Here is a 57671-nt window from a genome sequence, read left to right on the forward strand (position 1 = left end):
CCACTAGACGATCCAATCCAAAAGCTAAACCACCGTGAGGAGGTGCTCCAAATTGGAAAGCATCCATTAGGAAGCCAAATTGTGCTTTTGCTTCTTCTTCTGTAAAGCCTAAATATTTAAACATTAATTGTTGTGTCGCTTTGTCGTGAATACGAATTGAACCTCCACCAATTTCATTTCCGTTCAAAACCATATCGTAGGCATTGGCACGAACTTTTCCAGGATTGGTTTCCAATAAGTGCATGTCTTCTGGTTTTGGAGAAGTAAATGGATGGTGCATTGCATGGTAGCGTCCGCTTTCTTCATCAAATTCCAATAAAGGGAAATCTACAACCCAAAGAGGTGCAAATTCAGCAGGATTCCTTAATCCCAAACGAGTTGCCAATTCCATACGCAAAGCACTCAATTGTGCTCTTGTTTTATCGGCTGGTCCAGAAAGAACAAAAATCATATCACCAGGTTTTGCTCCGGTTGTTTTTGCCCAATTGGTCAAGTCTTCTTGATCGTAGAATTTATCTACCGATGATTTGAAAGTTCCATCATCGTTACATTTTGCATAAACCATTCCGCTGGCGCCTACTTGTGGACGTTTTACCCAGTCAATCAAGGCGTCAATTTCTTTACGGGTATAATTTCCAGCTCCAGGAACTGCGATTCCAACAACTAATTCGGCTGCGTTGAAAACTGGAAAATCTTTATGTTGCGCAAATTCGTTCAATTCACCAAATTCCATTCCGAAACGAATGTCCGGTTTGTCATTTCCGTATGTTTTCATGGCATAATCGTAAGTGATTCTTGGGAATTTGTCTACTTCGATACCTTTTATTTCTTTTAGCAAATGACGGGTTAAACCTTCAAATACATTCAAAATATCTTCTTGCTCCACAAAAGCCATTTCGCAGTCAATTTGTGTAAACTCCGGTTGTCTGTCTGCGCGTAAATCTTCGTCACGGAAACATTTTACGATTTGGAAATATTTGTCCATTCCACCCACCATCAATAATTGTTTGAAAGTTTGTGGAGATTGTGGTAAAGCATAGAATTGTCCTTCGTTCATACGGGATGGAACAACAAAATCTCTTGCTCCTTCTGGAGTTGATTTTATTAAATAAGGAGTTTCCACCTCACAGAAATCAAGATCAGAAAGGTATTTACGTACTTCCATTGCCACTTTGTGACGGAAAAGCAAACTATTTTTTACCGGATTTCTACGAATGTCCAAGTAGCGGTATTTCATTCGGATGTCTTCACCACCATCAGTTTCATCTTCGATAGTAAACGGAGGAGTTAAAGCGGCATTTAATATGTTTAGTTCAGTTACTAAAATTTCAATTTCACCTGTAGGAATGTTTTTGTTTTTGGCTTCACGCTCGATAACTGTTCCTTTCACTTGGATCACATATTCGCGACCCAATGTTTTGGCAGCTTCAAAAACTTCTTTTATAGAACGGCTTTCGTCAAAAATCAATTGTGTAATTCCATAACGGTCGCGTAAATCTACCCAATTCATAAATCCTTTGTCTCTAGATTTTTGAACCCAACCGGCAAGTGTAACTTCTGTATTGATATGTGAGGCATTCAATTCGCCACAATTATGACTTCTGTACATGTTATAAATTTTAGACTGCAAAAGTAAACACAAAAATTAAATAATCTTGAAAAGCATTCAACTTCAATGAAATTAAAATTTTGTTAATTTTTTTAACACCATGTCATTTAGGTTTAGATTTGAAATATAAAAATTTTAATTATTTGTTTATGAGAAAAATATTAAGTGTTTTAGTTGTCTTTATGATTTCTTTTTTGAGTAATGCTCAAGCTAAAAAATATGTTACTTTTCAGGCTGAAATTGCCAATAGAAATGGAGATTCTGTCTTCATTCGAGCTAATAAAAAAATAATTAAGAAAATCGCAGTCAATAAAAATGGGGTTTTTAAAGACACCATGAATGTATCCGAAGGGCCTTATCTGCTTTATGATGGAGTCGAATATACTAGTTTGTATTTAAAAAACGGGTATGATTTAAAATTGAAAATGGATGCTAAAAAGTTTGATGAATCTATAGTTTATAAAGGAAAAGGTTCTCTTGAAAATAATTATTTGGCACAAAGAACAATTTCGGATTCAAAGTACGATTATGATGCATTGTTGGCAGCAAGCCCAGCAGATTTTAAAAAGCTGTCAGATCAAAAAAATGCATCAGATTTAGCAAAATTAAATAATGGTAAATTTGATTCTAATTTTATTACTGTCCAAAAAAAGGATATTGAACAGTCCCTAGCAGGTTTGACTAAATATTATGAGCAGGGGCAAGAGAATAAAAAGATGAATAATTCTCAATCTCCTACTTTTGATTATTTGAATTATGCTGGAGGACAAACAAAATTAGAGGACTTAAAAGGTAAATATGTTTACATTGATGTTTGGGCTACTTGGTGCGGACCTTGTCGTCAAGAAATTCCGTTTTTGCAAGAAATAGAAAAAAAATATCACGGCAAGAATATCACTTTTGTGAGTATTTCTATTGACAAATTGAAAGATCAGGAAAAATGGAGAGCCATGGTTAAAGATAAATCATTGGGCGGTGTTCAGCTTTTTGCAGACAATGACTGGAATTCTAAATTTATTACGGATTATAAAATTACCGGTATTCCGAGATTTATTTTAATTGACCCAAAAGGCATAATCGTAAAGGCCGATGCAGTAAGACCTTCCTCGCCAGATTTAGTAAAAGAGCTTGATTCTTTACTCAATTAATAATAGTTGCGAAGCAGTTATTTTTTTTGTCACCATTAAAATGCTTTGATTTACTTTTTTATCTAAAAATGAACATAAAAGTGTCGGATTTTTCGCTTCCTTTTGATTTCCAATGTTAAGCTTTTGTCTATGTTATGAAATTGTTATCAAAATGTTTTTTTAATGTAAAATTTGTTTTTAATTTTGGGGTATAAGATGTAAACAATTAAAAACTAACGATATGAAAAAGCTTGTAATTTTAGTAGCTGTATTATTCTCAGGGGTTATTTTTGCACAAGAGGCAAAACCCGTTTTGGAACCATTTGGAAAAAAAATAAAAGCCACCTATTTTCATGATAATGGACAAGTGCAGCAGGAAGGCTATTTTGAAAACGGTAAACCGGAAGGAATCTGGGTATCCTATAATGAATCTGGGGATAAAATTGCTTCAGGGGAATATGTTGCAGGCGTAAAAACAGGCAAATGGTTTTTCTGGTCTCAAGTAGATGGAAAAAATAGTCTTAGCGAAGTGGATTTCTCCAATAACAAAATTGAGAAAGTTAAAAATTGGAGACAAGATGCTTTTGCAACTTCAAACGAGTAGCAATACATAGTTAATTTAAGAAAAGGAGAAAGTCTGTATAGATCTTCTCCTTTTTTTATTGTGCTTTTCGGTGTTATAACTTTGTTAAGTTCGAATTTGTTTAATTGTATTTATTGTACCTTTATTATAGAAATACAGCTTATATTTTAAGGTGAAATAGAGAATCAGTTAGTTTAAATATCTATTTGTCAGAGTCCTGAATTATAAGGTTTGTGTTTGCTAAGAAATCGGCTTTTATAGATTACTGTATTAGCCGATTTTGATTGTTTTAGTGCTTTTTAGAGTTTATTGAATTTAAAAAGCAATTGTGTGTACTGCCCCTTTCTGCATAAATCTCTTTATTCTCTCAATTGTTTTTTAAAGGGAAAAGCGATTTTCTATAATTATTTAATTCTAATTTTTAATCTAATTAGTATGCCAAAGTATGTTATTGAAAGGGAAATTCCAAACGCAGGAAATTTAACACCTGAACAATTAAAGGAAATTTCGAATGCATCTTGTGATGTTCTTAGAAAAATGGGGCCAGAAATACAATGGAAACACAGTTACGTGACAGATGACAAAATTTATTGTGTTTATATTGCCCCGAATGCAGAAATGATTAGGGAACATGCCGATAAAGGTGGGTTTCCAGCCAATAAAATAAGTCTTGTTTCGGAAATTATCGACCCGGTTACTGCGGAGTAGCAAGTTATGGCTTATTTTGGAAAAGGAGAAATTCGTTCGATTTTCTCCTTTTTTTGTATTTTTAACCAAGGTAATCAATGTGTAAAAAAATCAACCGCAGATTCGGAGATTATTTTCTTTAAAAGCTAAATTTTTCTAATTATAAAATAATTAATTTGCGCTAATTCAGTTGAAAGCGGTTAATATATTATAAAATAATTATTGGAATCTGCGAATCTGCGGTGAAAATAACTCATACGTTTATCCTGTGTTTTAAACTAGGTATTAATTCGTAACCAATTGATTATACTCAAAAACCCCATCCCAAATTTCGTCCATTCTAACAAGAGCCTTGTCCAAAGGAATAACTTCCCATTTTCCGTTCGTTTCAAATGCAAGACCGCTGTTTTTTAATTTCAGCAGTGCATCATATACATCAAAATCCAGATCGGTATTGTGTTTTGTTTTAAACCAGGATTCAATTTGATGATCGAGTTCATCTTCCGTCAAAGGAGTTTCACTTTTGTTCAAAAAGGAATAAGCCAAGATGGTTTCTTTCAGGACTTCCTCTTCAGATGAATTCAGCAAAGAATAAAATGCCCCGCTGTTATTTCCAAGATTCTTAAAATACAGACTGTCAGAAAGCATTTTAGAATACTTTATCTTCTTGTTTACAAAGTTGTTGTACTGGCGAAATAAGTACGCACCCAAAATTCCAAGCGCAATTAATCCTTGGTTCAAAGACGTTTTGCTGTTTAATAAATCTATAGTTTCTCCAGATTCGTATGCCGATTGCATTGTAATCAATGCCGGAATTACCTTGGTGCTCAATAATGAAATTCCACCGACAAGACCCGGAACCCATAATAACAATTTGTCGGTTAACGACATTTTGGGAATCGCATTCGGGAAAATCGTTTCAAGATCGTTTTTGGGAACGCGTTTAAAAATTTTCAAGACGACTGTACCAGGCTCGATCAGAGTTTTGTTTTTTTTAAGCTTGTTTTTTTTGTAATAATCGGCATCGTGATAGCTAAGGTAAATCATCACTCGGTCATAATATTCGACCTCAATTTTTTTCTTCCAAAAAATATATTTACTAACCTTTTCTTTGGCAGTATGCTGACCTCTCACATAAATTTCATAATCCTTATAAACATCTAAGTCAATAGCCAGTTTTAAGCCTATCAAATCCGAATCCTTGAAAGCCTGATCCAAAGTTTCTTGACCCACACGGCGATAATTACTCAAATCGAGAACCTTAAGCAGATTTTCCTTGAAAAGCCCAAAATCACTTTTGTCCTTAAAAATTTCTCTTTCTTTCGGATGCAAATCAGGGTCAAAAAAAGCGTAATGCTGCTTTATATTCCGAATCAGATTAAACGCTTCATAGTGAAAATAATGTTCAATGATGTCAAACAGCTTTTTGAAGTCTTCAACCTGCTTTTCATCACCGGCAAATTCAGCCAATTGCTCTTCGAGTAAGAATTCCTTATCAAACGGGATATAATGTTCTCTTTTCATATTGAATTCGGCGCTTTAAAGTAATTTTTTAAAAGTCCGGCAAAGGTAAAGCACAAAACTCAAATTTTAAAAATAATAAGGAGCGAAAGAATGGGCTTTATCGGGAAATATGGGTTCCTGTTGTCCGCTATATCTTTTCCTTTTTAAAGAAAAAGGAAAAGGATGCCGCTTCCATCAGGGCTAAAAAGTAGGCAAAGGGATTTTTTGGAAAATTTTATACAAAACAAAAACCCACCCAAAAATCAAATTTCAGGTGGGTTTTCATAAAGTTTAAAAAATCTATATTTTGGCAGCCTGAGTTTTTCTTCTGTCTCTCAACCAATATTTAGTTCTCTTCACCAAATAGAACATCACTGGTACCATTACCAAGGTCAATACCGTCGCGTAGGTCAATCCGAAGATGATGGTCCAGGCCAAAGGTCCCCAGAAGATAACATTATCTCCTCCCATAAAAATGTGTGGATTCAAGTCAGTTATTAAGGAGAAAAAGTCAAAATTCAGTCCAATCGCCAGCGGAATTAACCCCAAAACAGCTGTCAAAGCAGTCAGCAATACAGGACGCAATCTTGATTTACCAGACTCGATGATTACTTCTTTAATTTCTTCTATTGTTAAATCATCGTGGCTTTCCAAATGGTTGTCGGCAACTTTTTTGTCTAATAATAAAACAAAGAAATCCATTAATACGATACCATTTTTCACCACAATACCCGCCAGCGAAATGATTCCCATCATCGTCATCAGAATCACAAAATCCATGTTGGCAATTACGTAACCATAAAATACTCCACTAAAACTCAGGATTACAGTAAACAGAATTACCATCGTTTTGGAAACCGAATTAAACTGCAATACAATAATAATCGTAATTCCCGCTAATGCTAAAAATAAGGCATACAGCAGAAAGCTTTGGTTTTTGCCTTGCTCTTCCTGAACTCCGGAGAAGGAATAGGTAACTGTTTTCGGAAGTTGATAGCCTTTTAAGTCGGCTTCAATCTGTTTGGTGATTTCGTCACCGTTGTAACCTGTCAAAACATTGGAATAAACCGTCATAATACGTTTTTGGTTTTTTCTTTTGATTTGGTTGTAGGTGGTTGTTTTCTCTGTTTCCGAAACCGCCGAAATCGGCACCTGCATCATTTGTCCGTTAGCAGGATTTCTGAAAGTCAGCGCCTGATTGAATAATATGTTTTCGTTCTTACGCTGATCATCTTGCATACGCATCGTGATGTTGTAGTCGTCATCGCCTTCTTTGTATGTCGAAATTTCCTGTCCATACACGGAACGGCGCAGATTGAATCCCAGCTGCCCTGTCGAAACGCCCAAACTTCCCGCACTTACGCGGTCTACTTTTACCTCAAGTTCCGGGCTTTCTTTATTAACATCAATGCTCAAACGCTCAATTCCGGGAATGTTTTTGGAATTGATAAAAGCAATCATCTTGTCCGCTTCTTTCAGCATTTCTTCATAATCGATTCCTGTCAGCTGAATACTGATTGGGTAACCAGCCGGTGGTCCGTTGGCATCTTTCTCAACGGTTACCGTAGCTCCAGCAATTGCTTTTACTTTTCCTCTGATTTCTTCGAGAATATCGGCAGTGTTGATGCCTCTTCTGAATTTGAATTCGGAGAAATTCACCGTCACTTTTCCTTTAAAAGGTGTTTCCGAAGCCGATCCTGCATCGACGTTTGGATTACCAGCTCCAACACCCACTTGGGATACGATGGATTCAGCCAGATAGTTTTTGTCAGTTTTTGGATCGATATATTTACTTAAAATAGAAATCACCTGTTTTTCTACAAATAGCGTAGCCTTATTGGTTTTTTCAATGTCTGTTCCTTGTGGGTATTCGATATAAGTGATTACCTGATTTGGAATGTTATCTGGGAAGAAAAGCACTTTTCTAGGGAATATTCCCAGAAGAATGAAGGAGAAAAATAACAGACCGATGATTCCGAACAAAGCATACCAAGCTCTTCTTGGAGTAAGTATTTTGGCCAAAAAGCTTTTGTATCTTTCTTCCATTCTAGGAAAAAAGCTATGCTGAAAATCTTGTGTCCATTGGTACAATTTTAATTTGTACAGCCACATCAATCCAAGGGAAATAATAGCTAAGTGTCCAATGGCTTTTGCAAATTTAGAATCATAAATATTTCCAAGAAGTACAAAAATAACGGCAATAACGGTAAAAAATATCGAGTAGGTTTTAGCCGATTTTTTAGTCACATTTCGGTCTTCAATATCCATCGAACCTCCAGTCATAGCCGCATTGACAACCATTGCAACAAATAACGATGCAGAAAGTGTTACGGTTAACGTAATTGGGAAATATTTCATGAATTTACCCATAGTTCCCGGCCATAACGCAAAAGGCAGGAACGCCATCAAGGTTGTAGCGGTAGAGGAAATTACGGGCCATGCGATTTCGCCAATACCGACTTTTGAAGCTTCGACGCGATTCATGCCTTTTTTCATGTTGGCAAATACGTTATCGACCACCACAATTCCGTCATCCACGAGCATTCCCAGTCCCATTACCAATCCGAAGAGTACCATCGTGTTCAGTGTAAGTCCAAATGCCGATAGTATACTAAACGCCATCAGCATTGATAAAGGAATCGCTGCGCCCACAAATAATGAATTTCGAAGTCCCATTGTAAACATCAGTACAATCATTACGAGTACAATACCGAAAATGATATGGTTCGAAAGTTCATCAACCTGATGTTCTACTCGGGAAGATTGGTCATTAGTCAATTCAATTTTTAGATTCGAGGGTAAATAAGAAGCTTTGGCGTCTTCAATTTTTTCTTTAACCTGTTCAATAGCCGAAATCATATTCTCATTGGAACGTTTTTTTACGCTCAGCATCACCACTTCAGTTCCTTTCTCACGGGCATAAGTGGTTTTTTCTTTTTCTTTGAAACTGACTACTGCAATATCTTTTAGGTAAACGGTTCCTCCATTGTGTTTTACAATGATGTTTTCCAGTTCTTTCGGATCTTTGATTTCGCCCACAATTCGGATGTTGTTTCTTGAACCTTGTGAAATTAAATTTCCTCCCGAAAGTGTCATGTTTTCATATTTGACTGAATTTTGAATATCGTCAAAAGAAACTTGGGCTGCTGTCATTTTGAAAATATCAACGGCAATTTCCACCTCTTTATCATCAACACCCAGAATGTCCACTTTTTTTACTTCGGGAATTTCTTCAATATCGTCCTGAAGCAGTTCTCCGTATTTTTTAAGCTGCTGTGTTGTGTAATTTCCCTGCAAATTGATGTTCAGAATCGGCACTTCTTCCGAAATGTTCAATTCAAATACGCTTGGTTCTACTTTGCTTCCGTTGTCAAGATTTGGCCAGTCGGTATCTGCTTTTACGATATCGACTTTGTCCTTAATTTTAGTTTTGGCATCCAAAATGGTTACTTTATCTTCAAACTCAACGATAATCATTCCATAATCTTGAAAGGAACTGGACGTGATTTTATCGACTCCGCTGATGTTCTTGATTTCTTTTTCCAGCGGTTTGATGATTAGTTTCTCTACATCCTCGGCTGAATTCCCAGGGAAAACAGACGAAATGTAAACCTTATTTTCTATAATTTCCGGAAAATCCTCGCGGGGCATCGTAACATAGGCAATGGTTCCTGTGATTACAATCAGTAAAGTCAGGATATAGACTGTAACGCGGTTTTCGACAGCCCAACTTGATATTCCGAATTCTTTATTTTGATGTGACATAAGTTTTTGGTTTAAGGTGGTTTAATGTTGTTTAAAAGTTTAAATAGGGTTGTATTTTAAACAACCTTAAACAGTTAAACAATTTTAAACTTTTTAAAAATTCAATTTCATCCCGTCCGAAATAGTGTTCATGCCTTCGGTAACTATTATGGCATCCGAATCCAAACCGCTTAAAATCTCGGTTACATTGTCTGATGACAGACCTGTTTTGACAATTACTTTTTTGGCAATGCCTGATTTCCCTGTAGAGTTTGTTACTGTGTACACAAAACTATTTTTCTTAGAATCCTGCTGAATCACATTAGTCGGAACAACTACAGCATTTTTACTCACGTAATCAATCACTTTCATTTTTGCGACTTGGTTAGGACGCAATAAATTTTCCGGATTGGGAACGCTAACTTCAATTCCGAAACTTCTGTTGTTTGGATTGATAAAATTACCAATTTGGCGTACTTTTCCTTTGTAGGTTTTGTTCAATGAAGTTAAGTAAACATCTACCTCAGTACCAATTTTCAGTTTCCCGATATAGGTTTCAGGAATCGAGGTAGAAACATACATATTTCCAAGATTCACGATTCTCATTAACCCTTGCGGGCTTGCAGAAACCACTTCCCCTTTTTCAACATACACTTCGTCTATGGTTCCTGAAAATGGTGCTCTGATTACTGTTTTTGCAATTTGGGCGTTGATTTGCGCTACTGCTTTTTGCGCTGAAATCATTTGAGCCTGTGCTTGAAGGTATTGTATTTCGGAACCTATTTTTTGATTCCATAGATTTTTTTGACGTTCAAAAGTAGTTTTGGCAAGAGCATATTGGTTTTCGGCACTGGCCAATTGCTGGCTCATACCGCCATCATCTGTGCGACCCAAAACTTGTCCTTTGCTTACTTTTTGTCCCGCTTTTACATTCAATTGCACTAAGTTTCCAGGGAATTCAGGCTGAATTAATACATTCTCGTTGGTGTTAACGCTTCCCTGCACCTCAAGATAATGGTTGAATGTAGTGTCTTTCAATTTTGCGGCGCTAACCAATGCCTCGACTTCTTTGTTTACTTCCAAACCAGCCAATGCTTCATCGATTTGAGAAAGTTGGAGCTGTAGTTCGGCTTTTTTGGCAGTTATCGCTTTTACGTCTTTGGATGCAATTATACTGTCGATTGATTGGTTTTTCTCTGATGAATTACAAGCAATCAATACAATTGAAATAACGGTTAGGATTAGTATCTTTTTCATATTTTTAGTTTTAACGGTAGTCATTATTTAGTGGTTATTTTTTCTAAACTGGCTTTTTTGTTGATGATGTTAACCATCGTTTGCAAGTATTTTTGTTGAGCGCTGTACAATTGACGTTGTGCATCATTAAAGTCAAAGCTGGTAGAGAGCCCTTCAGTAAATTTAATCTGCTGTTTTTTCTCAATTCTTTCTGCCAGATTCAGATTGCTTTTTGCAGTTTCGTAATCGGCGATACTGTATTCGTATTCACTTTTTGCGGTAGCATATTGCAATTTCAATTTTTGTTCGGTTTCGCTTAACACTGTCTTTGCTTGATCCAAAGCAATTTTTGCTTGTTGTGTTCTTGAGCTTCTTGCCAAACTACTAAATATGGGAACATTTAGGCTAAGCCCAAGATTGGAATAGTTAAACCAATTTTGATGTTGTGTAAAAAATTGAAACTCATCTTTAAAAGCAGTGTATCCAAAATTAAGATTGGCAGCTAATGAGGGTAGGGCTTTACTTTTTTCCAGTTTGTATTCCAGTGTTCTTTGCTCTTCAAAATTGGAGGCTATCCTAAAATTGATATTATTGTTCACGTCAAATTCTGTATTTGAAAAGGACATATCCATATTTTGAATAGTAAGGACATCCAATTTGTCGGTCAATGTGATTTGGTCATTAATGGCTATGCCTAAATTAATTTTTAGCATTTTGTAGGTGATATCCAATAAACGCTTGTTGTAGTTTAAGGTGCTTTCCAATGAGGATAATGTGATTTGCAATTGCTCTACGCTTTCTTCTTCGATTAAACCGTTTTTATAAATGGCTTTGGTGTCGTTCAACGTTTTTTGTAGGGAAGCAATATTTTTTTCTAAGATTGCTATGTTTTCTTGGGCCAATAAAACGTTGCCATAAGAGTTAATAACCATTTCTTTGATTTCTATATCGGATCTTTTTTTGGCGTTTTCATAATAGGCCAAATAGGTTTTGGACGCCTGAAGAGCCACGATATACGAACCGTCAAAGATAAGCTGGCTCAAGGTGGAGCGAGCAATCATTGTATGTTTGGTTCCAAAAGCCACTTCTATGTAATCTCCTGGGTTTCCTCCGGCAAATTCAGCTGGGATTACCGATTTTTGCAATACGAAATTGTTTGTATAATCCACACCAGCATTAATCTGTGGCAAGCCCATTGCGGTTGTTTCCCATTTTTTTTCTTTGGCCGCTTCAATATCGCGTCCTGAATTGATAGCTGAATAGTTGTATTCGAGTGCGTGGTCTATTGCCTGCTGTAATGAAAAGGAGTAACTCTTTGCCGAGTCTTGGGCATTGATGCTCAAACTCAAGAGCGTAAGCATTAGAATGAATATGTTTTTCATTATATTTTGGTTTTAAGTAATTGTTTTTCAAGTTCGGCTATTCCTTTTGGCGTTGCCATTGCTCTGGTATGGTACTCCAGGGCCTGTAATTCTAGTTTTGTAGCTTCTCTTTCGGAGCTGGTGTTTTCTTTGATGCTAAAAATTAAGGAGTAATAAAATTTAACGTAGATGTCAACATCGAGATCTTCCCGGTATAATTCCTGCTCAATGCCTTTTACAATATTTTGTTTAAAGCACATATTGCATTCATCCAGTTCCCTGCTCATTACCTTTTGATAGATTTCGGGATAATGTTTTTTTAATTGATAAAGCGGAGAAGTGTCTGCCGCCTGAAACATTTCTTTGAACATTTTCCGAATCTCAAAATTCTCTTCAATGGCATTGTAGTCTTTGGCAACAATGGTATTTATGATTTCGTGAACGGTTTTGTGAACCATTTCCGTGCTTTCCTCAATCAGTATTTCTTTGTTGCAGAAATATTTGTAAATCGTTTTTTTGGAAATGCACATTTCGCAGGCGATATCGTCCATAGTGACACTTTTAAAACCAAGTTTTAAAAATAAATCGCTTGCTTTGGATATGATTTTTTCTTTCATTTTTTGGTGGTAACTTGTTGGTTAGTGGTTTTTTTTGATTTTACTTGGCTGATTATAATAGTTTTAATGATGAATAAATTCTAAAGAGGCAATGAGTTTAATGTCTGTGTCAACTGCTTTTTATTCTTTGTCCTTTTTTGTAATAAATTTGTAATGCAAATATAACAATGGAAACTTTATAAACAAATTAAGTTTCCATTGTTTTGTTTTAATTATGCTAATTACTAGATAATTAACTTTTAAATGCTACTATATGGCTACCTATTTGTAACTATTATTTATTAAATTTGAAAGGCAATACAACTACCCTTTTTTTGACCAAGCTACCTAAATAGTGTGGATATGTGAGATTTTATGAGACCTACAAGCGAGTTAGGCGTCATTGTATTGCGACACCCTGCACTCAGAAAATTGGAATAAGAAATAATAAAAGCAACTTAAAATAATAAAAATCATGGCACTTATCAATCCTCACGTTAACTTCAACGGAAATGCAGAAGAAGCATTCAATTTTTACAAATCGGTATTTGGTGGAGAGTTCGAAAGAATTGTTCGTTTCAAAGAGATGTCGAACGATGAATACCCGATACCCGAAAAGGAAGCCAATAAAATAATGCACATTGCCTTATCTATTGGCCCAAATTTTTTGATGGGCAATGACGTTCCGGAAAGTATGGGTCCAGTAAATGAAAATGAAAATAGATCTAAAATATCGATTAGCGCAGAAAGTCGTGATGAAGCCGACAAACTATTTAGCGGACTTTCGGCGGGAGGAAATGTTGAATACCCTATTGGTGACAGCCCTTGGGGCTCTTATTTTGGGATGTTTAGAGACAAATACGGCATTGAATGGATGATCGATTTTGTCGCAAAAGTATAACCAACGACAACGAACAGACGAAGCAAACCACTGCGCTACGCAAATGTCTCATGACTTTGCGTTTTTTTATAGTTCTTGAAAGTTATAAATATGATAAAAGTCTCCCGACTTTTTTTGTAAATACCTTTAGAATCTCATGTTTTTCAAACAGTCTGGCTGCGTATTCTATGACTTCAGCAGGAGTTTGAAATCTTGAGGAGCCAATTTGTCACCTCAAATTGGGGAGGCACAAGATATATGCCTATGGCATTTACAGAACAAGGCGTGGCGATGTTATCGACTGTATTAAACAGCCCAAGAGCTATAAAAGTAAGTATTCAAATCATTCGCGTATTTACCAAAGTAAGAGAAATGCTTACTGATAGTTTGAGTGTGAAATTGGAAATCGAAGAAATTAAAAAGAAACTCACCAATCACGGTAGAAATATAGAACTGGTATTTAGCTATCTCGATGAATTGATTGATAAAAAAGACAATACAGAACCAAGAAAAAAAATAGGTTACAAATAGAAATCAAGGAGCTGAGGACACGGAAGCTCGTATCAGGGCATTATTTTTTCTTCGGACGATCTATTTTTATGGACGGAGGACAAAAATGACTGAAATGAACAAAAATTACACTTTGTAGGTTTGTAACTATTATTATTATCTATATTTGAAAAAAACATAAAACGAAACAAACCTTCGCCAACCCCGATAGCGCGGATTTGCAATCCGTGCCCACAAAGTATATCGATAAAGTGAGCGTGCTAAAAATAACAATGATAAAAACAAGTTGAACTTGATAATTGGAATGGGCACGGATTGCAAATCCGCGCTATCCTAATCTTGTTTAATATGTGGTTTTAGTATGCGACTTGAGTTAAAAAAAAACAATAAAAAAAGGGCTTTCAAATATCTTGAAAGCCCTTTTTTGAATTAGTAAGCAACCTATTTTAAACTGTATGCTTCGGATTGAAACCATCCTCGCTTAATTCTTTGTGGTCATAATCGGCAACCATTTCGGCTTCATAATCGATTTTTTCACCTTTAGATAATTTGGCTTTGATTTTCTCCATGATTTCATAAATTACAGGAACAATAATCAAGGTTAGGAATAAAGATGAAATCAATCCACCAATAATTACCCAAGCCAAACCGTTTTTCCATTCGGCACCAGCTCCAGAAGCCAATGCAATAGGGAACATACCAAAAACCATCGCAATTGTAGTCATCAAAATTGGACGAAGACGTGCGTGATTCGCTTGAATCAATGCTCTTCTGATAGATTCTCCTGCGGCTCTTCGTTGGTTGGTGTAATCCACAAGCATAATCGCATTTTTACACACCAGACCAATCAACATAATAATACCCAAAATGGTAAATATATTCAACGTATTATTTGTCAATGCTAAAGCCAGCATCGCTCCAATAAACGAAAGCGGAATAGCAAATAATACCACAAACGGGTGCATAAAACTATCATACAAACCAACCATTACAAGGTAAACCAAGACAATAGCAGCCAATAAAGCGATTCCCAAAGTACCAAAACCTTCGCTTTGATTTTCTTGGTCTCCACCCCAAATGTAATTCACACCAACTGGTTTCTTCAATTTGTCCAGTTTAGCTTGCCATTGTGTTACAATTGTTCCTGTTGGAACCCCAACGTTCTGACCTTGCACCGTTACCGAAGCCGATTTATCACGACGTTCCAATTGGCTAGGTCCTGAACCTTCAGTAATAGCTGCAAATTGAGACAATTTGATTTGCTGACCCGCATTGTTGATGAAAATCAGATTACTTACGTCAGTAATATTTTTTCTGTCAAAAGCATTGTATTTAATGTTGATGTCATACTCGTATTCACCAGCTCTAAACTTCCCATCCGTGTTACCGCTATAGGCAGTTTGCATTGTCATACCAACAGTTTGAAGGGTTAGTCCTAATGCAGCCATTTTATCACGATCAACCTGTACATTGATTTCCGGATTTCCATCTTCAACGGTTAATTTAATCTCGGTTGTTCCAGGAATGGTACGCAATTCAGCTTCGGCTAATTTGGCGAAAGCCATAGCAGCTTCAGTAGAAGGACCTGTTACAATCAATCCCAATTTTGCATTTTCGGCAGTACCCAAAATACCAACCGGAACCGTTTTTACTTTGGCTCCAACCAATACTTTTTCCAATTTACGTTTGATTTTTGCAGCATATACCGAAGCATCATCAGTACGTTCTGCTTGGTCAATCATTTTTACGTCAATCTCCGCTTTGTAAGCAGTAGCTTGTGCAGCACCCATACCTTCACTGGTTTGTCCTACAGTCGTAATCTGGCTGTGAACATACTCTTCGTTTTTCAAAAATGCTTCCGCTTTTTGAGTCATAAAGTTAGATTGTTCCAATGAAGCGTCTTTTGGCATTTCGATTTGAACCAAGAACTCCCCACTATCTGAAGAGGCAAAGAATTCTCCACCAATAAAACCACCACCCATTAATCCGATAGTTGATCCGAAAAACAAGACAAGTACAACTGCAATTGTTTTGAAATAATGATCCAAACACCAGTTTAATAATTCGGTAACCCAGTTTGTAAAACGAGTTAAGTAACTTTCGAATCCAAGTATCGTTTTTCCGAACAAGTTTTTTCCTTCAATATGTTCCAATTTTCCAAAACGAGAAGACAACCACGGAATAATTGTAAACGAAGCCAATAATGAAAACAATGTTGAAATAATTACGGTAACACAAAACTGTGTAATAATATTGGATACCAATCCAGAACTCATTGCAATTGGTAAAAACACCACGACAATTACCAATGTAATCGAAGTTACAGTTCCACCAATTTCGGCTGTTCCGTCATAAGCGGCACGAACACGGCTTTTACCCATTTCCATGTGCCTGTAGATATTTTCCAATACCACAATGGCATCATCGACCAGAATACCGACCACAAGTGAAAGTCCTAATAAACTCATCAAGTTCAGCGTATATCCCATTAGGTAAATTCCAATGAAGGTTGCAATTAACGAAACAGGAATCGAAACCATTACAATCAATGAGTTTCTAATACTGTGCAAGAAGAACAACATTACAAAGGCAACCAATACTACCGCGATCATTAAATCGTGAATTACAGAATCTGCGGCTTCTAAGGTATAAACCGTACTGTCTTTGGCGATTTCTAATTTTAAAGCGTTGGTTTTATAATCCTTTTCTAATTTATTTATACTTTTAATTAATTGCTCACTTACCGCTACGGCATTCGCATCGGATTGTTTAATTACCTGTAAAATAATCGCGCTTTTTTGATCGACACGAGAAATTTTCTCGGCAATTTTTTGGGCATCTTGTACGTCGGCAATGTCTCTCAAACGAATTTCAATTCCGCCTTTAGAAGAAACAACCAAGTTTCTTAGTTCTTCAACATTCTTATATTTTCCGGCAAGACGAATTAATATTTTTTGGTCACGTGTTTGGATGTTTCCGGTTGGGAAATCCAAGTTGGATGACAAAATAACTTGTTGTACTTGTGGAACCGAAAGTCCGTAACCTTGCATTTTTACGGCATCAAGATTTACTTGAATCTCTCTTTCCTGACCACCAATGATATTTACCTGTGCTACACCAGTAACACGAGATAGAACCGGAGCGATTTTTTTATCGATCAAATCATAAAAAGCAGCTTCGTCCATTTTTCCGTTGGCACCAATAGTCATAATCGGTAAATCACTCAACGAGAATTTAGATAACGACGGTGTTTTGGCATCATCGGGTAAATCACTTATCAAAGCATTGATTTTTCGCTGTGCGTCATTCATCGAAATGTCCACTTTTGCTTGTGTTGTCAATGTAACCGTAACTACAGACAAACTTTCGTATGATTTGGAATCAATTTTTTTGATGTTTTCCAAAGAGGCGATCCCATCCTCAATCTTTTTGGTAACCGTATTCTCGACCTCACTTGGAGAAGCTCCAGGATAAACGGTGGCAATGGTGATAACGTTTTGTTCGAATTTAGGAATCAATTCATAGCCCAATTGGCTATAGCTGAACAGTCCGCCAAGGGTAAGAATCGTAAACAATACAATTATTATCGACGGACGTTTTATGGATATTTCTGCTAATTTCATATGTTTCTTTTAAATAGTGGTAGGTGATTAGTTTTTAGTCCTTAGTCCCTAGTTTTTCATTTGTGTTAATTACTGAGGACTAACAACTAAGGACTTTTTACTAATTACTTTTACTTAATAATTTCTACTGTATTACCGTCTTGCAAGTTAATTTGCCCTGTAACAATTACAGTTTCTCCATCAGATAATCCGTCAACTATTTCTACTTGTTCTCCTATAATTCTTCCAGAGACTACTTTTTTCAATTTAGCGATACCGTTTTCTACAACAAAAATTTCATTACTGCTTACACTTCCTACGAAAGCGTTTCTAGGAACTACTTTTAATTGTTGTTTTTGTTTAGAACCAAAATTGGCAGTTCCGTACATTCCTGCTTTTAAGCTTTTGTCAGCGTTGTTTTCGATTTCAAGTTCCACTGGGAAATTCAAGCTTTCATCAGCTTTTGCAGCGATAAAAGTAATTTTACCTGCAAATGTTTTATCAGGGAATACACTTGAAGTAATATTAATAATGTTCCCTAATTTTAAGCTGGCTACTTGACTTTCGTTTACGGTAACTTTTAATTTCAATTTAGAAACGTTCACGATGTCAAACATTGCTGTTGCTGGCATTCCTGTTAAAATAGAACCTGGCTCAATGTATTTTTTATTGATGAAACCTTTAATCGGAGCTTTAACTTTAGTGTCTCCAACGTTGATGTTGGCTTGCTTCAAGTTGTTGGCAGCGTTAGTCAAAGCCAATTTTGCCTGATCCAATTGTTGTTTGGTAACTCCACCTGAATTAAAAGCGTTTTGATAACGGTCATAATCTGATTTTGCATTGTCATAAGAAGCTTTTGCAGTTTGGGCATTTACATTTATAACGTCACTTCTAACGATTACCAATGTTTGTCCAACATTTACATAATCCCCTTCTTTTACTAAAACACTGATTACTTTACCTGATTTTTCAGCAGAAAAAGTCAATTCTTGAATTGGTTCAAAATTTCCATTGGCTAAGAAATCCAATGATACTTCTTCGGTTTTTACCTGAGCTGTTTTTACGGATACAGCTGCATTTTTTTCGGCAACAATATCAGTTTTAGCTTTGTTCTCAGTTTTGTTCTTATTTAAAGTAAAAGCAATAAGTCCTAATGCTCCTAAAATTACGGCTATGGTTATTATATTTTTTTTCATCTTGTTTTAGTTTAATAGGGTTCTAAGTTCTCCTTTTGATTTGATTAATGTTATTTCTGCTATTTTGTAGGCTAGTACTGCTCTGGTATAATTGTTTTGTGCTTCAAGAGATGCGTTTTCGGCATCCAATAAATCAGTTAATGAGGCTAAACCTTGTAGGTAATTGTTCTTGGTGTTTTTTAAAATCTCACCAGCCAAACGCATATTTTCTTTTTGATTTCCGATGGTTATAAGGTTGTTCTCAATTTGAGTTTTAGCATTTCTGTAATCCAAATCAAGTGAAAGTTGTGTGTCTTTAATGTCTTCTTGAAGTGTTCTAATATCAACATCAGCTTGTCTTACTCTGGCGCGAGTTCCAAAACCGGTAAAAATTGGCACTCTCAAATTCAATCCAATTGCTGAATAGTCAGACCAGTAAACTCCATCGGCAGGTTTTGCAAAAAGAGGAACTTCTGGTCCTTGTCCGATGTAATTATATCCCGCTACCAAATTAAGTGTTGGGTAATATTCGGCTTTAATGGCTGTTTTTTGAAATTGCAATAATTCTTCTTGTTTTTTCAAAAGCAAATATTCGGTTCTGTTTTCAACATTTGGAGCTTCAGATAATGCTGCCGGAGTTGCTTCAAATTCTGTTTTTGGAATCACGATTACAGTTTCAATAGGCATTCCCATAAAAAACTTCAATGCATTTTCCTGTAATTGAATTTGGTTTATGATTTGTTGACGCTCCGTATCGATGTTAGACATTTTTACGATGATTCGGTCCAAATCAATTTTTTTGGCCAAGCCATTATCAAATTGCCCTTTTACGATATCGCGAACCTTTGAGGTATTCACATAATTGCTGTCCAATAAAGCTAATCTTTCACGTTGAACGTAAACAGAGTAATAATTGTTTGCTACTCTTTCAATTACTTGTTCTTCTGTTAATTGATTGTTTATTTGATAAAACTCACGAGTGCTTTGTGCTGCTCTCAATCCTGTAAAAACAGATTGGTCAAAAATCGTTTGGGTCAATGTAACTCCAGCGCCCGATGTCCATTTTTGTCCAAAAGAAGCTTGAATTGTAGTTCCTGGAGCGCCAAAAGCTGATCCATCAATTACATTGGTTTGCAAAATAGGATTGTATGTTAAGCTTCCGTTTGCAGATATTTGGGGCAAAGCTCTTGAACGAACTTCTTCGATTTGGTATTCACTGTTTTCAACACTTAATCTTGCTTTTTTAGCTTCGGCTTTGTTCTCAAGTGCGTAAGTAATTGCCGCTTTTAGCGTAAGCGGATTTGTTGTGCTAACTCCTTGGGATTGTGCAGTGATAGCAAAGGTTAAGAATGTTAATAAAAGTATTCTTTTCATAGTAAGGTAGGATTTTGTAATTGTTTTTCTAATTCTATTATTCCACTAGGCGTTGCCATTGCTCTAGTGTGATATTCTAATGCTTGTAATTCTAATTTTTGTGATTCTTTTTCAGAACTCGTCATTCCGTGAATGCTGAAAATAAGGTTGTAATAAAATTTAACATAGATGTCGATATCCAAATTTTCTCGGTACAAACCCTGTTGAATTCCTTTTTCAATATTCTGTTTAAAGACCGTGTTGCATTCGTTTATTTCTCTAGACATTACTTTATCATAGATTTCGGGGTAATGTTTTTTCAATTGATGAGCGGGTGAAGCTTCTCCGGATTTAAACATTTCTTTGAACATCTTTTTGATCTCAAAATTTTCTTTGATTGCATTGTAATTTTTTGCAGCAATTGTATCGATACTTTCATGAATTGCTTTATGAACCATCTCTGTACTTTCAACGATAAGGATTTCTTTGTTGCAGAAAAATTTGTAAATCGTTTTTTTAGAGATGCACATTTCGGTGGCAATATCATCCATGGTTACACTCTTAAATCCTAGTTTTAAGAAAAGTTCCGTTGCTTTTGATATAATTTTATCTTTCATTTTATGGGTAACTTATTGTAATTAATATTTTGAAATAATACAGTAAAAGTTAGTTGTCAAATGAGTTTTAGTTTGTTATTATGCTTTGTAAGAACTGGTTACTCTTAATGTGAAAATTCTAAGTTGGCAATTAGTTTAATATCCCTGCCTATCGGGTGACCTCCATTTGGAGACAACATATTGTAATTCAGTCCAAAATCTTTACGGTTAATGTTTCCCGTAATTTCAAAAGAGGCTTTTTGAACACCATTATAATTATTGAATCCTATAAACTCGGTATCCAATTCGACTACTTTTGTAATGTTCTTGATAGTAAGAAAGCCTTTCAGGAAATTGATGTTTTTATTGATCTTCTGAAAAGAAGTTGATTTGAATTGTATCAAAGGGGTTTCATCTTCCTCGAAAAGATCGGTAAATTTTGGATCCTTATTTTTTTGAATCGAACTGGATTCTTTGTCATTTACATTTAATGAAAATTCAATCGAAGCATCTTCTACTTGGTCGTTTTGTATAGCTACATGGCCTTTGAAATTGTTTTTGTTTCCCGGCATGTAACCGATTAGAGAATGTCTAGATTTTATTAATACGTCTGATCCGTTTGAATCAATTGCCCATTCATTTTCCATGATTCTTGTTTTTAGTAAAGTTGTTCCTTATTTGTTTATTTTTTTTAAAACGCATTTCGGAAACTTTTAACACCAATTAAGTTTCCTATGTTTTGCAAATGTAATAAGGAAACTTTAAAAACCAACAAAGTTTCCGATGTTTTTTTTAAATAATTTTATAAGCAAAAACTATGCCCTATTTTTACTCACATTTCCAAAGCAATAATTCATATTTGAATTGTATCTTTGGGCTTTTGAAAACCAGAACCTTAAATTTTATGCACGCCATTTATCAGTATCAAGATTTTTTTATTTCTTATTTAGAAAATCAAAGTATCAATAAAGAACCGAAGAATCTGTACGAACCGATTGATTATATTTTGCGTTTAGGAGGAAAAAGAATGCGGCCAGTTTTGACTTTAATGGCATCGGAAGTTTTTGAAGCTGATTATAAAAAGGCACTTCCAGCGGCGATGGCGGTTGAGGTTTTTCATAATTTTTCGCTGGTGCATGATGATATTATGGACGATGCGCCTTTAAGAAGAGGTGAACAAACCGTTCATGAAAAATGGAATATCAACACCGGAATCTTGTCGGGTGATGCCATGCTGATTTTGGCTTATCAATATTTTGAACAATATGAGCCAGCTGTCTTTAGGGATTTGGCTAAATTGTTTAGTAAAACAGCTCTTGAAGTTTGTGAAGGGCAACAATGGGATGTCGATTTTGAAACCCGTGCCAATGTCACCATTCCAGAATACCTAAAAATGATAGAGTATAAAACGGCTGTTTTGGTAGCGGCTGCGATGAAGATGGGCGCTATTATTGCTGATACTACAGCCGAAAATGCCAATTTAATTTATGATTTCGGACTCAATTTAGGATTGGCTTTTCAATTACAGGATGATTATTTAGACGCCTTTGGTGATCCAGAAACTTTTGGAAAACAAGTTGGCGGAGATATAATCGAAAACAAAAAAACGTATTTGTATTTAAAAGCAATCGAATTTTCGAATCCTGAAAAAGCTTCAGAATTAGAAAAATTATTCAGTTTACAGCTGGAAGATAATTCAGAAAAAATAGAAACTGCAAAAACTGTTTTTAACGAATCCGGAGCATCAAAAGCCACTCAGGAAGCAATTGAAATGTATACTTTCAAGGCTTTTGAAACTTTAGAAAAAATGACAATTTCAGAAGAGAAAAAGAATATTCTAAAAACTTTTGGTGAAAACCTGATGGGAAGGAAAGTGTAATAATATCAATGGCAAAAATCAATTTCAATAACAATTTTGAGAGTTGAATTTTGCCATTGAAATTGCCATTGAAATTCAATTTAAAAAATATGTTTATAGCGCCAATAAATACCGATTTATTACTCCAGGAAGCCAACAATGAAACGCTTTATGACAATTTGATTACTCAATTGAATAAGGATTTTAATTTGGCCAATGAAGCAATTGATTTCCCAAAAAGTATTACTCCAGATGAATTAAAAATTCAATTACACGAAAAAATTTATAGACTTATTCAGTATAAATTTGCTGAGTACCTCAATTTGCTTTATATCATTGATGTTTCCGAAGAGGAAATCAAAAAACTCGACGGTTCCGATTTAGTGATTCTTGCGGAACAAGTTGCTTTCTTAATCCTAAGAAGAGAATGGCAAAAGGTTTGGTTTAGGAATAAGTATAAGTAAAGATTCTAAGTTACTAAGTTTCTGAGATTCTAAGACTTTTTTAAAATAACTTAGAAACTTAGCATCTCAGAAACTCAGAAACTTCAAAAAATCAAAAATAAGCTCTCACAAAAGGCATAAGCGCATCGCCATATACATTGTCATTTTCGTCGTACAATACATTATAGGCAAGTCCCACGGTTACATTTCCTGTTCGATAACCCGCTCCAAGAAACAAAGCAGTATTCCAGAAATTATCGGTATAGCCACTATAGCCATTATAGGCTTCATAATGATTATTAACATAGGATTGATTTAAATTTATGGACAACTGAATTTGTGGAATCGGATTAATGAAGGTGAGTATGCTTGCTCCATAAATTCCCGAATCGTAATAATTTTTGGAAGAAACATAGCTAGCTTGAAGTCCTAATCCCATTGCTAAATAGGGATTGATGTTATAAATAGCACTCGGAGCAACAGAGATTTCAGTGTATCCGCTGCCAAAACTTAATCCTAATCCGCCTCCAAATTGTACATTATTCCAAAACGGACTTCTCGATTGAGGAGTTTGCTGGTATTGAGCTATTACGTTTTCGTAAAAGAACAGGGTAAAAAAGATGAAAAGGTACTTTGTTAGGGAAGAAAAGGTTGATTTTTTCATACTTCGGGCTTTTTTTAACAAATTTTTACGTAAAAGTACGTAAAAAAATAGATTTAAATAATTTGCTTTATTGTATTTTTGCCGGACTATTTAACAAAAGTATATTCAACAACAATATTATGGATAGGTTTTCATTTTTAAACGCAGCGCATACAGAATTTTTTGCTCAATTATACGATCAATATTTAGAAAATCCAGATAGCGTAGAACCAAGCTGGAGAAGTTTTTTTCAAGGTTTCGACTTTGGAATGACTACTTATAATGATGAAAATCCAGTTCAGCGAATTGTTGAGTATGTGGAGAGCAATACTGACTGCAGTTTGGTTTCGGATAAACTGCAAAAAGAATTCAATGTTTTAAAATTAATTGATGGATACCGCACACGTGGACATTTATTCACTAAAACAAATCCGGTTCGTGACCGCAGAACATATAGCCCGACTTTGGATATTGAAAACTTCGGATTAACAACTGCTGATCTTTCAACTGTTTTTGATGCAGCTAAGGTAATTGGTGTTCCTCCGTGTTCTTTGCAAGATATTGTAGCGCGCCTTGAAGCTATTTACTGTCAGTATATTGGGGTTGAATATATGTATATCAGGAATCCTGGTGTTGTAAAATGGATTCAAGACAAATTGGGCGTAAACAATAACCAGCCTAATTTCTCTGTTGAGGAAAAGAAAACAATCTTAAATAAATTAAATCAAGCCGTTTCTTTTGAGAACTTTTTGCATACCAAATATGTAGGTCAAAAACGTTTCTCATTAGAAGGAGGAGAATCTGTAATTCCTGCTCTTGATGCTTTGATTGAAAAAGCTGCCGAAAAAGGAGTGGAGCAGTTTGTGATGGGTATGGCTCACCGTGGACGTTTGAATGTTTTGGCTAACATTTTCGGAAAATCTACTCAAGATATCTTCGGTGAATTTGACGGAAAAGATTACGATCAAGAGTATTTTGACGGAGACGTAAAATATCACTTAGGTCTTACTGCCGATAAAGTAACTAAATCTGGTAAAAAAATAAACATCAATTTAGCTCCAAATCCATCGCATCTTGAAACAGTAGGTGCAGTAATCGAAGGAATTACAAGAGCAAAACAAGATAAGTATTTCGCAGATGATTTCTCTAAAGTCTTGCCAATTGCCGTTCACGGTGATGCTGCAATTGCAGGGCAGGGTATTTTGTATGAAATCATTCAAATGTCATTGCTTGACGGATACAAAACAGGCGGTACGATTCACATCGTAATCAATAACCAGGTTGGTTTTACCACTAATTATTTAGATGCTCGTTCTTCTACTTATTGTACAGATGTTGCCAAAGTAACACTTTCGCCAGTATTGCACGTAAATGCAGATGATGCGGAGGCTGTTGTACATGCTATGTCTTTTGCGTTGGATTATAGAATGGAGTATGGACGTGATGTCTTTATCGATTTATTAGGATACAGAAAATACGGTCATAACGAAGGTGATGAACCTCGTTTTACACAACCTGTTTTATATAAAATCATTGCAAAACATCAAAATCCTAGAGATATTTATGCTGAAAAACTTTTGTCAGAAAGAGTTATTGATGCCAATTATGTAAATACAATTGAGAAAGAATACAAAGCGGATCTTGAACAAAATTTAGAAGCCTCCCGCAAAAAAGGTCTGACAATCATTACTCCATTTATGCAGAATGAATGGAAAGGATTTAATCAGGTTTCTGATGATGTGATGCTTCAAAAAGTAGATACCTCTTTTGCGAAAAAATCACTAGATTCTATTATCAAAACAGTATCGACTTTACCATCTGATAAAAAATTCATTAACAAAATAACCAAAATTGTTTCTGACAGAAAAGCAGGATATGATAATAATACAGTTGATTGGGGAACTGCCGAAACATTAGCTTACGGTTCTCTTTTGAGTGAAGGATTTGATGTTCGTATTTCAGGTCAGGACGTAGAGCGTGGTACATTCTCTCACCGTCACGCAGTAGTTAAAGTAGAAGATTCTGAGGAAGAAGTGATTTTATTGAACGCTATCGAAAACAAAAAAGGAAACTTTGGTATTTTCAATTCACATTTATCGGAGTATGGTGTTCTTGGTTTTGATTATGGTTATGCCTTGGCAAATCCAAATGCATTAACTATTTGGGAAGCACAATTTGGAGATTTCAGTAATGGAGCACAAATTATGATTGACCAATATATTTCTTGCGGTGAAGACAAATGGAACAATCAAAACGGTATTGTTTTATTATTGCCTCACGGATATGAAGGGCAGGGAGCAGAACACTCATCTGCAAGAATGGAGCGTTACTTACAGCTTTGTGCCAGACATAATATGTATGTTGCCGATTGTACAACGCCAGCCAACTTCTTCCACTTGTTGAGAAGACAAATGAAAACTACTTTCCGTAAGCCACTTGTAGTATTCTCTCCAAAGAGTTTATTGCGTGATCCAAGATGTGTTTCTACTGTAGAAGAATTAGCAAAAGGAAGTTTCCAGGAAACTATCGATGACGAAACAGTAAACAAAAAAGAGGTAAAAACATTGGTTTTCGTTACAGGTAAATTCTATTATGATATTGTTGCCGAAAGAGGAAACAATGGAAGAAATGATGTAGCGGTTGTTCGTATCGAGCAGTTATTCCCTTTCCCAGCAGAACAGATTAAAGCGATTATTGCTAAGTATCCAAACGCTGACGATTATGTTTGGGCACAGGAAGAGCCTAAAAACATGGGAGCTTATAGCTTTATGCTGATGAATTTCGACTTTATCAAATGGAGATTGGCTTCATTAAAAGCGTATGCAGCTCCAGCATCAGGAAGTTACACAAGAGCAAAACGTCGTCATGCAGATGCTATCAGAATGGTATTCGACAAAAATTTATTTAGATAATTAAGAATTGTTTCAAGTTTAAAGTTTCAGGTTTGTAAATGAACGCGACATGAAACTTTAAACAATTTAAACTTTAAACAAAGAATAAGATGATTTTAGAAATGAAAGTCCCATCACCAGGGGAATCAATCAAAGAAGTAGAAATTGCAACATGGTTAGTTAAAGACGGAGATTATGTAGAAAAAGACCAAGCTATAGCTGAGGTTGATTCTGACAAAGCAACACTTGAATTGCCAGCTGAAATGAGCGGAATTATCACTCTAAAAGCAGAAGAAGGCGATACAGTAGCGGTTGGGGCAGTAGTTTGTCTTATTGATACTGATGGAGCAAAACCAGCTGGTGGTGCACCAGCAGCAGCTCCAGTAGCTGAAGCGCCAAAAGCAACACCTGTACCAGTGGCTCCGGCTCCAGTAGCAGCAGCTCCAGCGCCAGTAGCATCTTATGCAGCAGGAACACCGTCTCCAGCAGCTAAAAAAATATTAGACGAAAAAAATATCGCTCCAGCAACAGTTTCAGGAACTGGTAAAGGCGGAAGAATAACTAAAGACGATGCTGTAAATGCAGTGCCTTCAATGGGAACTCCAACAGGAGGTTCTCGCGGTACTGAAAGAACTAAATTGTCTATGTTGCGTCGTAAAGTAGCTGAAAGATTAGTTGCTGCCAAAAATGAAACAGCAATGTTGACTACTTTCAACGAAGTAAACATGACGCCAATTAACTTGATTCGTAACGAATACAAAGATGCTTTCAAAGCAAAACATGGTGGACTTGGTTTAGGTTATATGTCATTCTTTACAAAAGCAGTTACTAGAGCCTTAGAATTGTATCCAGACGTAAATTCTATGATGGATGGTGACCATAAAATTGCTTTTGATTTTGCAGATATCTCTATCGCAGTTTCAGGACCAAAAGGACTTATGGTTCCTGTAGTTCGTAATGCAGAAAACTTGACTTTCCGTGGAGTTGAAGCTGAAATTAAAAGATTAGCGCTTAGAGCTCGTGACGGACAAATTACTGTTGACGATATGACAGGAGGAACTTTTACAATCACTAACGGTGGTGTTTTTGGATCTATGTTGTCTACTCCAATCATCAATCCTCCTCAATCTGGAATCCTTGGAATGCACAACATTATCGAGCGTCCGATTGCCGTAAACGGTAAAGTGGAAATTCACCCAATGATGTATGTAGCGCTTTCTTATGACCACAGAATTATCGACGGTCGTGAGTCTGTTGGTTTCTTAGTTGCTGTAAAAGAAGCTTTAGAAAACCCATTAGAATTGTTGATGGGCGGTAACGCTAAAAAAGCATTGGAATTGTAAAATAATTTTATTTCAATATAGTAGAATCCCGTTTGAGAAATCAAACGGGATTTTTTGTTTATTTGCCCCACCAACAAAATACTATTTATGGCATCAAACAAAAAACAGGCTGCTATCGGCTTTATCTTCATCACAATGTTAATCGATATTACGGGTTGGGGAATTATCATTCCAGTTATCCCAAAACTGATTAAAGAATTAATACATGGTGATGTTAGTGAAGCAGCAAAATATGGTGGTTGGCTAACATTTGCGTATGCGATAACCCAATTTATGTTTGCGCCTCTAATTGGTAATTTGAGTGATAAATTTGGGCGAAGACCCATAATCTTGATTTCGCTTTTTGCTTTTTCACTGGATTATATTTTGCTGGCATTTGCGCCAACGATTACATGGCTGTTTATAGGACGAATAATAGCCGGATTAACAGGAGCAAGTATTTCAACCGCTTCGGCGTATATAGCCGATGTGAGTACGCCAGAGAACAGAGCCAAAAATTTTGGTATGATTGGTGTGGCTTTTGGCCTCGGATTTATAATCGGTCCAGTTATTGGGGGTGTTTTGGGACATTACGGATCCAGAATTCCGTTTTATGCAGCAGCCGTTTTATGCATGCTGAATTTCTTGTATGGCTATTTTATTTTGCCCGAATCATTATCAAAAGAAAACAGAAGGCCAGTAAATTTAAAAAGAGCCAATCCAATTGGAGCTTTTTTGAATTTAAAAAAGTACCCTTCCCTATATGGATTATTGTTTGCTCTGTTTTTGATTTATGTAGCATCACATGCAGTTGAAAGTAATTGGAGCTATTTTACAATGTATAAATTCAGCTGGGATGAAAAAATGGTCGGAATATCGCTGGGAGTTGTTGGTGTTTTGGTAAGTCTGGTTCAAGGAGGACTAATACGCTGGACTAGCCGAAAATTTGGAAATGAAAAAAGCATTTATATCGGAATGACATTATATACTATTGGAATGTTTTTGTTTGCTTTTGCTTCCGAAAGCTGGATGATGTTTCTCTTCTTGATTCCGTATTGTCTTGCCGGAATCGCTGGTCCAGCATTGCGAGCCATAATTTCAAATCATGTTTTGCCATCAGAACAAGGTGAAATACAAGGAACAATTGCGAGTTTAATGAGTGCTGCAACCATTATTGGGCCACCAGTAATGTCAGGTCTTTTTTATTATTTTACACATAAAGGGGCGCCATTTGAATTTGCGGGAATGTCATTTATTCTTGGTGGTTTATTAATGATGGCTAGTGGAATTATATCTTATTTTGCATTGAAAAAGTATGCTACTTCAAATACAAACAATGATTGAAATAGTCAATAATTCCCTTGCCTTTCATCAAAACATCGGCACCAATGATACCATGAACAGGTTTTACTTTATAATGACCCAAAGCTTCATTCACATGTGATAAATCGAAGATTACAAGATCGAACTTATTATGTTTCCAATTGTTTAGCTTGAGTTTGTTGTTGGAGGATATTTGTGTTAACATTCCTGTTGCTCCCGCACCAGAAGCTTTGGTTTTGGAATTCTTGGCTTCCAATGCAAAATATTCAATGCTTTCAAATCCCACACAGCTGTTGGAAGCGCCGGTATCCAGTATGAAATTTCCTTTTACACCATTGATTTTTGCTTTAATCAAAAGATGTTGTGTTTTGGTGACTTTAAACTTGATTTTTTTATAATCTACCTTCTTTAGTTTATCGTGTAAATTCTTCATGTTGGAAATGACTTTTGTGTAAAGTAAAAATAGTGTTATACTGCGTATGTTTCCCTATTTAGACTTATAAAAATGATTAGGGGACTTTATGAAACCCCATTTTTTTGGAAAGCCCGCTTTTTAGAGTAATTTTGCAACATTAAATTTTACACTTGGAAACAAAGGCAATACTTACCGATACCCACACGCATTTATATTCTGAAGAATTTGATTTGGATAGAAGCGAAATGATGCAACGCGCCATTGATAATGGTGTTACACGCTTTTTTGTCCCAGCAATAGACTCGACTTGTACGCAAAGCATGTATGATTTGGAACGAGATTATCCTAACAATGTATTCTTGATGATGGGTTTACATCCTACTTATGTTAAGGATAATTATTTGGAGGAATTGCAGCATGTCGAAAATGAGTTAGCTAAAAGAAAGTTCGTCGCTATTGGTGAAATAGGGATTGATTTGTATTGGGATAAAACGCATTTGCCTGAACAGCAAATTGCGTTTAGAAAACAAATTCAGTTAGCCAAACAATATAAACTTCCGATAGTGATTCATTGTCGGGAGGCTTTTGATGAAATATTCGAAATTTTGGAAGAAGAAAAATCACCTGAGTTGTTTGGTATTTTTCATTGCTTTACGGGGACTTATGAGCAGGCTTTACAGGCGATATCCTATAATATGAAATTGGGAATAGGTGGGGTTGTTACTTTTAAAAACGGGAAAATAGATCAATTCTTAAACAAAATAGATCTGAAACATATTGTTTTGGAAACAGATTCTCCTTATTTGGCTCCAATTCCGTACCGTGGCAAACGCAACGAAAGCAGCTATTTAATAAATGTTGTAGATAAATTGGCTCAGATTTATGGTCTTTCGGCAAATGAGATAGCAACCGTAACAACAGATAATTCTGCAGAAATATTCGGTATTTAATATCGATTTTCTGTAACTTTAATATTTTTTTTGTTCTTTTGTCCAACTAAATTGAAAACCAAAATGAATAAATTTGATGCGATTCGGTCTTTTTATGATTCCGAAATAAACGAAGGAATAATAAAAGTTATTGATCATCCCATGATGAAAGCTTTAATGAACTTTTGTTTTCCGGGACAAGACGATGAAATTTGGAAAGAACAGCTTCGTAAAACTCATTCTATTCGTGATTTTCAATGCAACTTTATTTATTATGGAGTGCAACAGGTATTGGAGAAAAGCTCAGAGGGTTTAACCACATCCGGTTTTGAAAAGTTAGAAAAAAACACTTCTTATCTTTTTATTTCAAATCATAGAGATATCGTTTTGGATACAACTTTGTTGAATGCTTCTCTCTTTGAGCACGGGCTGGATATGACTTCATCTGCTATTGGTGATAATTTAGTTAAAAAAACGTTTTTAAGAATATTAGCCAAATTAAATAGGAATTTTTTAGTACAGCGTGGATTATCACCAAGGGAATTGTTGGTGAGTTCCAAATTGCTGTCTGAATATATGGCTCAGTTGTTGTTGCATGAAAATCGTTCGGTTTGGATTGCGCAACGCGAAGGAAGAACCAAAGACGGAAATGATGAAACGAATCCTGGGGTTTTGAAAATGATTGCCATGGGGTCTGATGAGCCTAACATAATGGATTATTTTAAGAAAATTAAAATTGTTCCGGTTTCTATTTCTTACGAGTATGACCCAACAGATGCTCTAAAAATGCCGCAGTTATTGGCAGAAGCAAATAATGAGATTTATAAGAAAGAGAAAAACGAAGATTTCAAGACTTTGTTAAGTGGAATCATTGGGCAAAAGAAAAGAATTCACATACATATAGGAGATGTTCTCGATACTGAAATCGATGAAATCATTAAAAATGTAGATACTACAAACAAGCAAGTACAAGCATTGGCTCAAGTAATTGATGATTCCATTTTGAGCAATTACAAATTGTGGACTACCAATTTTATTGCTTACGATATTTTGAACTGCTCGAATCGATTTGCTCATTTGTATACCGAAAATGAAAAATTGCTTTTTGAGCGTCGCTTGGAAATGAGAATTGATCACGAACATCCAGTTGCCAAACAAGGGTTTTTGGACATGTACGCGAATCCAGTTGTCAATAAATTGAAATATGTCGATGAACTCTAATCCTAAAATTCTTTTGATTTATACCGGTGGAACGATCGGTATGAGAAAGGATTTTGAAACGGGAGCACTTAAGGCTTTCAATTTTAGTAAACTTCTCCATAATATTCCCGAATTAAAATTACTGGATTGTGAGATAGATACTTTTTCGTTTGAAAATCCTATTGATTCTTCTAACATGAACCCTGAGCACTGGGCAGAAATTGCTCGTACTATTGAGAATAACTATCCCAATTTTGATGGTTTTGTGGTGCTTCACGGTTCGGATACTATGTCTTATTCGGCTTCGGCATTGAGTTTTATGCTCGAAAATCTTGCAAAACCTATCATTTTCACCGGCTCGCAATTACCTATTGGGGATTTGAGAACCGATGCCAAAGAAAATTTAATCACAGCAATTCAAATTGCTTCTTTACAGGAAAATGGCAAACCATTAATCAAAGAAGTTTGTCTTTATTTCGAATATAAATTATACCGTGGAAATAGAACTGTCAAGATAAATGCTGAACATTTTAGGGCATTTATTTCCCCTAATTATCCTTTTTTGGTCGAGTCCGGAGTTCATTTAAAAATAAATTCGGAATTGTTTTTGCCTTCAAATGATGGAGTTTCTTTAAAAGTTCACATGCATTTGGATAATAATGTAGCGATCATCAAAATGTTTCCGGGAATAAGTGAAACAGTACTCTCTGCAATTTTGAATATTCAGAGTTTAAAAGGGATTGTACTCGAAACTTACGGCGCAGGAAATGCACCTACGGAAGATTGGTTTTTGACGCTTTTGCAAAATGCAATAAATAGAGGTTTACATATTGTAAATGTTACGCAATGTTCGATAGGCAGTGTGAGCATGGGGCATTATGAAACGAGTACCACTATGAAAAAACTGGGAATTATTTCGGGAAAAGATATTACTACAGAAGCTGCAATTACTAAATTAATGTATTTATTGGGGCAAAATATAGCTTCGTCAGACTTCAAAAATGTATTCGAAACTTCATTAAGGGGAGAAATGCAATAATATTGATTTTTTTACTTTCAAAATTCATTTTTTTTAATGTTCTTTGCACACCAAAATAATAGAGAGGTGTCCGAGTGGTTGAAGGAGCTAGCCTGGAAAGCTAGTATATGGGTAACTGTATCGAGGGTTCGAATCCCTTCCTCTCTGCAGAAAAAAAGCGTTGTGTCAAATTGATACAACGCTTTTTTAGTTTATGATTTTTTACTCTATATGTCTTTTAACAAAGGATAAACCTTTTTGAATTTGTCAAATGCTTTTTTATAAACCAATGTATGATTTGGGTTGGGATAAAAAGCTGTTTCTGTTTTGTTCTCGAAAGAATTTGCATTTTCAATGGCTTTAAAACCAATTAAAACAGCTCCCCAAGCTGCTCCCTCAATGGTTTCGGAAACAACTACCTTCATTTGGAAAATGTCGGCTACCATTTGTAACCATAATTCACTTTTGCCAAAACCACCGCTGACCATCACACTCGTTTCTTTTCTTATTTTGGGATCTGGAAGTAAAATTTCAACAACACTGAATAATCCAAAAAGAATGCCTTCGAGTGTCGCTCTGATAAAATGAGCTTTATGATGGGTAATTTTGATACCCAGTAAAGTTCCCTGTGCCTCTGCATCCCAAATTGGAGCTCTCTCTCCAAGTAAATACGGAACAAAAAGTAAACCATCAGAACCTGCTGGAATTTCTTTTGCTTGTTCTAAAAGGGTTTCGTACGATTCATTTGTTTTTAAAAGCGATTCTTTTAGCCATTGCAAAATGATGGCGCCATTATTTACCGCACCCAATTTTAAGTATTGATTGTCTATTAAATGATAACATTGTGTTCGCATTTCTGAATCAATGTAAGGTTGTTCAATGGGAATTCTAACAGCTCCACTGGTTCCTATGGATAAAGCAATCCGATTTTTTTCCATTGAGCCAGTTCCGAGGTTTGCCAATGGACCATCTCCGCCTCCTAGTATGTATAAAAAACCATCATTAATTCCTTTGCATTTGTGGGTTGGTGGAACAATCTCAGAAAGTTGGTTTTCCTTTATATTTAAATAATTAAGAATAGTTTCGTCCCATTGTAAAGTATGGATGTTCATTATTCCAGTGCCCGAAGCCATTGATGAATCGGTTACATATTCTCCTGTTAGCTGATGCCAAATGTATTCTTTGAGACTGATGAATTTAAATGCTTTCTGATATAAATTGGGATCATTTTCTTTGAGCCAAGCCAATTTTGTCATCGGAGAAAAAGGATGAATAGGAATACCTGTTTTTTGATAAAAAAGAGACCCAAGTTCAGACTCCTTTAATGCTGTAGCAATTGAATTGGCTCTGTTGTCTGCCCAAAGTAAGGCATCACTTATTGGGGAACCTTCTTCATTTATGACAAGAATACTTTGCATTGCAGCACTGAAACTAATGAATTCGGGTTGTATGTTTTTTGTGATTTCCTTAATACAAGTTAAAACAGAATCTAAAATTTCATTTGGTTTTTGAATGCTCCAATTTTCTGCAGGATGATACATAGGGTATTCTTTGGTGATTTGCTGTAATACGTTGCCGTGTGCGTCAAAACAAACTGCTTTTGTAGCTGTTGTGCCAATGTCGATTCCTATGTATGTTTTTTTCATTTTATGCGGTTATAAATTGATTTAGAACTAAAACACCTGCCAATCCCATAATTCCTATAATCGTTTCCATTACAGTCCAAGTTTTAAAAGTATCTTTTAGGCTAATGCCAAAATATTCTTTGAACATCCAAAACCCTGTATCATTAACATGGGAACACATTAGACTTCCAGCTCCAATAGAAAGCACCATCAATTCTGGACTGATGCCTGAACTCGCTACCAAGGGTTGAACTATTCCTGCAGCTGTTAGTCCTGCAACTGTTGCCGAGCCTATTGCTATTCGAATAATTGTAGCAATTAACCATCCTAATACTAAAGGCGAAAGTGTAGATTTTTCGAAAAAAACAGCTAAATCTGTTCCAATACCACTGTCAATCAGTACTTGTTTGAAAGCGCCTCCTGATGCGATAATTAAAATAATCATAGTTACCGACGCAAGTGCAGTGCTTGATTTATCCATGATGTCCTGCATTTTTTGACCTCTCTTTATTCCCAAAAACACAAATACAAATAGAACAGCAATTAGCAAGGCTATTGTTGGATTTCCGATATATCCAAGAATGATGCGGATAGAATTATTTTCGGCTAATGTCAATTCGGTTATGGTCGCCAAAGCCATTAGCAAAATAGGAATCAATGCGGAAACGATACTTATGCCAAAGGAAGGTAACTCGGATTCTTGGAATGTTTTACTTTCGAATAAACCCTTAGGTGGATTGGCGCTAATTTTTTTGATGAATTCTGGGAATAAGATTCCAGCTATTAGTAAAGCAGGAATCGCTACTATTAATCCATAAAGTAAGGTTTTGCCAATATTGGCTTTAAAAATTACTGCAATGGCTGTTGGTCCAGGATGTGGAGGCAAAAATCCATGAGTAATCGACAGTGCCGATGCCATAGCAATACCCAAATAGATAAGCGGTTGTTTAGTATTTGTGCTGACAGCAAACACCATTGGAATCAAAATGATAAAACCAGCATTGTAAAACATGGAAATGCCAACTGCAAAACCAGTTATAGCCATCGCCCATTTTATATGTTTCGCACCGAATAGCTTAGTCATTACGGAACTTATCCGCTGTGCCGCTCCACTATTTGATAATAAATTACCCAGAATAACTCCTAAGGCTAGAATTAAAATTAAAGAGCCGAGTGTACTGCCGATGCCTTGTTGCAATGAATTTATGATTTCGAGGAAAGGCATTCTTTTTGTAATTCCAACAAAAAGAGCGGTAATGATTAATGCTATAAAGGCATTGAGCTTGATTACGGAAATCAGAACCAGTAATAATACAATGCTTATAATTAAAATCAATATGGACATGTATTTCTTTTTAGATTAAAATTCAAATGGAATGATTCGACTCAGTTTACTCGTTTTTCTCAACGGCGTGGCCTCCGAATTCATTACGGAGTGCTGCCACTACTTTTCCGGAAAAAGTATCCTGCATTTGAGAACGGTATCGCATCATTATTGAAAGTGCAATTACAGGAGTGGGAACACCTAAGTCTAAAGCGGTTTCTAAGGTCCATTTTCCTTCACCTGAAGAATGCATAATGCCTTTTATGCTGTCCAGTTTTGGATCTTTAGAAAAGGCATTTTCTGTAAGTTCCATGAGCCAACTACGAACCACTGAACCGTGATTGAAAAGTTTGGCCGTTTTTTCAAAATTAATGTCATACTCAGAATGTTCAAATACTTCAAATCCTTCGGCTATAGATTGCATCATCCCGTATTCTATTCCGTTATGAACCATTTTTGTAAAATGCCCACTGCCAGATTCTCCAGTATAGAGCCATCCATTTGGAACTGAAATTGCTTGAAAGACATTGGATACATATTCGAAAACATCAGTATCTCCACCAATCATGGTACAGGCACCATTTAAAGCTCCAGATGTTCCGCCCGAAGTACCACAATCCAGAAAGTCAAAACCAAGCTCTTTTAGTTGGGCATATCTTCTTTTGGAATCTTTATAATTTGAGTTTCCGCCATCAATGATAATGTCATTTTTATTTAAAAAAGGAAGTAGGGAAGTGATTACTTGATCGACAATTTCCCCTGCAGGAACCATTAGCCAGATTACTTTTCTATTTTGTAGCTTTTGGCACAATTCTTCGACAGTAGTTGCCGTTTTTATCCCTTCTTTTGCGATATTCTGGACGAAAGAAGAATTCACATCGTGAGCAATAACTTCGTATTGATTTCGGTTTAGATTTAAAGCCAAATTAAACCCCATTTTCCCAAGTCCTATAATTCCTATTTGCATTTTTATCTATTTTTTAAAGTGCTGTAAATGTTTGTCTTGTGTGTTTTTTAACAAGTGTTTTGTAAAAATATAAGTTTTGCATTGATTATGTGATACAGTTTCCTAACATTTTGAACAAAGTTTTTGAAATTACCTAGTTTCAAAGTTTAATTGTTTTGAAAAGTACTTTCAAGCTCCCAAAATCTTATATTTGTAACATTGATTATTAACAATAGGTCACAAAAGGCTTTGGATTAAACAGCTTTCAATTTAACTCACAAAACAATGATGCGATTATTTCTTGGTTGTTTTCTTTTTTTATCATTTTTCAGAGGATATTCTCAAGAGAATACGTTTTCAATAGATACTTTGCACGTCAAGATTGACAGTCTTTATAGAGAAGATCAGTTTTATGCGGGTCTTAATTATAATTCGCTTTTGGAGAATCCGTCGGGGGTGTCACAGGAAAAAATATCGTTTGGTTTTTCTGCAGGATTTCTTAGGGATATGCCGATAAACAAAGCAAGAACTTGGGCAATAGCATCTGGTGTTGGTTTTGCGTTTAATAACTATCTCCAAAACATGTCCATAATGGGAACAAGCCAAAATCCTGTTTATGAAGTAATACCGTCTACTGTAAGTTTTGATAAAAATAGATTCGAACAACTACGGGTAGAGATTCCTATTGAGTTTAGGTGGCGTAATTCGACTCCTCAAGAGTATCAGTTTTTTAGGATTTATGGAGGGGTTAAATTCAGTTATTTGTTGCTGGATAAATCAGTTTATGATGATGGTGTTCAAAGAGTTGTCATTAAAAACAATAAAGATTTTGAAGAGTTCCTTTACGGATTGTATCTTTCAATCGGTTACAGTGCTTTTAATCTTCAAGTTCATTATGCCTTGAATTCTTTTTTTAAATCGTCTGCCCAAATTGATTCAGCGCCAATCACGATGAAAGCTTTGAGTATTGGTGTTGTCTTTTACATTTTATAGCCATACAAAAAGGAACAATAACTGGGGAATACTGCCCAAGAGCAATCCTATGATTAATTCTTTTGGAGTGTGAGCTTCCATGACCAAACGTGATGAAGCTACAAAACCATTCATTAACAGCAGAAAGGGTACTAAGAAGATGTTTCCAGTTTGCAAGTGAATATTCAATCCGAAAACAAATACCGTTAATGCTGAAATAGCGAGCATGTGCAAACTTGCCTTGGTTTTGGCATATAATAATCCAAGTGCAAATAGGGTGCTAAATAAGGCGCCTAAGAAAAAAAAATGCAATTCAGGGTAATAGTCTAGCGGAATGCTTTTTCTTAGTAATAAGATGAATAAAAAACTCTGAAAGATTAAAGGTATTTTGCGTTGTTCCCTATCGGCAATCATTATGGAGTCTACTTTGCCTGTAAATCGTAATAAATAATACAAGGCCATCGGAGTCACGATGGTAATGATCGAGATTTGTAAAAAAAGTGAACTAATCTGTTCGGTTTTGTAATCTTCAATATGGAATAAAAAAAAGAAAAAGCAGGCTTGTATCGGTGTGAAAAGCGGGTGGAAGAGATAGGAGAATATAGGGAGTATCTTTTTCAATTTCAAAAAGAGATTACAGGGATATTATAGTTAAAAACGATATTTATAGCTTCTTTCTCATGCGGGCAACGGGAATTTCCAGCTGTTCGCGGTATTTTGCAATTGTTCGTCGGGCGATTGGATATCCTTTTTCTTTGAGAATTTCAGCCAAAAGATCATCTGGAAGCGGATTTTTTTTGTCCTCTTCTTCAATGGTATTTTGCAGAATTCTTTTGATTTCGATGGTGGAGACTTCTTCTCCCTGATCGTTTTTCATCGCTTCCGAAAAGAACTCTTTTACCAGTTTTGTGCCAAAAGGAGTTTCTACATATTTACTGTTGGCTACCCTTGAAATTGTCGATATATCAAGCCCAACCATATCGGCGATATCTTTCAAAATCATTGGTTTTAGCTTTGTTTCATCACCTTCAAGTAGATAGTCTTTTTGATAATGCATAATGGCATTCATCGTTACGTACAAAGTGTCCTGACGCTGTTTGATTGCATCTATAAACCATTTGGCAGAATCCAGTTTTTGCTTTATAAACTGTACGGCATCTTTTTGCGAATGCGATTTGTCTTTTGATTCTTTGTAAGTCTGCATCATTTCCTGGTAATCTTTGGAAACGTGTAGGGAAGGGGCATTCCTGCCATTTAGGGTAAGTTCCAAATCCCCATCAACAATGCGAATGGTGAAATCAGGAACTACGTTTTCGGTAATTTTATTGTTTCCTGAAAATGATCCTCCTGGTTTTGGATTGAGCCTTTCTATTTCATGAATAGCATTTTTAAGTTGCTCATTGGAAATATTGAATTTCTGTATCAATTTATCATAATGCTTTCTCACGAAAGCATCAAATTGTTGTTCAATAATCGCCGTGGCTAAATCAACGGATTCCGTTGGAGTTTTGTGTTTTAGCTGTAACAATAAACATTCCTGCAAATCTCGCGCTCCAACTCCTGTGGGTTCGAGTTCGTGAATAATATTCAGGATGTTTTCCACTTGCTTTTCGGAGGTGTAAATCCCTTGCGTAAACGCCATATCATCGACCAAATCAGGAGTGCTTCTTCGGATATATCCTGTATCGTCTATGCTTCCTACCAAGAATTCGGCAATATCACGTTCTTCATCATTCAGGATGAAGGTGTTTAATTGATTGATGAGATCCTGATGGAAGCTTATTGCTGCAGCAAATGGCGTTTCTTTGGTTTCATCGTCATCGCTGTAATTGTTAGCCTGTGTTTTGTAATCGGGAGTGTCGTCACTGTTTAAATATTCGTCTATGTTGATGTCTTCGGCTTCAACTCGGTCTGCTTCCGAATCGTCATAGTCGTCGTATTCTTCGTTGTCGAACTCGTCCTTTTCATAAATGTCGTCCTCTTTTCCAGATTCCAAAGCAGGATTCTCATTCATTTCTTCCAACAAACGTTGTTCAAATGCTTGCGTAGGCAACTGAATTAACTTCATCAACTGGATTTGCTGTGGAGATAATTTCTGTGATATTTTTAAATTTAAAAATTGCTTTAGCATTTATATATTGTTTAAAGGTTTAAGGGTTTAAATGTTTAAGGGTTTGAAGGTTTAAGAGTTTAAAGGTTTAATTGTTTGCCATTGTATTTAGACAACTTTGAACAATTAAACTTTTAAATAATTTTAAACAAACGTTAAACAATTAAATCATTTTAAACTTTTTTTAAAATTCAGCATTTTGTGGCGTTCTTGGGAAAGGAATTACGTCACGTATGTTGGTCATTCCAGTTACAAAAAGCACCAATCTTTCGAATCCAAGTCCGAAACCAGAGTGAACCGCAGAACCGAATCTTCTAGTATCCAAGTACCACCATAATTCTTCTTCGTCGATTCCTAAGGCTTTCATTTTTTCGACCAAAACATCAAAACGTTCCTCTCTTTGAGAACCTCCCACAATTTCTCCAATTCCAGGGAAAAGAATATCCATAGCACGAACTGTTTTTCCGTCTTCGTTCAAACGCATATAGAAAGCTTTGATATTTGCAGGGTAATCAAACAAGATTACCGGACATTTAAAATGTTTTTCTACTAAATAACGTTCGTGTTCTGATTGTAAATCAGCTCCCCATTCGTTGATGATGTATTGAAATTTTTTCTTTTTGTTTGGAGTAGAATCTCTTAAAATATCAATCGCTTCGGTATAAGAAACGCGTTTGAAATTGTTTTCCAGAACAAAGTTTAGTTTTTCCAAGAGAGCCATTTCGCTTCTTTCAGCCTGTGGTTTTGATTTTTCTTCTTCGAGAAGTCTTCCTTCAAGAAATTTTAAATCATCAGCACATTTCTCTATGGTGTATTTAATTACATATTGGATAAAATCTTCGGCCAAGTCCATGTTGTCATCCAAATTATTGAAAGCTACTTCCGGTTCAATCATCCAAAATTCGGCCAAATGGCGAGAAGTATTCGAGTTTTCGGCTCTAAATGTTGGTCCAAAAGTATAAATCTGACCCAAAGCCATGGCAAAAGTTTCTCCTTCCAATTGTCCAGAAACAGTTAAGTTTGTGTGTTTTCCGAAGAAATCTTTTTTATAATCAATATTGCCTTCTTCATTTTTAGGCAAATTGTCCAATGGTAATGAAGTCACTTGGAACATTTCGCCAGCACCTTCTGCATCGGCTCCGGTGATGATTGGTGTATTTACGTATACAAAACCTTTTTGTTGAAAATAACTATGAACGGCGTAAGACAAAACCGAACGCACACGCATAATTGCGCCAAAAGCATTGGTTCGAACTCTTAAATGTGCATTTTCACGCAGGAATTCCAGCGAATGTTTCTTTGGTTGCATTGGGAATTTCTCGGCATCTGAGTCGCCAAGGATTTCGAGTTTGTTTACCTGAATTTCATACTTCTGTCCAGCACCTTTGCTTTCTACCAAACTTCCGGTTACAGAAACGGCAGCGCCGGTTGTTATTCTCTTTAAAGTTTCATCAGGAGTATTCTCAAAATCGACAACACATTGTATATTATTAATGGTAGAACCATCATTTAAAGCAATAAACTGATTGTTTCTAAAAGTTCTAACCCAACCTTTTGCATTAATTTCCTGTAACGTCGTTGTACTGTTTAGTAAGTCTTTAACTTTTGTGTGTCTCATTTTGATTTTAGATTTTAATTTTAGATCAAAACAAAAATTGGTGTTTTAATCTAAATGCAAATATAAATCATTTGTTTGTAATTGTCATTGTGAGATATAGTGTAATAAGGAGCAATTTTTTGCTATTCTCCAGATCTTTTATTTTTTAGGGATAAGCGTCATGTTCGCTGGATAAGGGTTGATGGCGATGATAAATGTTTGGTCTAATTTAAATTTGTATTTAGATGAAAATATTTTTTAAGTCTAAGTGTTTGATTTTATGGTTTTGCTACCTAGGGATATGACATTTTTTCAACCCGATTCTGAAAAAATGTCATTTTTTTCTAATGGCATATTTTTTGTTTTTCGGTATATAACTTGCGCAAGTTTAGAATAAATAGAATATTTGTTTAACAATTTTAAAAGTAAAACAGTTATGAATCTTATTAAAAGAAATGTAGGTCAAGCGCCAGCTTTACATCGTTTATTCTTTGATGATATCTTTGGCCGTGATTTTTTCAATTGGGAAAATAATAATTATTCAACAACAAGTACCACGCTGCCTTCAGTTAACATCAAAGAGACTTCTGATAATTATGAAGTCGAAGTTGCCGCTCCAGGTATGGATAAAAATGATTTCAAGATTACACTTGATGGGAACCAATTAACTATCTCTTCGGTGAAAGAAAATGAACAAACAACTGGGAACGAAAATTATAGCCGTAGAGAATTTAGCTACCAATCATTCCAGAGAAGTTTTGAATTGCCTAAAAACGTAGTGGATGAGGATAAAATAATAGCTCGTTATGAAAATGGACTTTTATTATTGTCTATTCCAAAACGTGAAGAGGCTAAACCAAGACCTCCACGAATGATCGAAATTTTATAAATTATAACTTAATTATCTTTTTGGAAGCTGCCGTCTTTAGGCAGCTTTTTTCATTATAAAATGCACGCAGATGTGTCACAATTATTTTCTGGGATAGCTGAGTTGTTTACAATGTTTCTAAGCACATTTTGGCTTATGATTATTCAGTAATTAATTCTATAAATTACCATATGCAAAGCAGGAAATTTATTGTTTTTTAGTGATAGTTTATGATGAAGTGCTTTCATAAATATTTCTAGCCAATACTAAAAAACCGCAAAATAACAATTTGTTACTTTGCGGTTCTTGATTTTTATCTTGTAACTATCGCTAGGGCGGTAGTTTAGAGTTTATTTCGTTTTTTTCTCAAAACTGTCTATTTCTTCATCTGAAAATTCCAGGATTTCAAGTTTTGGTTCGATAAATTCCTGTTCGTTGGCAATTGTTTTGTTTAATGTTAAAACCAATGCTGGAAGCAACATCAAATTCGATAACATTCCGAATAATAAAGTCAATGAAATCAGTCCTCCAAGGGCAATGGTTCCACCAAAGCTCGAAAGCATGAATACCGAAAATCCGAAGAACAAAACAATCGAAGTGTAAAACATGCTCAACCCAGACTCACTGAAGGTCGCGTATACGGATTTTTTTATTTTCCAATCGTTTTTTCTTAGTTCTTCTCGATATTGAGCCAAGAATCGAACGGTGTCATCGACCGAAAGCCCAAAAGCAATACCGAAAACCAAAATCGTTGAAGGTTTTAACGGTATGTCCAAAAAGCCCATGATTCCTGCAGTAAGGAGCAATGGCAAAAGATTTGGTATGATCGAAACCAATACCATTTTGAAAGAACGAAACATAAACGCAATCAAAAGGGCGGTTAGGAAAAAGGCAAATACAAGAGAAGAAAGTAAATTGTCAAGTAAGTATCCGGTTCCTTTTTGAAAAACCAATGCTTTCCCAGTAATAATTACATCATATTTATCGGGCGGGAACAATATGTCTGCTTTTCTGCGAATTTCAGCTTCAATGATGGGGATTCTGCTGCCGCTTTCGTCACGCATAAATGTAGTGATTCGAGCGACTTGTCCTGTGGCATCAACATAACTTTTCATCAAATTATCTTTGGAATTTTGGGTAGCATTCTTAGCATATGACAAAATAAAAGATTGCTCCTGTGAGGTAGGTAATTCGTAATAATCGGGATTGCCATTGTAATAAGCCTGTTTTGAATATTTAATCAAATTGACAATCGAAATCGGTTTTGAAAGTTCTGGAATTTCTTCAATTGTTTTCTGAAGTTCCTCCATTTTTTTCAAAGTAGATAATTTCATGATCCCTTTTTTGCGTTTGGTATCAATCATTATTTCCAAAGGCATTACGCCGTCAAATTCTTTTTCGAAAAAAATAATGTCCTTGAAGAAATCTTCTTTTTTAGGCATATCTTCAATCAAGCTTCCTGAAATGCGCATTTGAAAGATGCCAATAATACTTATCACCAAAAGGCTCACGGCTACTACATAAATAGAGAAACGGTTGTATTTTACGTTTCTTAGAATCCAATCCATAAAACGCTTTATTGAATTTCGATCCAAATGTTCTAAATGCCTTTCTTTAGGAGCGGGTGCATAGCTGTGTAAAATTGGAATGGTAATGATGCAAAGGATGAACAACATCAAAATATTGATAGAAGTTACGTTTCCAAACTCGATGAGCAGTTTGTTGTTTGAGGTGATGAAAGTAAAAAATCCAATAGCTGTGGTCACATTGGTCATTAGCATTGCCATTCCCACCTTGGTTGTTACACGTTGTAATGCCTTGGCCTTGTTTCCATGTGTTTTGTATTCCTGATGGTATTTGTTCGTAAGGAAAATACAGTTTGGAATCCCGATAACGATCATTAAGGTTGGCACCATGGCAGTCAATACCGTAATTTCATATCCCAACAATCCTAAAATTCCAAAAGACCACATCACGCTGATGATTACAATGAACAGCGAAATCATTGTCGCTCTAAAACTTCTAAAAAAATAAAAGAACAGTAGTGAGGTGATAAATAATGCAGCACCTATGAAAAGGCTAATCTCGTTCAGAATGGTTTGTGCGTTCAGCGTCCTGATATATGGCATTCCAGAAACGCGAAGCTTGATATCGGTTTCTTTTTCGAATACTTTTATGGCAGGAATTAGTTTATTGAGAACGTAATATTTTCTTTCGGGAGTGTTTACGATTTTCTTGTCGAGATAAACCGCAGAGCGAATGCTTCCCGACCTTTTATTGAAAAGCAATCCTTCGTAAAAAGGGAGTTTGTTAAAAAGTTCGTTCTTTATTTTTTGAAGATATTCTTTGTCCAGAGTTTTGCTTTGATCAATAAAGGGAACCAGTTCAAATTTTTCCTGAGCTTCATTTTTTTGCAGTTTTTTCAGGTCATTTAATGAAATAACCAAATCGACATCCTTGTTTGATTTGATTGTGTTCATAAGTTTTGCCCAGGAAGCATATACTTTTGGTGTAAATATGGCGTCGTTTTTTACGCCAATGACAATGAGATTTCCCTCTTCGCCAAATTTATTCAGAAAAGCGTTGTATTGGATGTTGACAATATTGTCGGCAGGGAGTAGGTTGGCTTCGGTGTGGGTGAAATGGATGTTTTTCCATTGCAGTGCCAGAAGAACCGTAATCAGTGCAATTAGAGATAACATCAGTATTTTATTTCTAAGAACAATTCGGGCGATTAATTCCCAAAATCCTAGACTGAACGATTTTTTCATACGAGGGTATAATTTGTTTTATATAGATTCCGAAAGTTATCGGGACGTGTCGTCATTTTTCCTTTTTTCTATTTGTGATATAGGAATTATGAGGGTTTTATTTTAAATTTTTAAAGGGCAAATTTACATAAACCCATACAGTTATTTCGGTTTTTAGGCATTTGATTTTTGGTTTTTTTGAATGAATGCTATTGATACCATTAAATTTTAATTACTATTCAGCTTCGTTTGATAATAAATAGCTTTGTTTTTCTCATCTTTGTTTTCAAAAATTAATTTGCGCATTGCTATAGGTATGGGAAAGTTCAGAAACACATTATTTTATTTAGGAGTTACAGGTGGTTTTACCGCTTTAATGTATTGGATTATAAAGAAAGGGAAGCTTCTGGAGGACAAAGCGACTATAGTTCAACCATTGGAAAGCAATGATTCCTGGAACGATTTTCTAACCTCAATGATTCATAATGTGCAGGATCCTTTGGCTATTTTATTAGCACAAATTATAATGATTATCCTTGTTGCACGTCTTTTCGGATGGTTTTTCAAAAAAATTGGACAGCCATCAGTAATTGGTGAAATTATTGCTGGAATTGCACTTGGCCCATCCCTTTTGGGACTCTATTTTCCTGATTTTTTCCATGCTCTTTTTCCAGCCAATTCATTAGAAAACCTAAAATTTTTAAGCCAGATCGGACTGATACTTTTTATGTTTGTAATTGGTATGGAGCTCGATATCAAAGTATTGAAAAACAGAGCGAAAGAAGCGATTGTTATTAGTCATGCAAGTATTGTCATTCCGTTTGCATTAGGAATTGGACTGGCCTATTTTGTTTACGATCGTTTTGCTCCAGTGGGAGTTAAGTTTCTTTCTTTCAGTTTGTTTATGGGGATTGCCATGAGTATTACCGCCTTTCCAGTTTTGGCAAGGATTGTTCAGGAAAGAGGCATGCATAAAACCAAATTGGGAGCTATTGCCATTACCTGTGCCGCTGCCGATGATATTACGGCCTGGTGTTTATTGGCTGTTGTAATCGCCATTGTAAAAGCAGGAACTTTTGAAAGTTCGATGTATATCATTTCATTGGCTGCGCTTTATGTAATCTTGATGATATACTTGGTAAAGCCTTTCCTAAAAAGAATTGGGGACTTGTATGGTTCTAAGGACAGTTTGAGCAAACCCGTTGTTGCTATCTTTTTTCTGCTGTTAATTATATCTTCCTATGCTACTGAATTGATAGGTATTCATGCGTTATTTGGCGCTTTTATGATGGGTGCCATTATGCCTGATGTTCCTAAATTCCGAACAGTATTTATTGCTAAAGTTGAAGATGTATCTGTAATACTGCTGCTTCCTTTGTTCTTTGTGTTCACAGGATTGCGAACAGAAATTGGATTGATAAACGAACCGTACTTATGGAAAGTAACCGGTTTTATTATTCTTGTAGCTGTAGTGGGTAAGTTTTTCGGAAGTGCTTTGGCTGCCAAATTCGTTGGGCAAAGTTGGAGAAATAGCCTCATCATCGGAGCCTTGATGAATACCAGAGGGTTGATGGAATTGATTGTTTTGAATATTGGACTAGCACTTGGCGTACTTACTACCGAGGTTTTTACAATGATGGTAATCATGGCATTGGTTACTACTTTTATGACAGGACCAGCGTTGGATTTAATTAATTATATTTTTAAAACTACCGATATTTCCGATCATGAAGAGGAAATTGATCAAAGCAAGTATAGGGTTTTGATTTCTTTTGGGAATAATGAAAAAGGAAAATCTTTGCTGCGTTTAGCTCACAGTTTGGTTAAAAAACAAAATGAATCCACCAGTATTACGGCACTGCATTTGTCTTTGAGCGATGAAATGCATTCCTTTAACATGGAAGATAAAGAGAAAAGCAGTTTTAGTCCGATTGTGAAAGAAGCTGTAATATTGAAACAGGAAATTACAACGATGTTTAAGGCAACACTGGATGTTGAATCAGAAATAATTGATATCGCAAATCAGGGAGATTATGATTTATTGCTGGTTGGCTTAGGGAAATCTATCTTTGAGGGAACCTTATTGGGCAAAGTAATTGGTTTTACCTCCCGAATAATTAATCCCGAAAGATTGCTGGATAAATTTACAGGAAAAGAAGGGTTGTTTGATAATTCTCCATTTGATGAAAGAACCAGACAGATTGTTCTAAAAGTTAAAATGCCATTGGGAGTTTTGATTGACAAAGATTTAAAAGAAGTAAATCAGGTTTTTGTTCCCATTTATTGCCCTGAAGATTCCTTTTTGATTGATTATGCCCAAAAATTGATTTATAACAATAATACTTCGGTTACCTTTTTGGATATGAAAGGACATATGGAATCTAATTTTGTTATTGCAAGCGCTATCGGTTCTTTAAAACAAAAATTCCCAAACAGTGTATTTCTAAATAACGAATCTATTCTTTACGATGAATTTTTGATGAAGCAGGATTTAATGATTGTAAGCTTGGACAGCTGGAAAGATTTGTTGGATTCCCGCAGTACATGGTTAAGCGGTGTGCCTTCAGTATTGATTATAAAACCATAATTATGAACTGGATTTTACTCATTATAGCAGGTCTTTTTGAAGTTGGTTTTGCTACTTGTTTGGGCAAAGCCAAAGAAACTAGCGGTATGACATCTACTTTGTGGATGATTGGTTTTTTTATAGCGCTTTCTATAAGTATGGCGCTATTGTACAAAGCGACTCAAACCTTGCCAATTGGTACTGCTTATGGAGTTTGGACAGGAATTGGAGCAGTTGGAACTGTTCTTGTTGGTATTTTTGTATTCAAAGAACCGGCAACTTTCTGGAGACTTTTCTTCCTGTTTACTTTGATATCATCTATAATTGGATTGAAATTCGTATCCGCTCATTAAAACCTAACCAGTTTAAAAGCAGGCTAGTTCTCTTGGTTGAAATTTGTTGAGCTATTAATTAAAAATCAATTCTAGAGAACTGTATCCTTAACTTGTTCTGGGAAATTTGTAGCTATAATTTCAAGTAGTGCTTCTTTACTCATGGGCTTTTGTCTAAATTCCGAAATTTCCGGTATGGATTCAGCTTTGGCTTTATCGGCAGGGTTGAAGGAGCTACTGAGCATTATAATAACAATATTTTCTTTGTTTTCTATTTCCAAATCTCGATAGGCCTCTATAAATTCCCAACCATCCATAACTGGCATATTAATGTCCAATAATATCAATTGGGGTTGAGGGTATTGGTTTTCGATAGATTCGAATTTCCCTTTATTACATAGGTACTCTAGAGCTTCCTTGCCATTTAAAGCTACTTGTATATGCTCGATTATATCTGCTTTTTGTATGATTTTTTTGTTGATAAAGTTAGTGGCAACATCATCATCAACTAGTAAGATACAGTTCAGTTTATTTTCCATTTTTTGCTTTGTAAGGTTTTTGATTTATATATTTTTAGTTTTGTTCTAATGGGAATGTCCATTTGAAGGTACTTCCTTGATTAAATTTCGATTCGACCCAAATTTTCCCTCTATGGTGTTCTATGATTTTTTTGCAATGTGATAATCCTATACCGGTTCCATGGTAATCACTACGATTATTCAATCGTTTAAAAATTACGAATACTTTATGCATGTCTTGTTCTTCAATCCCGATTCCATTGTCTTCAATTGAAAAAAGCCAATTGTTTTCCTCTTTTACAGCCGCTATTTTTATTTTTGGTTGTTTGTCTTTTTTTCTAAATTTATTGGCATTACTGATTATATTTTGAAAAAGCTGTCTCATTTCTGTAGTATTACCTTCGATAATTGGCAGGTTCTCATATTCGATAATGGCATTACTTTCTTTTAGACTAACGTTCATATCTTCAAGGACATTGGCAACGATCTCATTACAATTAACACTGCTGGTTTTCCTTTCCTTTCCAATTCTGGAGTAGTCCAATAGTCCTTTGACTAATACCTGCATACGAGATGTTGAACTGTTTATGAATTGTAAATATTGCTTTTGGTCCGCATCCAGATTTTCGCCCAATTCTTCTTTTAGCAACTGTATGAATTGAATTACGGTGATTAACGGCTCTTGTAAATCGTGTGATGCTATGTAGGCAAATTGTTCTAATTCAGTATTTTGAAATTCTAGTTGTCGGTTTTTTGTCATCATCTCCTTTTGAAAGGCTACACGGTCGTTAACGTTTCTCATTGATTTTTCAATGTAAATTGGCTCTCCGTTTTCATCATATATTAAACGAGCATTTACCGAGAAAAACACAATGTTTTCATTTCCATCTCTAAATCGGATATCACAATCTCTAACTTGCCCTTCTTCTTTTAGCTTTTTAAATAATGATTCTCTGTCTTGTTTGTCATAATAAAAATCAAAAACTGAATTGTCTAATGCAAACGAGCAAGGTTTAAGAAAATGCTTTTCAAATGAAGGACTGACATCAAGAACAGTACCATCCATCGTCGTCCTGAAATAAACGTCTTCAAAATTTTCAAAAATAGATCGGAATTTTGCTTCACTTATCTTCAGTTTTTCCTCCGCTTGGATACGGGCAGTAACATCTCTGAAGGATCCAATTAGGAATTCCGGTTCATTGTTCTGATCAAATACAATTTTAGAGTTGATGGATACGTTGTGAATTTTAGAATTTAGCAAAAATTTGACATCGTAATTTTTTATTTCACCATTTTGTATTAGCTCATTTAGAACTGCTTGCCTATCTTCTGGATTGTGATAAAATTCCTGAATTGACTTTCCTATTATGTCTTCTGGTTTTAATTCAAAATAAGCACAAGACGGACTGATGTCTATTATTTTATGGTCTTTGGCCGAAGCTCTAAAAAATACATCACGAACACTCTCGAAAATGGTTCTGTATTTTTTCTCATTTTCCTTGATGGTCTGATTGGCCATTTCAATTTCCAATTCGTTTTTTTTCCTTTGGCTGATATCCCTCATTGTACCTTCGGTGTACATTGCATTGCCTTCGGAATCATACACCAAATGTGCATTAATAGAGAAATGAACAGGATTATTGTTTTTGTCCTTAAAAATGGTTTCGAAATCATTAATATGCCCTTTTTTCATTAAAGCTTCAATTACCTTGGTACGGTCTTCCGGATTTAAATACAAATTAGTGGCATAGGTATCGATGATTTCTTCTCTCTTGTAATTTAGTATTCTCTCCACAGACGGGCTGACGTTTTGGATATATCCATCTAAAGAAATTCGATAGTATAAATCTTCAAAGGATTCAAATATTGAGCGGAATTCTTCTTCGCTTTGTTTTATTTTTTCAGATGCTTCAAGCAATTTGTTTTGATTGTTGATTCTTTCATTGATATTACGCATTGTCCCTTCCACAAGAGTGGGATTGCCGTTGCCGTCATTTATTAATTTTGAATTGACTGAAAAATATAATGTTTCTCCAGATGCCGTCAAGAACTGTACTTCTTGGTCATTTAAAAAGCCGTCTTTAAGGATTTTTACTATAAGTTCTTCATATCTGGCGGGATCATAGTAGAAATCTTTTGCACACATTCCAATAACATCTTCTCTTTTTACCTGAAAGTGTTTTTCAACAGAAGGGCTTATGTCTATTAGTGTGCCTTCGAGGGTTTGCAAATAATACACGTCCTGCATGTTCTCAAAAATAGAGCGAAATTTCTCTTCGCTTATTTTTAGATTTTCCTCGATCAATCTTCGTTCGGTAATGTCCCTTAACGAGCCTACTGCAAATTCTGGTTCTCCATTTGAATCTAAAATAACTTTGGCGTTGATTGATACATGAAAAGGCTTTCCTTTTATTGTTATTTGATTATTATGGTCAATAACTTTTTGTTCCGTTATTATTTTTTGAAACATCAATTGCATTTGATTTCTATCGGAATAAATAATTGACATGTTTTGACCTATTAGTTCTTCTCTTGTTATTCCATTAAAAGTGCTGCAAGATGGACTGACATCCAATATCTCTCCTGTTATTATTGAAGTTTTGAAAAAGACATCCTGAACGTTATCAAACAAAACGCGATAGGTTTCTTCGCTTTTTAGGAGTTTTTCTTGAGCCAATTTTCTTTCCATAGATCTGGAAAGAATATCTGATAATGCTTCCAATAATTTAACTTCTTCTTCTAAAAAGATAGTTTCTTGTTTCAAGTCTTTTCCATTATAATAACCAATTTCGATAAAGCCGTATTCCTCCCCATTTATTGAAATCTTTTGTTTGAGAGTCCAATCGTTTTGCTGATAATTGTCAGAAAAGAATTCTTCCTCACATATTTGAATTCGGCAATTGGCTATTTCGGAATATTGTAATGCTTTTGGAATAATTTGAACACAGGCCTGGATCTTTTCGGATTTGGAAAGTGCTTTGTTGCTAATGATTTTTGAAATGTCGAATAGGCAAGTGAGCTCTTTAATGCGCTCATTAAGAGAAAAGTTGTTTTTTTCTAGTTGTATTTCTTTTAATTTCAATTCGGTAATATTGGTGATAATGGTAGTTATTCCAATGATTTTGCCTTCATTGTTTTTGATAGGAGATCTAGCAATGTTTAGATATTCTCCTAGTTCATTTTTTACCTCGACAGAAGAATTGTTTCCTTTCAATACGTGTAGAAGTATTGTGTTGATTTCTTCTTTTAGATCAACGTTTGAAAATAATTCGACATGATTGTTTCCAATTTTTATATCGGCTCCTTGAGCTTTTTTCATATAATCTGCATGGCTCGAATTGAAACTTATATAGTTTAAGTTGTAATCCAGAGAAAAAATGCTGACTTCTTTTGGGCTTTCGATGGTTGCCTTGAGGATATTTTTCTCCAGACCCAATTCGTGTTCGCTACTTTTTAATTTTTTTTCCTGCCTTTCTCTTCCCTGTAATACAGCTTTCAAAAAAAGGATGGAGATCATATTTACAAATAGGAACAATTGTAACATGAAAAAATCTTTATTCCAATCGCTAAAAATAAATCCACCCATCTGATGGCCAGTACAATATATGGCTATAATAGTAATGATTAAGGCGACTAGAGTGATAGTTTTCATCCCAAAACGACAGGCCGCCCATATCAGAAAAAAGAAAAGAATGGATTCGTTGTTGGCACGTGTTTCAAAAATAAATATGGTTGTAAATAGAGTGAAAACAAATAGAATAAAGGCTTCCATTTTTTTTACTGCTGACCATCCAGTGAATTCTTTCGTGTCATGTAACCATGAAAGTGCGAATGGGGTAAATATAATGGCACCCAAAACATTACCCCTGGACATGTTGCTCAAAATTAAAATGCAATTATCCAAAGGGAAATAGGAAGTCAATGCAAGTGGAATAAAACCAATGCTAACACTTATAAGAGTTCCCGCTAAACCGGCTAAAGTAAAAAATATGACATTTTTTTCGTTGTCAAAAGGATATTTAGTTTTGCACCACAATTGCGTCAAATAAGAAACAAGAAATGTATTTAGAATGGCTATAATTGTTCTGATGCTACATAAGAACAATAGTTTAAGAAGCTCTTCTAGTGTTGTGGCATTTTGAAAATCATTTTTAAATAAACTTATGGAAAACAAAAAACAGCCTATTCCCACTCCAAGAAGAGCTTTTCGCCCCAAGAGTAGAGTTGCAGTTATTGCAAAACCAATTGCAGGAAAAAAAGGAAATATATTAATTTTGGTAATGAATATAAATAAGGATAATTTGGAAATTAGGAAATATAATATTGCCGTACTGGCGACAATTTTGGTTGTCGAGTTTAGAAATGTTGGAATACGGTAATGTCCGTTATTTATATTTTCGTCCATTTTTATTTTTTTTACCCTCTGTTTTATTTAAAATCGTTTTTTTAATAAATAAGTTTAAGATTACTTTTTTACTACTTAAATGTATTTTGTCGATATAATACACTTTTTGTCGTTACAAATCTAATGCCAATTTATTGACAACCTATCAATTTGTTCTTTTCAGACTTAAAAACAAGTGTTTTTTAGTTATAAGAAAGTCTTTTTCTTACACGTTTGTGTATTGCTGAAAATTTCATTTTGAATTTTTGTAAGTTCTTTATTTTGAATAGACTGGATTTGATTATTGGGTGTGGACGGTCAATCAAAAAAATTGAATATTTGATTTTGACTTTTTTTAGAAGGAATTTGAATGGGGATTTAGGTTAAATACCCAAGTCAAGAATAAAAGTGAGTTTTATGGCAATATTGTCTTTGATATCGCTTAGCTGATTTGGCCCATAGCGGTAATAACCGCCAAGTCCGAAACCATTAAAGATTTTGTTGAGTTCAATACCCGATTCAAAAAATCCTTTGTTCAAGGTTTTAAAGTCAAGTCCGATATGGTTTTCCTGGTTTTTCATTGAGCCCCAAGCCATTCGGGTTACAAAATCAAGAGAAGGCTTTAGCTTATTGAATATGTGAATTCTGTTAAAACCATGTTTGAACTGAAAATATAGGTATTCGCTGGAGAAAAACTCATTGAAGTACATCGTTTCAAAACTGTTTTTACCCGCAAATGTAATTCGCTTAAAAATGGTCTCTTTGTTGAGGTTGTTTGGTGAGTTGCTATACAATTGAGGAAGCGGAATGTCACCGAAGGCACTTCCGGCTTCAAGCAATAAATTAGTTCTCTGACCATCTAAATATTTGATTTGGTAATCAGCTTTAAAATCAATTTTGGTATATGTAAAGTCATTGTCCAAAACATTCGGAAGGGATTGAGTAAGCTGTAATGTAAATTTTGGAAACCGTTTTTCGGCTTCAATTCTTCCGTTTGGAGTTTGCATGTAATCACTGTATGGATTCCATTTTAAAGAAAGTGTCGCCGTAGTCATGGTGTAGGTATGATACGAAGTGCCATTTAGGTTGTAAGTATAATCGAATTGGGGTGTTACAAAAGTATTGGCTAGTGCCAAAACACTTTCTGTTTTTGGAATAATTTTGGATTCGAGAGCAATTCGAGACTGTTCGTATCGGTAAAAAGTGTTGAAATTTATCGCACGAGGATCGTAAATTTTGAAGGCTCTTTTTTCGACAACATAGTCGGTACTTGCAATGTCCCTAAGGTCATCTGTATAGCTTATCCCAATCCAAGTGTTAGAAAATTTATCGACTCTGGCGCCAATTCCAATATTGTATTTGAAGTTGTAATCGCGAAGTCCATAAGCAGTATAACCTTCAATTCTGTATTTTCTGGAAAAGTCATTGTTGGTAATCCCTCCAATGCCCAATCGAAGTCCTTCATAATTGTTGTAGCTTAGTATTTTACGCAAATCAAAGTCCCAAATTTTGAGAGGAAGGTATCCCGTTAGAACTTTACGCGCTAAATTCAGTCTGCTTTCAATTCGCTTCTTTATCGAAATACTATCTAGCGATAAATAGGTTCTCTCACTGCGGCTGTCTAGGCTGTCTTTTCGGAATTCAACCCAAAAGCTTTCGGGTTTGTTTATGGCATTTTCTTTAATTTCAACTTGAACTATTGGTTTTCTGATTGCTACAGGAGTAGTGTATTGTATGTCAAAATTTGTGGTTTGAGAAAGCAGATAAATGTAATCGGATTCGTTTCTTTTTCTGGGCGTTAAGTCTTCTTCAATGTCACCGTCAAATTGAATTGTTCCTCCCAGTATTTTGATGTCGTCATCATTGGTTCCTTTTACGATTTTGAATTTTTTTTCCTTTGGAAACCATAAATTTTTCTCTGGGATGTATTGAAATTCATGAATACCGCTAATGTCCAGTATGCCTTTGATACGCATAATCGCTTTTGCAACAGCATAATTATTTTCATCAATGTACAAGATTCCTTCCAGTCCAGCCACTCTTTTTTCCTTTTTATTTTTAAAGTAAACCATATAGGCTTCACGGTCATCGATAGTAACAGTGTCCAGCAGTTTGTAGTTGTACTCTTTTAAGGCATCATTGGCAATCGGGCTGTTGTATTTGGTTTCAAAAAGCTCGTATTTAGAATCATAAATAGAGTAGGACTGAAGGTTAAAAGTTAGGATTTCGTAAACAGGTTGTTTAAATCCAGCCATTTTTGTACCTAAAATGGTCTCTTTTAATCTTTTGCCGTCAAATTGGTATTTGGATACTTTCTCGGTTTGAAACAAATGCTGTTTCTTGATGAGCTGTTTGAATTTATAATCGGTTGAATCCAGCTTTTTTAGATAAGTTTCATACTGATTGGTTACAAATACTGAGTCTATGATTCCATTAATAGAGTCCGGATTGGCTGTAACAATGAGTTTGTTGTAGGATTTGTATTCAAAGCTTTTCAATTTTTCCTGCGGGTTGTTTTCCGCTTTATTTTGGATAGTTTTTTTTATAATTGCTAATGCTGGGTTTTCATTAGAAACGAGAACTTCGTTGAGTTGATCTGTTTTTTGAAGTAGTGCTACTTTATAAAATAGTTGGTCGTTTGTTACGGGAATTATTTTATTAACATATCCAATGTAAGAAACCGTTAGGGTTGTTATACTGTTTTTCGATGCAATGCTGAATTTTCCGTCCACATCCGAAATGGTGCTGGAACCATCCTCTGAAATAATGTTTGCAAAAGGAAGTGGTTTTTGGGTTGAAGCATCTTTCACAATTCCGTTTACTTGAAATTGCGCTTGAAGCGAAAGCGTAAAAAAGAAGAACAGTACAATAAAGTGCTTCATATAAACGGTTTAATACAAAACGTGTTTGTATTCGTTTTGTTGCAACAAAAATAGCAATAAAAAAATCCGTCTTGTTCTAAAAATGCAAGACGGATTTAATAAATATTTAATTGAAACCGAAATCAAAAAATAATTTTCTTTCCGATGAGATGAAAAGAGGGTTTCTGACAACCAAAATTTAAATACTTTCTGGGAAGAAAGATTAAACTTTCATGATTTCAGCTTCTTTAACTGCAAGAAGTTCGTCAATTTTCTTTATGTATGAATTAGTTAGGGTTTGTACTTCTTCTTCAGCGCTTTTGCAAATGTCTTCCGAAGTCCCTTCTTTTTCTAATTTTTTGATATCTGTATTGGCATCTTTTCGAGCGTTTCTAATACCAATTTTGGCGTCTTCCGCTTCAGACTTGGCTTGTTTTGCCAATTCACGTCTTCTATCTTCAGTAAGAGGCGGAACGCTAATGATAATCATGTCTCCATTATTCATTGGGTTAAATCCAAGATTGGCAACCATGATTGCTTTTTCGATAGGATGCAACATGTTTTTTTCAAACGGTTGAAGCGTGATGGTTCTTGCATCTGGCACACTAATTTTTGATACTTGAGATAGTGGTGATGCCGATCCATAATAGTCAACAAAAACACTTCCCAACATGGCTGGTGATGCTTTTCCTGCACGAATATTTAAAAATGCTTTTTCTAAATGTTCAATTGAACCAGTCATTGATTCTTCTGTACTATCTAATATAAATTCAATTTCTTCTGTCATTTTTTTTAAGATTTCAGATTTAAGACTTCAGATTTCAGATTGCTGTATTGTTATCTGAAAACTGCCTACTGCTAACTATATGTTCACTACTGTTCCTATATTTTGTCCTTCACAAATTTTCAATAGATTGCCTATTTTGTTCATGTCGAATACTACTATCGGTAAAGCATTTTCTTGACTTAAAGTAAATGCAGTGGTATCCATTACATTCAATCCTTTTTTCAAAACATCTTCAAAAGTGATGAAATCAAATTTTACTGCACTGGCATTTTTCTCTGGATCACAATCATAAACACCATCTACACGAGTTCCTTTTAGAATCACATCGGCATTGATTTCGATACCACGTAAAACAGCAGCTGTATCTGTTGTGAAATATGGGTTTCCAGTTCCTGCTCCAAAAATAACGATTCTTCCTTTTTCCAAGTGACGATCCGCTCTTCTTTTGATATAAGGTTCTGCAATTGATTCCATTTTTAAGGCAGTTTGCAAACGGGTTTTCATGCCTTTGTCTTCAAGTGCGCCTTGTAATGCCATTCCGTTAATAACTGTGGCCAACATTCCCATGTAATCTCCCTGAACTCTGTCCATTCCAGAACTGGCTCCTGCAACACCTCTAAAAATGTTTCCTCCACCAATTACTATAGCGATTTCTACTCCTTTTTCATGAATTTGCTTGATTTCATCGGCATATTCGGCCAATCGTTTTGGGTCAATTCCGTATTGTAAATCACCCATTAAAGCTTCACCACTTAATTTCAGAAGGATTCTTTTGTATTTCATCAGTCAGTTTTTGTTTTTTAAGGTCTCCCTTCGTTTATCGAAAGTAAATTGCATCAGTCATTGAGTTCAATGTCACGAAATTTGTGCAAATATAGACATATTCTGTTTTTTTTGAAATAGTGTTCCTTAAATATTTAAATTAAGTTTATTGGTCACTATTTCGAGTATTGGTTTAGAGTTTTATCAACTTTGTGTCTCGTGACGAATTAAATTTTCTATATGTTTTTTTGGCCGATTCGTATCCGATATCGAAAATAGCTTCCATCTTGACTTTACTGGTTTCGAATGTGCTATAAAGCGATAAAGCTTCGGGTTCAATCAGCCAGTCGCAATGATCGAATTTGTGTATGCTGGAATTGGCTGAGAATAAATCAAAAGCTCTGGCAGTAACAGATTTGATCGAAGTTAAGTCTTTGGCTTCTATCTTTTGAATAGGACTAACATAAACACCAATTAAAGTATCGCATTTATCTTTTAATATGTCTGTTGGGAAATGATTGAGAATGCCTCCGTCACTGTACAGATTACCGTTAAATTCATAAGGAGACATTACACCCGGAAATGACGATGATGCTAGAATAGCATCGATTGTTTTTGTTTCTGGACCAAATACTTTTGACTTTCCTTTAATCATGTCAGTTGCG

At 35.4% G+C, this 57671-nt stretch carries 42 protein-coding genes, 1 tRNA gene and 1 pseudogene (2 of these 44 running past the window's edge); 18 read left to right on the top strand and 26 right to left on the bottom strand.

The window, feature by feature from the left end:
- On the bottom strand, window positions 1-1609 hold the 5' portion of the coding sequence (gene aspS, locus B0E44_RS16965) for an aspartate--tRNA ligase (RefSeq protein ID WP_077378014.1). The gene continues 146 nt to the left of window position 1, outside the view; the window shows 1609 of its 1755 coding nt (coding positions 1-1609); its start codon is at window positions 1607-1609; its stop codon lies beyond the left edge, outside the window.
- Window positions 1610-1758: 149 nt separating this feature from the next.
- On the opposite strand from aspS, the gene B0E44_RS16970 reads away from it, so the two are divergent.
- From B0E44_RS16970 to B0E44_RS16980, 3 genes are all read left to right on the top strand, one after another.
- Window positions 1759-2757 (top strand): TlpA disulfide reductase family protein, encoded by a 999-nt coding sequence (locus B0E44_RS16970; RefSeq protein ID WP_077378017.1) that lies wholly within the window; start codon window positions 1759-1761, stop codon window positions 2755-2757.
- A 220-nt stretch (window positions 2758-2977) separates the two neighbouring features.
- The gene (locus B0E44_RS16975) at window positions 2978-3340 is read left to right on the top strand and encodes a toxin-antitoxin system YwqK family antitoxin (protein WP_077378020.1); all 363 of its coding nucleotides are present in this window, start codon (window positions 2978-2980) and stop codon (window positions 3338-3340) included.
- A gap of 414 nt (window positions 3341-3754) precedes the next feature.
- Window positions 3755-4027, top strand: a complete 273-nt coding sequence (locus B0E44_RS16980) for a DUF4242 domain-containing protein (protein WP_077378023.1) — start codon at window positions 3755-3757, stop codon at window positions 4025-4027.
- A gap of 264 nt (window positions 4028-4291) precedes the next feature.
- On the opposite strand, the gene B0E44_RS16985 is transcribed toward B0E44_RS16980, so the two are convergent.
- From B0E44_RS16985 to B0E44_RS17005, 5 genes are all read right to left on the bottom strand, one after another.
- Window positions 4292-5530 carry a TMEM143 family protein gene (locus B0E44_RS16985; RefSeq protein WP_077378026.1) on the bottom strand — a complete coding sequence of 413 codons (1239 nt, stop codon included), beginning with the start codon at window positions 5528-5530 and terminating at the stop codon, window positions 4292-4294.
- A 279-nt stretch (window positions 5531-5809) separates the two neighbouring features.
- Window positions 5810-9274: an efflux RND transporter permease subunit gene (locus B0E44_RS16990; RefSeq protein ID WP_077378028.1), complete on the bottom strand. Its 3465-nt coding sequence runs from the start codon at window positions 9272-9274 to the stop codon at window positions 5810-5812.
- Between the two features lie 93 nt (window positions 9275-9367).
- Entirely contained in the window at window positions 9368-10510 is a 1143-nt protein-coding gene (locus B0E44_RS16995; protein ID WP_077378387.1) for an efflux RND transporter periplasmic adaptor subunit, read from the bottom strand.
- A gap of 23 nt (window positions 10511-10533) precedes the next feature.
- On the bottom strand, window positions 10534-11871 hold the full coding sequence (locus B0E44_RS17000) for a TolC family protein (RefSeq protein WP_077378031.1): 1338 nt from the start codon (window positions 11869-11871) through the stop codon (window positions 10534-10536).
- Window positions 11871-12467 (bottom strand): TetR/AcrR family transcriptional regulator, encoded by a 597-nt coding sequence (locus B0E44_RS17005; RefSeq protein ID WP_077378034.1) that lies wholly within the window; start codon window positions 12465-12467, stop codon window positions 11871-11873. The genes B0E44_RS17000 and B0E44_RS17005 overlap by 1 nt, the downstream gene beginning before the upstream one ends.
- A 454-nt stretch (window positions 12468-12921) precedes the next feature.
- Here B0E44_RS17005 and B0E44_RS17010 point away from each other — a divergent pair, with 454 nt between their 5' ends.
- Both B0E44_RS17010 and B0E44_RS17015 read left to right on the top strand, forming a co-directional pair.
- A complete protein-coding gene (locus tag B0E44_RS17010; protein WP_077378038.1) occupies window positions 12922-13347 on the top strand; it encodes a VOC family protein in 426 nt (141 codons plus the stop codon).
- A 186-nt stretch (window positions 13348-13533) separates the two neighbouring features.
- Window positions 13534-13857, top strand: a pseudogene (locus tag B0E44_RS17015) (ORF6N domain-containing protein); the annotation flags it as partial.
- A 425-nt stretch (window positions 13858-14282) separates the two neighbouring features.
- On the opposite strand, the gene B0E44_RS17020 reads toward B0E44_RS17015, so the two are convergent.
- The 5 genes from B0E44_RS17020 to B0E44_RS17040 form a co-directional block, all read right to left on the bottom strand.
- Window positions 14283-17459 carry an efflux RND transporter permease subunit gene (locus tag B0E44_RS17020; RefSeq protein ID WP_077378044.1) on the bottom strand — a complete coding sequence of 1059 codons (3177 nt, stop codon included), beginning with the start codon at window positions 17457-17459 and terminating at the stop codon, window positions 14283-14285.
- A gap of 110 nt (window positions 17460-17569) precedes the next feature.
- The gene (locus B0E44_RS17025; protein WP_077378047.1) at window positions 17570-18634 is read right to left on the bottom strand and encodes an efflux RND transporter periplasmic adaptor subunit; all 1065 of its coding nucleotides are present in this window, start codon (window positions 18632-18634) and stop codon (window positions 17570-17572) included.
- A 6-nt stretch (window positions 18635-18640) separates the two neighbouring features.
- Window positions 18641-19987, bottom strand: a complete 1347-nt coding sequence (locus B0E44_RS17030) for a TolC family protein (RefSeq protein ID WP_077378050.1) — start codon at window positions 19985-19987, stop codon at window positions 18641-18643.
- Window positions 19984-20583, bottom strand: a complete 600-nt coding sequence (locus B0E44_RS17035) for a TetR/AcrR family transcriptional regulator (RefSeq protein WP_077378053.1) — start codon at window positions 20581-20583, stop codon at window positions 19984-19986. The genes B0E44_RS17030 and B0E44_RS17035 overlap by 4 nt, the downstream gene beginning before the upstream one ends.
- Window positions 20584-20687: 104 nt before the next feature.
- A complete protein-coding gene (locus B0E44_RS17040; protein WP_077378056.1) occupies window positions 20688-21209 on the bottom strand; it encodes a YceI family protein in 522 nt (173 codons plus the stop codon).
- Window positions 21210-21466: 257 nt separating this feature from the next.
- Between B0E44_RS17040 and B0E44_RS17045 the strand changes: the two genes are divergently transcribed.
- Window positions 21467-22441 carry a polyprenyl synthetase family protein gene (locus tag B0E44_RS17045; protein WP_077378390.1) on the top strand — a complete coding sequence of 325 codons (975 nt, stop codon included), beginning with the start codon at window positions 21467-21469 and terminating at the stop codon, window positions 22439-22441.
- A gap of 89 nt (window positions 22442-22530) precedes the next feature.
- Window positions 22531-22884, top strand: a complete 354-nt coding sequence (locus B0E44_RS17050; RefSeq protein WP_077378393.1) for a hypothetical protein — start codon at window positions 22531-22533, stop codon at window positions 22882-22884.
- 91 nt (window positions 22885-22975) lie between these two features.
- On the opposite strand, the gene B0E44_RS17055 is transcribed toward B0E44_RS17050, so the two are convergent.
- Window positions 22976-23527, bottom strand: a complete 552-nt coding sequence (locus tag B0E44_RS17055; RefSeq protein ID WP_077378059.1) for a hypothetical protein — start codon at window positions 23525-23527, stop codon at window positions 22976-22978.
- A gap of 119 nt (window positions 23528-23646) precedes the next feature.
- On the opposite strand from B0E44_RS17055, the gene B0E44_RS17060 reads away from it, so the two are divergent.
- From B0E44_RS17060 to B0E44_RS17070, 3 genes are all read left to right on the top strand, one after another.
- Complete coding sequence (locus tag B0E44_RS17060; RefSeq protein WP_077378396.1) at window positions 23647-26418, top strand: 2-oxoglutarate dehydrogenase E1 component; 2772 nt, start codon at window positions 23647-23649, stop codon at window positions 26416-26418.
- An 89-nt stretch (window positions 26419-26507) separates the two neighbouring features.
- Complete coding sequence (gene odhB, locus B0E44_RS17065; RefSeq protein ID WP_077378061.1) at window positions 26508-27740, top strand: 2-oxoglutarate dehydrogenase complex dihydrolipoyllysine-residue succinyltransferase; 1233 nt, start codon at window positions 26508-26510, stop codon at window positions 27738-27740.
- An 87-nt stretch (window positions 27741-27827) separates the two neighbouring features.
- Window positions 27828-29063 carry a TCR/Tet family MFS transporter gene (locus B0E44_RS17070; RefSeq protein ID WP_077378064.1) on the top strand — a complete coding sequence of 412 codons (1236 nt, stop codon included), beginning with the start codon at window positions 27828-27830 and terminating at the stop codon, window positions 29061-29063.
- On the opposite strand, the gene B0E44_RS17075 is transcribed toward B0E44_RS17070, so the two are convergent.
- Window positions 29038-29475: a retropepsin-like aspartic protease gene (locus tag B0E44_RS17075; protein ID WP_077378067.1), complete on the bottom strand. Its 438-nt coding sequence runs from the start codon at window positions 29473-29475 to the stop codon at window positions 29038-29040. The genes B0E44_RS17070 and B0E44_RS17075 overlap by 26 nt on opposite strands.
- 152 nt (window positions 29476-29627) lie before the next feature.
- Between B0E44_RS17075 and B0E44_RS17080 the strand changes: the two genes are divergently transcribed.
- The 4 genes from B0E44_RS17080 to B0E44_RS17095 all read left to right on the top strand — a co-directional run bounded on the left by B0E44_RS17080 (window position 29628) and on the right by B0E44_RS17095 (window position 32772).
- On the top strand, window positions 29628-30407 hold the full coding sequence (locus B0E44_RS17080; protein WP_077378070.1) for a TatD family hydrolase: 780 nt from the start codon (window positions 29628-29630) through the stop codon (window positions 30405-30407).
- Between the two features lie 63 nt (window positions 30408-30470).
- Window positions 30471-31607 carry a 1-acyl-sn-glycerol-3-phosphate acyltransferase gene (locus B0E44_RS17085; RefSeq protein ID WP_077378073.1) on the top strand — a complete coding sequence of 379 codons (1137 nt, stop codon included), beginning with the start codon at window positions 30471-30473 and terminating at the stop codon, window positions 31605-31607.
- The gene (locus B0E44_RS17090) at window positions 31597-32625 is read left to right on the top strand and encodes an asparaginase (protein ID WP_077378076.1); all 1029 of its coding nucleotides are present in this window, start codon (window positions 31597-31599) and stop codon (window positions 32623-32625) included. The genes B0E44_RS17085 and B0E44_RS17090 overlap by 11 nt, the downstream gene beginning before the upstream one ends.
- Window positions 32626-32685: 60 nt before the next feature.
- Window positions 32686-32772, top strand: a tRNA-Ser gene (locus tag B0E44_RS17095).
- A gap of 59 nt (window positions 32773-32831) precedes the next feature.
- On the opposite strand, the gene B0E44_RS17100 is transcribed toward B0E44_RS17095, so the two are convergent.
- The 3 genes from B0E44_RS17100 to gnd are packed head-to-tail and all read right to left on the bottom strand — an operon-like array spanning window position 32832 to window position 36520.
- Window positions 32832-34250 carry a gluconokinase gene (locus B0E44_RS17100; RefSeq protein WP_077378079.1) on the bottom strand — a complete coding sequence of 473 codons (1419 nt, stop codon included), beginning with the start codon at window positions 34248-34250 and terminating at the stop codon, window positions 32832-32834.
- Window position 34251: 1 nt separating this feature from the next.
- A complete protein-coding gene (locus B0E44_RS17105; RefSeq protein WP_077378082.1) occupies window positions 34252-35574 on the bottom strand; it encodes a gluconate:H+ symporter in 1323 nt (440 codons plus the stop codon).
- A 46-nt stretch (window positions 35575-35620) separates the two neighbouring features.
- Window positions 35621-36520 (bottom strand): phosphogluconate dehydrogenase (NAD(+)-dependent, decarboxylating), encoded by a 900-nt coding sequence (gene gnd, locus B0E44_RS17110; RefSeq protein WP_077378085.1) that lies wholly within the window; start codon window positions 36518-36520, stop codon window positions 35621-35623.
- Window positions 36521-36784: 264 nt separating this feature from the next.
- Here gnd and B0E44_RS17115 point away from each other — a divergent pair, with 264 nt between their 5' ends.
- Complete coding sequence (locus B0E44_RS17115; RefSeq protein ID WP_077378087.1) at window positions 36785-37492, top strand: porin family protein; 708 nt, start codon at window positions 36785-36787, stop codon at window positions 37490-37492.
- Here the strand turns inward: B0E44_RS17115 and B0E44_RS17120 are convergent.
- The 3 genes from B0E44_RS17120 to asnS all read right to left on the bottom strand — a co-directional run bounded on the left by B0E44_RS17120 (window position 37487) and on the right by asnS (window position 41199).
- Window positions 37487-38092: a hypothetical protein gene (locus B0E44_RS17120; protein ID WP_165688823.1), complete on the bottom strand. Its 606-nt coding sequence runs from the start codon at window positions 38090-38092 to the stop codon at window positions 37487-37489. The genes B0E44_RS17115 and B0E44_RS17120 overlap by 6 nt on opposite strands.
- Window positions 38093-38135: 43 nt before the next feature.
- Window positions 38136-39602, bottom strand: a complete 1467-nt coding sequence (gene rpoN / locus B0E44_RS17125; protein ID WP_077378090.1) for an RNA polymerase factor sigma-54 — start codon at window positions 39600-39602, stop codon at window positions 38136-38138.
- A 163-nt stretch (window positions 39603-39765) separates the two neighbouring features.
- Complete coding sequence (gene asnS / locus B0E44_RS17130) at window positions 39766-41199, bottom strand: asparagine--tRNA ligase (protein ID WP_077378093.1); 1434 nt, start codon at window positions 41197-41199, stop codon at window positions 39766-39768.
- A gap of 415 nt (window positions 41200-41614) precedes the next feature.
- Here asnS and B0E44_RS17135 point away from each other — a divergent pair, with 415 nt between their 5' ends.
- Window positions 41615-42067, top strand: coding sequence for an Hsp20/alpha crystallin family protein (locus B0E44_RS17135; RefSeq protein WP_077378097.1), 453 nt, complete (start codon window positions 41615-41617; stop codon window positions 42065-42067).
- A 329-nt stretch (window positions 42068-42396) separates the two neighbouring features.
- Here the strand turns inward: B0E44_RS17135 and B0E44_RS17140 are convergent, their stop codons facing one another.
- Window positions 42397-44817, bottom strand: a complete 2421-nt coding sequence (locus B0E44_RS17140; protein WP_077378100.1) for an RND family transporter — start codon at window positions 44815-44817, stop codon at window positions 42397-42399.
- A gap of 295 nt (window positions 44818-45112) precedes the next feature.
- On the opposite strand from B0E44_RS17140, the gene B0E44_RS17145 reads away from it, so the two are divergent.
- Both B0E44_RS17145 and B0E44_RS17150 read left to right on the top strand, forming a co-directional pair.
- Window positions 45113-47383 carry a cation:proton antiporter gene (locus tag B0E44_RS17145; RefSeq protein ID WP_077378102.1) on the top strand — a complete coding sequence of 757 codons (2271 nt, stop codon included), beginning with the start codon at window positions 45113-45115 and terminating at the stop codon, window positions 47381-47383.
- A gap of 2 nt (window positions 47384-47385) precedes the next feature.
- Window positions 47386-47715 carry a multidrug efflux SMR transporter gene (locus B0E44_RS17150; RefSeq protein ID WP_077378105.1) on the top strand — a complete coding sequence of 110 codons (330 nt, stop codon included), beginning with the start codon at window positions 47386-47388 and terminating at the stop codon, window positions 47713-47715.
- Window positions 47716-47786: 71 nt separating this feature from the next.
- Here B0E44_RS17150 and B0E44_RS17155 read toward each other — a convergent pair whose 3' ends face one another.
- The 6 genes from B0E44_RS17155 to B0E44_RS17180 form a co-directional block, all read right to left on the bottom strand.
- Complete coding sequence (locus tag B0E44_RS17155; protein ID WP_077378108.1) at window positions 47787-48233, bottom strand: response regulator; 447 nt, start codon at window positions 48231-48233, stop codon at window positions 47787-47789.
- Between the two features lie 34 nt (window positions 48234-48267).
- On the bottom strand, window positions 48268-52617 hold the full coding sequence (locus B0E44_RS17160; protein WP_077378112.1) for a PAS domain S-box protein: 4350 nt from the start codon (window positions 52615-52617) through the stop codon (window positions 48268-48270).
- A gap of 362 nt (window positions 52618-52979) precedes the next feature.
- Window positions 52980-55478 carry a DUF5686 family protein gene (locus B0E44_RS17165; protein ID WP_077378115.1) on the bottom strand — a complete coding sequence of 833 codons (2499 nt, stop codon included), beginning with the start codon at window positions 55476-55478 and terminating at the stop codon, window positions 52980-52982.
- Between the two features lie 202 nt (window positions 55479-55680).
- A complete protein-coding gene (frr, locus tag B0E44_RS17170) occupies window positions 55681-56244 on the bottom strand; it encodes a ribosome recycling factor (protein WP_077378118.1) in 564 nt (187 codons plus the stop codon).
- A gap of 75 nt (window positions 56245-56319) precedes the next feature.
- Entirely contained in the window at window positions 56320-57027 is a 708-nt protein-coding gene (gene pyrH / locus B0E44_RS17175) for a UMP kinase (protein WP_077378121.1), read from the bottom strand.
- 172 nt (window positions 57028-57199) lie between these two features.
- Window positions 57200-57671, bottom strand: the 3' portion of a protein-coding gene (locus tag B0E44_RS17180) for a patatin-like phospholipase family protein (RefSeq protein WP_077378124.1). Its footprint extends 335 nt past the window's final position; only the last 472 of its 807 coding nucleotides appear in the window; the start codon falls outside the window, past its right edge — the gene reads right to left on this strand; the stop codon is at window positions 57200-57202.

Source organism: Flavobacterium sp. A45 (assembly GCF_002001005.1).
Classification (GTDB): domain Bacteria; phylum Bacteroidota; class Bacteroidia; order Flavobacteriales; family Flavobacteriaceae; genus Flavobacterium.

Coding starts and splice junctions, on each gene's coding strand:
- B0E44_RS16970 (WP_077378017.1), top strand. CDS start 1,759: ATGAGAAAAATATTAAGTGTTTTAGTTGTCTTTATGATTTCTTTTTTG.
- gnd (WP_077378085.1), bottom strand. CDS start 36,520: ATGCAAATAGGAATTATAGGACTTGGGAAAATGGGGTTTAATTTGGCT.
- B0E44_RS17075 (WP_077378067.1), bottom strand. CDS start 29,475: ATGAAGAATTTACACGATAAACTAAAGAAGGTAGATTATAAAAAAATC.
- B0E44_RS17135 (WP_077378097.1), top strand. CDS start 41,615: ATGAATCTTATTAAAAGAAATGTAGGTCAAGCGCCAGCTTTACATCGT.
- B0E44_RS17030 (WP_077378050.1), bottom strand. CDS start 19,987: ATGAAAAGAATACTTTTATTAACATTCTTAACCTTTGCTATCACTGCA.
- B0E44_RS17055 (WP_077378059.1), bottom strand. CDS start 23,527: ATGAAAAAATCAACCTTTTCTTCCCTAACAAAGTACCTTTTCATCTTT.
- B0E44_RS17150 (WP_077378105.1), top strand. CDS start 47,386: ATGAACTGGATTTTACTCATTATAGCAGGTCTTTTTGAAGTTGGTTTT.
- B0E44_RS17090 (WP_077378076.1), top strand. CDS start 31,597: ATGAACTCTAATCCTAAAATTCTTTTGATTTATACCGGTGGAACGATC.
- B0E44_RS17025 (WP_077378047.1), bottom strand. CDS start 18,634: ATGAAAAAAAATATAATAACCATAGCCGTAATTTTAGGAGCATTAGGA.
- B0E44_RS17155 (WP_077378108.1), bottom strand. CDS start 48,233: ATGGAAAATAAACTGAACTGTATCTTACTAGTTGATGATGATGTTGCC.
- B0E44_RS17105 (WP_077378082.1), bottom strand. CDS start 35,574: ATGTCCATATTGATTTTAATTATAAGCATTGTATTATTACTGGTTCTG.
- B0E44_RS17060 (WP_077378396.1), top strand. CDS start 23,647: ATGGATAGGTTTTCATTTTTAAACGCAGCGCATACAGAATTTTTTGCT.
- frr (WP_077378118.1), bottom strand. CDS start 56,244: ATGACAGAAGAAATTGAATTTATATTAGATAGTACAGAAGAATCAATG.
- B0E44_RS16980 (WP_077378023.1), top strand. CDS start 3,755: ATGCCAAAGTATGTTATTGAAAGGGAAATTCCAAACGCAGGAAATTTA.
- B0E44_RS16985 (WP_077378026.1), bottom strand. CDS start 5,530: ATGAAAAGAGAACATTATATCCCGTTTGATAAGGAATTCTTACTCGAA.
- B0E44_RS17070 (WP_077378064.1), top strand. CDS start 27,828: ATGGCATCAAACAAAAAACAGGCTGCTATCGGCTTTATCTTCATCACA.
- B0E44_RS16990 (WP_077378028.1), bottom strand. CDS start 9,274: ATGTCACATCAAAATAAAGAATTCGGAATATCAAGTTGGGCTGTCGAA.
- asnS (WP_077378093.1), bottom strand. CDS start 41,199: ATGAGACACACAAAAGTTAAAGACTTACTAAACAGTACAACGACGTTA.
- B0E44_RS16995 (WP_077378387.1), bottom strand. CDS start 10,510: ATGAAAAAGATACTAATCCTAACCGTTATTTCAATTGTATTGATTGCT.
- B0E44_RS17040 (WP_077378056.1), bottom strand. CDS start 21,209: ATGGAAAATGAATGGGCAATTGATTCAAACGGATCAGACGTATTAATA.
- rpoN (WP_077378090.1), bottom strand. CDS start 39,602: ATGCTAAAGCAATTTTTAAATTTAAAAATATCACAGAAATTATCTCCA.
- B0E44_RS17145 (WP_077378102.1), top strand. CDS start 45,113: ATGGGAAAGTTCAGAAACACATTATTTTATTTAGGAGTTACAGGTGGT.
- B0E44_RS17115 (WP_077378087.1), top strand. CDS start 36,785: ATGATGCGATTATTTCTTGGTTGTTTTCTTTTTTTATCATTTTTCAGA.
- B0E44_RS17160 (WP_077378112.1), bottom strand. CDS start 52,617: ATGGACGAAAATATAAATAACGGACATTACCGTATTCCAACATTTCTA.
- odhB (WP_077378061.1), top strand. CDS start 26,508: ATGATTTTAGAAATGAAAGTCCCATCACCAGGGGAATCAATCAAAGAA.
- B0E44_RS17165 (WP_077378115.1), bottom strand. CDS start 55,478: ATGAAGCACTTTATTGTACTGTTCTTCTTTTTTACGCTTTCGCTTCAA.
- B0E44_RS17140 (WP_077378100.1), bottom strand. CDS start 44,817: ATGAAAAAATCGTTCAGTCTAGGATTTTGGGAATTAATCGCCCGAATT.
- B0E44_RS16975 (WP_077378020.1), top strand. CDS start 2,978: ATGAAAAAGCTTGTAATTTTAGTAGCTGTATTATTCTCAGGGGTTATT.
- B0E44_RS17005 (WP_077378034.1), bottom strand. CDS start 12,467: ATGAAAGAAAAAATCATATCCAAAGCAAGCGATTTATTTTTAAAACTT.
- B0E44_RS17100 (WP_077378079.1), bottom strand. CDS start 34,250: ATGAAAAAAACATACATAGGAATCGACATTGGCACAACAGCTACAAAA.
- B0E44_RS17035 (WP_077378053.1), bottom strand. CDS start 20,583: ATGAAAGATAAAATTATATCAAAAGCAACGGAACTTTTCTTAAAACTA.
- B0E44_RS17000 (WP_077378031.1), bottom strand. CDS start 11,871: ATGAAAAACATATTCATTCTAATGCTTACGCTCTTGAGTTTGAGCATC.
- pyrH (WP_077378121.1), bottom strand. CDS start 57,027: ATGAAATACAAAAGAATCCTTCTGAAATTAAGTGGTGAAGCTTTAATG.
- B0E44_RS17010 (WP_077378038.1), top strand. CDS start 12,922: ATGGCACTTATCAATCCTCACGTTAACTTCAACGGAAATGCAGAAGAA.
- B0E44_RS17045 (WP_077378390.1), top strand. CDS start 21,467: ATGCACGCCATTTATCAGTATCAAGATTTTTTTATTTCTTATTTAGAA.
- B0E44_RS17020 (WP_077378044.1), bottom strand. CDS start 17,459: ATGAAATTAGCAGAAATATCCATAAAACGTCCGTCGATAATAATTGTA.
- B0E44_RS17085 (WP_077378073.1), top strand. CDS start 30,471: ATGAATAAATTTGATGCGATTCGGTCTTTTTATGATTCCGAAATAAAC.
- B0E44_RS17050 (WP_077378393.1), top strand. CDS start 22,531: ATGTTTATAGCGCCAATAAATACCGATTTATTACTCCAGGAAGCCAAC.